Below are 56,539 nucleotides of genomic sequence, written 5' to 3' on the forward strand. Positions count from 1 at the left end.
CGCTATATCCGTACGCTGCTGTGAGACAAAAGGAGACTACAACCGACAATGAAGCATTTTGACTACAAGCCGCGCGGCGTTTGCTCCATGCGCATTTCATTCGACATGGAGGGCGACACGGTGCACAACGTATCCTTTATGGGCGGGTGCAACGGCAATCTACAGGCGATCAGCCGCGTGGTAGAGGGCATGACGGTCGAACAGATCGAGGGATATTTTAAAGGCATTTCCTGCAACGGCAGAGGCACCTCGTGTTCCGACCAATTAGCGACCGCGGTGCGCGCGGCGCTGGAGAAAAATTAAAAGCATACAAAACCGCCGGGACCATGGTCCCGGCGGCTTTTGTATGCTTTTCATGATCAATCCATGATTTCCAGCACCGGCGCTTTGGCGTTTGCTTCCTCGGTGCAGACCGCCAACCGGTACGAAGGATCGGAAAAGGGGACGAGCGCGAGCGAATACGGGCGATCCGCTTCGTCGTATTCGAGCGTGGGCACGTCCGCCCGCAGACGAATACAAAAGCTGCGCAGCGGCAACAAAAGGCCCCGGCCGGTCGCCTTGACAAACGCTTCCTTGAGCACCCAGAGCGAGTAAAACGCATCCTCGCGCCGGTACAGGGGCAGACTATCGAGATAGCGCACCTCTTCCCGGTGGAAAAAGCGCGCGGCGATATCGCGGCGGCCGGGCTCGCGCCGCTCAATGTCAACGCCGACCGGATGGTCGGACACCGCGCAGACCGCCCACGCGCCCGAATGCGACAGGCTGAAATGCACGCCGGGCTGCGCGACGAGGCAGGGCTTGCCCCCCTCGGCCACCGAGATGGCGAGCGGGTGCGGGATGGACGGGAACAGCTTTGCCACCGCGTATTCCAACAGAAGCGTCGCGGCAAAGCCCTGCGCGCGGGCGGGGCCGTGGCGGCGGTCCAATTCCTCCAGCCGGTCGGGCGCGATTAGAGAACGGGCGGACGGGTCGTCCGGATCGGTTTTGGTCACAGGTATCGCATAAATCACGGTCAAGGCAAAATCCCCCCTTTGTGCTGCCGCGCGGTACGTGCCGCAGCGCCCTGATCTTTAATGAAATGCCAAAGCTTATTTTAGCGCATTTTGAATGGAAAAACAAGAGAGAAAGGAGCAAAGCGAATGAGAAAGCGTGTGGCCGAAGTGTTTGGCATGGTGCTGCGCAACTGGGATACGCTCATTGGCTTTGCGGTGATCTATAAAACCATAGGGTATGCCTTCCTTTTCCCGGAAATCCGCGTGCAGCTTGCCATCTTGCCGCGCCTGCTCGGCTTGCCGCATGTGGGGCAGCAGGACATCGGCGCGTTGCTCCGGTCGCCGCTGGCGCTGCTTTTGATCGCGGCCACGCTGCTTCTGCTCGCGTTTTACCTTTTGTTTGAGGTGGTCGCACTGCTGATGTATTGCGAAGCGGGGTGGGAGCGGCGGCGTATCACGCTTTGGGATATGTGGAAAGAGGGGGGCAAGCGCACCGCCGGATTGTTCCGCCCAAAAAAGGTCGCGGTGCTTTCTTTGGCGCTGCCGCTGCTGCTTTCTGTTTTTTCCATGGCGAGCGGCTGGCTGCAAACGGTGCGGGTACCCGAATTTGTTGCGGAATACCTGCGGTCGACGCCCCGGCTGGCGCTGTCGTACGCGGCTATCATCATAGCGTGCAACCTGCTGCTGTTCGGTTTTGTGTTCGGCATGCCGGCGATGCTGCTGCACGGCGCTTCTTTCCCGGCGGCATGGCGCGAAAGCCTGCGGCTCATCCGGGGGAGAAGGGTCAAAACGGGCGGGACCATGCTGCTGCTTGGCGCGCTGCTGGCCGCGACCGTTCTTTTCGCGGCGGCGGTGGCCGTGATTCTGGTGGCCGCCGGCTGCCGGATCTTGTTTCCGCCCGCGCAGGCGCGCGTGCGCTTTGCGTTTTATATGGTAATTTTACAGCGGCTTAATACCGTGAGCATGGGCGCGGTGGTCTCTGTGTTACTATGCGCCGTCATCATCTCACTATACCATACTTACCGCGCAGAAAAGCGCCCGGCAAAGGAAAAACGCCCAAAAAAGCTCGCGAAAAAGCTGATCGGGCGAAGCCTGTTTGCGGCGACCGCGGTCGTAATGCTGCTTTTTATGAGCGAGACCGAGCTGGGCGGCGCGTTTTTCAGCGCGGGAGAGCATGAAACGCAGATCGTCGCGCACCGGGCGGGCGGCCTGTTCGCGCCGGAAAACACCGTGGCGGCGCTGCATAACGCGATAAGGGACGGAGCGGACGCGGCCGAGATCGATGTTCAGCAGCTGCGCGACGGCACGCTCATCGTTTTACACGATTCTGACTTCCGGCGAACGACCGGCGCGGACCTGACGGTGCGGGAGGCCGCGTGGCCGGAGGTGCGTCCGCTCGACGCGGGCGCTTCTTTTTCTCCCGCCTATGCCGGCGAGCCGGTGCCCACGCTGGCGGATATGCTGCGCGCGGCCAAAGACCGCATCGATCTGATGATCGAACTGAAAGGCCCCGGCGGGATGGAACGGGCCGTGCTGGACACGATCCGGCGATACGGCATGGAAACCCAGTGCAGCATCGCCTCGATGGATTTGGAAACGCTGCGCCGCGTCAAACAGCTGGCTCCGGAAATAGAAACGGTCTATATCTCCGCGCTGCTGATCTCCGACCGCTACGACCTGCCGTATGTGGATAGTTACAGCGTGGAGACCAGCTCGCTTTCGCTGGAAACCGTGGCGGACGCGCACGCCCAGCACAAAAAAATCTATGGCTGGACGGCAAATTCGATCAAGACCCTGAACAAACTGCTGCGCTGTCAGGTGGACGGCCTTGTGACCGATAACGCCTTGCTCGCGGCATATTGCATGGAGACCAACGGCGCGGATCTGTGGATGGACGATCTGACCGCGCTGTTTTTCGGCGAGCCGGAGCAAAGCGGCGTCAACTGAAACTCGCGGGGAGCTGGGCGGCAAGCGTGGGATGCCGCCGCAGCCGGTTGCGGGAATGATGATAAGCCGCCTGAAAAACGGCCTGAAAGCAGGCGGAGAAGCGATGCAGATCGTTTTGCTGGAGCGCGTCGCACAGCGATGAAAAGGCCTGCGTGATCTGCTGTGTCAGAGCTTTTTGCTCTTCGGGAGCGGGCGCCAACCGGTTTAGGTAATGGCCCCAAATCAGAATATCGTCGAACTGCCGGACGATGGTGCGCAGACAGTGATACGGCGCGTGCCGCCGCAAAAATTCCAACAGCATTTGCACGATGTGTGTGGTGCGCCGTTCGACCGAATCGCGCCACATAGCGGCGAGCGCCTCCGCCTGCCGCGCGTCCAGCGTGGCGGCGGCGGCATGGGAAAGCCGGTTTGTGCAGACGGAGAGAATCTGCATCACATCCAAATATAAAACAAGGTGCTCGCAGATCACCGGAATATCCAGCCGAAGCGGCGCCAGCGCGCCGCCTATCCGCCGTTCGATGCCCTTTTTATCCAGCACGCGGACGGCGCCGATGTCGCTGAGCAGCGCAACGGCGTTGCAGGCGGTCGATTTGGAGATTTCATAGGTGTTCATCAGGGCGGGAACGGAGGGCAGGTAGGCGCTTCCGTCAAACGCGCCGGCTTCCATGCGTTTATAAAGGCTGCGGGCCACGACGGTGTACAGCGGAACGTGTCCCTTTCCGCAAAACCACTGATAAGCGACTGCGGGGCGCTCGGCGGGATACCGCTGGTTCAGCCCGTCCAGATAGACGGCGGCGCGCGTTGCCCCGTCGCGGTACAGCTTTTCCAGCCGCCGCGTCAGCGCCGCGGGGTCGCGCTGTTCAATCGGCTGCAAGATGCTTGCAAGGGTGGCTTCCGCCAGCGCGACGCTTGTCGAAAAGGGATTGGCGAGCCGGGAGGAGGGCAGGTACGGAAGGCGCGCGTAATGCTCCATGTCCGCCCGCAGATCCATGATGACCGGATTTTGACAAGGCAGGAGCAGCGTGGTGAGAAAACGCGACACCTGCCTATGGATGCGGAATTCCTCGGTTTCTTGGCGCAGGTCGCGTATCACGGCGTAAAGCGCGCCGGTATCGGCGCGCTGCGCCCCTTTGGCGTATAGCGGCGGCATGATCAGCTCCAACCCGCCATAAAGATCAAGGATGCTCTCGCGCCGCTGGAGCAGCGCGGATACATAGCCTTCATCCGTTTCATCAAAACAAACGACCGCGCGCTTGCCCGGCGCGGCGTGGATATACCCATCCGCTTCCAGCATGCGGATGACCCTTCTGACCGTGGTGATGCCCGCGTGATACTGGCGGCAGAGCTCCCGCTGGGAGGGCAAGCTTTGCCCGCAGCGGATCGCGCCGCTGTAAAGCTGCGTGAGGATGGATTGATACAGCGTTTCGTATAGAATGTTTTCCCCTTTCACCGGTCGCCCTCCCTTGGCCTGATCTGCAACCAGTATACCATAGTTTGGCGCGGTACAAAACACTTGCTTATTCATTGGAGAAGGAATAAAATAAACCTATAGTCAACACGGGAAAGACAGGCGGAAGCGAATTGCGACCTGAAAAAGGAAAGGCTTCAATATGGATATGACGACCCAAGGGAAGGATTATGAATATGCAACGCTGATGAATATGCTGCATGTCAGCGTCAGCAAGCATCTTTTGGATGAACATTTTACAATGGTGTGGGCCAACTCGTTTTATTATGATCTGATCGGCTACCCCAAAGAGGAATACGAAGCGCTATACCACAACCATTGCGATACTTATTATGTAAACGACGCGCTCGGCATACACGATGACAAGGAGCTTGCGGAATTGACGGACGCCGTCATGAAGGCGCTGTCCACCGGAAGGAACGGCTACATCCTCACTTCCAGAATGCGCCGCAAGAGCGGGGAATACATTTGGGTGCAGATGACGGCCACCTTCACGGATGAATACATCGACGGTCGGCAGGTCTCCTATACCGTTATGACCGATGTCACGGAAAGCATGCAGCAGCGGATCGAGCAAACGGCCGCCTATGACAATTTGCCCGGCTTTGTGGCAAAATACCGGATTGACCCGGAAATGCATATCCGAATCATGGAAGTAAACAGCCAGTTCAATACGTTTTTCGGCGCGGGAAGCAGCCGGATCGACACAGCCGCCGTTATTTTTCAAAACAACCTGAAGCAGAACGAGGAAGTCATCCGCGCCCACCGGCAGGAGCTGTCCGCGGGAAAACCGGTGCATTTTGTGATCCATGTGGAAAACAGCGCGGGCAAGACCTTTTGGCTGCAAGTCAACGCCTCCTGCGTCGACCGGCAGGGCGGGGACTTTATTTATCTGGCGATCTTTATCGACATCACCAATGAGACCGAGCTGCGCAGCATGCAGGAAAAGCTGGAGCAGCAGGCGCGCGAATTGCAACAGGCGCTTGAACTGGCGGAGCATGCCAGCCGCGCCAAGACGGATTTCCTATCCCATATGTCGCATGACATCCGCACGCCCATGAACGCGATCGTCGGCATGACGGATATTGCCAAGGCGCACCTGAACGAGCCGGAAAAAATGCTCGACTGCCTTGGCAAGATCGAGCTGTCCAGCCGCCATTTGCTGGGCCTGATCAACGATGTGCTGGACATGAGCCGGATCGAAAACGGCAATATCGCGATCAATACCGCGCCGGTATCCCTGCCCGAGCTGCTGGAAAACGTGGTAACGATCACACAGCCGAGCATCAAGGCGAGGGAGCAGCAGTTTGCCGTGCAGCTGCATCATGTGCGGCACGAGCGTTATTGCTCGGACGCGCTGCGCCTGCGGCAGATCCTGATCAACCTGCTGTCCAACGCGTCCAAATTCACGCCGTCCGGCGGCGCGGTGACGGTGGATATTGAAGAGTTTCCGGGGGCAGCGCCGGCCGACGCGGAACTGCGCATTCGGGTGGCGGATACGGGCATCGGCATGAGCGCAGGCTATCTCGAACACATTTTCGATCCCTTTTCCCGCGAGCAGGACAGCCGCGTGGATAAGACCGAGGGCAGCGGGCTGGGCATGGCGATCACCAAACGCCTTGTCGAGCTGCTGGGCGGCAGCATCGAGGTGCAGAGCGAGGTGGGCGTTGGCACGACCTTTGTCGTCCGCCTGCCCATGGAGATCGACGATACCGCGACGGAGCTTTGCCGGTTCCCGGAGCTAAAGGTCCTCGTGGTGGACGACGGCGCGTACACGCTGGAATATTTGGAGCAGCTGCTCGGTGAATTGCAGGTCAAAGCGGAATGCACCTCCAGCGGAGCGGACGCGGTGGAAAAGGTCGTGCGGGCCAGCCGGGAAGGGCGCGATTACGACGCGGTCATTTTGGATTGGAAAATGCCCGAGCTGGACGGCCTGCACACCGCCGAGCGTATCCGCGAGAAGGTGGGCCGTCAATTCCCCATCCTCATCATGTCCGCGTATGATTGGAGCGATATCGAGGATGTCGCAAAGCGGGCGGGCGTCAACGGTTTTTTGCAAAAGCCGATTTTTCGCTCCACGCTGTGCTATGGGATTAAAAGATACGTTTTGCAGCAAAAGGCGGAAAAAAGCGTGCAGCCCACTTATGATTTTTCGGGCAAGCGCCTGCTTCTGGTAGAAGATAACGAACTGAACCGTGAGATCGCGGTTGAGCTGTTGCAGCGGACCGGCGCGATCGTCGACACGGCGTGCAACGGCAAGCAGGGGATAGAACGGTTTGAAAACGTTCCGGAAGGGCATTACGCGCTGATCCTGATGGACATTCAAATGCCGGTGATGGACGGTCTGGCCGCGACCCGCGTCATCCGTGCGCTTTCCCGCGCCGACGCGGCGACGGTACCGATTATCGCCATGACCGCCGACGCGTTCGCGGAGGATGTCGTCGCGTCGAAGCAAGCCGGTATGACCAGCCATCTGGCCAAACCGATCGATGTGGCCGAGCTGTACCGTGTGATACAAGCCTGTCTTGCATAATAAATGGTCCGGCAAGGGCGCGCCGCCATCAGGCGAGCTCCTTGCCGGACCGCTTTTTTATGCGCCCCCGGTCAGACCTTGGGCTTGATGAATTGGGTATCCTCTGCAAATGCGGCCATGTGCTCGGCCCATTTGTCCTTGGGGATATCACGGATGGATACCGATACGACTCTTTCCTCTATGCCAAGGTCCTGTGCGATAAAACGCTGTACCTTTTGCGCGAGGGCGGCTTTGGTGTCATGATCCCGCCCGGGGAACATGGTGATGTCGATATGTGGCATGGTAAAAAGACTTCCTTTACGTTAATTGATCGTATTCCTCGTTGCCGACCGGTTCGAGCCACTCGTTGGAAGCGCCTTCCGCCGGTACCTCCACCGCAAGGTGCACGAACCAGCTGTCGCGCGCGGCGCCGTGCCAGTGCTTGGTCTCAGGCGGGATGTTGACAACGTCGCCCGCGTGAAGCTCGCGCGCGGGCCGGCCCCATTCCTGATACCAGCCGCGTCCGGCGGTCACCAGCAATATCTGCCCGCCCTTGTGGTGGATGTGCCAGTTATTGCGGCAGCCGGGCTCAAACGTCACGTTACCGATGCCCACCCCCTCAGTCGTGAGCATGTTCAAATAACTTTGGCCGATAAAATACTGGGCATAGCCTGTGTTTGCGGGACCTCTTTCAAAAATTCCTGATTTGGGTTCGGTCAATGATCGCGCCTCCTTTGCTTCGTGTTTTGTCCTACCGACATCTTATCACTTGGAGTTTACTCCATGTCAAGAGAAAATTTGAAATTTATTGTAAGCGGAAAGCGCCAACGTTTCACTCAGCAGATTGACGCCGTTCGACAGCAAGGCTTCGGTGTTGTGGAAAGCTTCGCACGCGCGGCGCAGCCACTGTGTGAAGATAAAATTCATTGAATCTCCTTCTTTCATCCGGTATAATGATAGTAAAATCAGGCGCCCTGATGAAGATGCGGCAGGGGGCGGCCTGTCCGTTCGGACATAACCCGTCGAAAGCTTGGGTGGGGGGATCGCCCTGTCTAGCTCGGTTTTTCTCATGCAGATCATCGCCATGACGGCGGTATTAAAGCGATACGGGGGGAGTTATCATGAAAAGAAAGCTTACAAAAGCGGGGCTGCTGGTCGCTCTTACGGTTTTGGCCCTAGTGGGGGCCGGCTGCGGAATGGGACAGACAGATCCCGAGCTCTATCTGGACCACAGCATTCCGGAAACGCCCATCACGATTTTCACGCAGAACGAAGAGGTTTCGGACGCCATAGAAGACTGCTGCAAAACAGTTCTGAATCAGGACGGAAGCACCAATATCATGGTTTACAGCGATTCCGCCAACTTTTACGCGGACGAGGGCCTTTCCTACAGGGAGCTTCTGCTCAAACGCCTTTCCTCGGGGACAGCGGACGACCTCTACCTGATCCCGGCGGAGGACGTGCTGGAATTTGACGAGAAGGGCTATATCTACGATATGTCCGACCTGGATTTCACGGGGAACCTGTCTCAGGACGCGCTGATACAGAGCACTTATGACGGGAAGGTATTTTCCCTTCCGCTGTCCTACACTTGTTTCGGTTTTATATGGAATGTGGATATGCTGCGCGAGTATGGCCTGAACGTGCCGGAAAATCTGGAGGAATTCCTGCACGTATGCCAAACGCTGAAGGAAAACGGAATACTGCCCTATGGCGCCAACAAGGACTTTGCACTGACGGTCCCGGTGATGTGCGCAGGCCTATACGACCTCTATCAGGGGGAGGGCTGCGCGCAGAAGGTGGAGGCCGTGTCGAACGGCGCTACGCCCGTCAGCACCTATATGGAAAAGGGCTTTGCATTCCTCCAAATGCTGATCGACAAGGGGTATATGGACCCGGAGCGGGCGCTAGACACGCTGCCATCCCGGGAAGAAGAGCGGGAATTTTTCGCGGAGAGGAACTGCGCCTTTATTTGCGCCCTCTATCGCGGCAAGGCCTTCCGCGGCTATCCGTTTGAAATCCAAATGACGCCCCTGCCGGTGCTGGAAAGCGGCTCTATCTGCGTTGTGGGCGCCGACCAGAGGCTGGCGGTCAACCCGGGCTCCCAGCATCTGGACGCGGCCGTCGCCATCGTGGAGGCGCTGGGCCGGACGGAAACGCTGGATTCCTTCGCCAACAATCAAGGGAAAATCTCTTCTTCCCGAAATGCCACGGCCCCGGACATTCCCCAGTCGGATTTGCTGATCGCCTGCGTGGCTGAGGGCGGGCAGATTCCCAATCAGGACTTTCGCCTGCATTTTAACGTGTGGGATACCGTGCGGGAGCTGAGCCAGCAGCTCTGTCAGGGGCGGAGCGTGGCGGAAGTGACGGCGGAATACGACGCCATACAGCGGGAGGAGATCTCCAAATATGGGGGCGCCGCCGTGGGGGAAGGTTGGACAGACGATTGATTTTATGGTAACATAATAAGGCCTATCAGCCTGTATCAACGGGTAATGTAACGATAAGCCGGGAGTACCGTCCCGGGAAAGGGGAGCGCAACATGAGCAACTTAAGACGGGCAGTCTTGCGGTGCGGGGCCCTGCTGCTGACCCTGACCGTCGCGTTTGTATCCGTCTTTTGTGGCGGCGTCCGGGCGGCAGCGGCGCCGGAACGGATTTTAAAGGTTCCGTTCCCGCAGGTGCCCGGGTTCACGGAAACGGACGAATTCGGCAACCGGCACGGCATCGTGGTGGACTATCTTAACGAAATTGCCAATTACACCGGCTGGAAATATGAATATGTGGATATGGACAGCGACTCGGCCCTCTCGGGCTTTATGAACGGGGAATACGACCTGTTGGGCGGAGCCTACTATCAGCCCGCGCTGGAGCAGTACTTCGCCTACCCGGACTATAACGCGGGTTATACCAAAGCCTTTCTGCTCTCCCGCAGGGACGATGAGAGCATACGGGCTTACGACTGGGAGAGCATGGCAGGAAAGACCATCGGCGTCTACGACCGCGCCGAGGAGAATATCCATAGGCTGCAAAGTTTTCTTACCATCAACCAAATCGATTGCACCATCGTCTACTACAGCGGCGAGCAGATGTCCGAGGAAGGGAACCTGTACCACTATTTGAAGGATGGAGAGGTCGACATGCTGCTGGGCAACAGCTCGGACAGCGACGAAGCCTTCCGCCCGGTGGCCGCGTTCGATTCCCAGCCTCATTATATCGTCACGACGCCGGACCGCCCGGACATTCTGGCCGAGCTCAACATGGCGCTGGAGAAGATTGCCGACGCAAGCCCCAGCTTCGCGCAGGACCGCTACGACGCCAACTTCACAGACAGCGGCATCGCCAGTATTTTTTTAAACGAGGAGGAAATGGCATACATTCGCCGGAAGCAGACCGTATCGGTGGCGGTGGTGGACCAGTGGCACCCCTTCTACTGCTTGGAGTCAGCCAACAACCTCCACAATGGGCTGATCCCGGACGTTCTGGACCGGGTGGCGGCGTACACCGGCCTTACCTTTACTTATGTGACCGCGGATAGCTATGCCGAGGCCATTGAGCTGGTGCGCCGGGGCGAGGCCGATATGCTCGGCGCCTTTCTGGGTACGACGGATGAGGGCGTGGAGCTGGATATGGCCCTGTCCAGCACCTATGCCACCCTCAACGACATCGTCGCCCGGAACAAGTCGGTCAGCTTCCCCGCCGAGGGGCTGGTGGGCGCGGTCATGGAGGGGCGGCATATCCCCGCCAGCATACGGGCCGCCGAGGAGCGGACCTACCGCAACGTGCCGGATGCCCTTGCGGCCGTAAACCGGGGCGAGGTGGACTTCGTTTACGGCCTCTCCGCCCGGATCGAGCAGGTCATTCAGGAGCACCACTTTTCCAACGTCGTGCCCAACACCCTCGTCAACAATCGCAACGACATTTGCTTTGCGCTGCCCCGGCCCACCACGGTGGAGCTACTCACCATTTTAAACAAGGCCGTCAACAGCCTGAGCAGCGAGGACAAGGTCACGCTGGTCAATCAAAACCTGATCTCGGTGGGGGCAGGCCACCTCTCCGTGGTGGAGCTGGTCTACGCCAACCCCTTTCTTTTCGTGTCCCTATGCGCCGGTATCTTTCTGCTGCTGGGCGTGCTGCTGCTGGTGGTCGCCCGTTCCCGCATCCGCGCCGCCCGCATGCTGGGCGAGCTGGAGCGGGCGGAGGCCGCCAGCCGGGCCAAGGGAGAGTTCCTCTCCCGCATGAGCCACGAGATCCGCACCCCCATGAACGCCATCGTGGGTCTGAGTGAGCTCACCTGCCGGAGAGAGGATGTCTCGGAGGGCGTGCGGGAGAATCTGTTGAAACTCCGCGCCTCTTCGCACTACTTATTAAGCCTCATCAGCGACATTTTGGATATGAGCCGCATCGACAACGGCATGATGACGGTCTCGAGCGAGCCCTTCTCTCTGGAACGGCTCCTGACCGATCTGGAGAGCATGATGGCCTCGGAGGCCGGCCGGCGTGAAATCAGCTTTTCGGTGGTGCGGGACCTCACCGACGACGCCGTGCTGGGGGACGCCGTGCGTCTCAAGCAAATTCTGACCAATCTGGTTTCCAACGCGTTCAAGTTTACCCCCTCCGGCGGGTGGGTCCGCCTTACCGTCACCGAGACGGAACAGGGCGACGGGCGGGCGAGCTACCGTTTTCAGGTGGCGGACAGCGGCGTGGGCATCGCGCCCGAGCATCAGGAGCGAATCTTCGGCGCCTTTGAGCAGGTGGGCCCCAATCTGGCCAAGAGTCAGGGAACCGGCTTGGGCCTTGCCATCAGCCGAACGCTGGTGGAACTGATGGGCGGAGAACTGAAAATTAGGAGTGCGCTGGGTCAGGGCAGCGAGTTTTACTTCACGGTGTCCCTCCCTCTGGGCGGCGAAGCGTCCGCGCCTGAGTCCTCCGGGCAGCCGCAGTCCCTGAACGGGCTGCGTATCCTGCTGGCCGAGGACAACGACCTGAACGCTGAGATCGCCACCGAGCTGCTGGAGCTTCAGGGCGCCAAGGTGAGCCGGGCCGAAAACGGGGCGGTGGCCGTTGCCCTCTTCCGGGACAGCGCGCCCGGGGAATTTCAGGCCGTCCTCATGGATATCCAGATGCCGGAGCTGAACGGTCTGGAAGCCGCGCGGGAAATCCGGGCCATGGACCGGCCGGACGCCGGAAGCCTCCCCATCATCGCCATGACGGCCAACTCCTTTCAGGAGGACGTGGACGCGGCCATGAAGGCGGGAATGAACGGCTTCGTGACGAAACCGGTGGACGCCGACTATCTCTATCAGGTGCTGCATCAGGCGGTGAAGCGCCGCTGAGCCGCCGCGATCCGGTAAGACAATTTAGATGACGCGGGGCCCCACAATGATTGGCGCTTTGGGTTGCTTAGAAAATAGGAAAAGCCGCACGTCTTGATTTCTCAAGACGTGCGGCTTTTCCTTTTGGCACCCCGAAGACGATTCGAACGTCCGACCTACCGCTTAGGAGGCGGTTGCTCTATCCCCTGAGCTACCGGGGCGTATGATTTTTTTTCGCGGCGCGCGAGAATATGGAATGAAAAACTGGTAAGGGACGGCAAAAATCACATACTAGGCTTATGCGGTCCGCGCTTTTTATGATACCGCACAACGAAGGAAAAGTCAATCGAGAATGAGAATGGAAAATATAAAGCCCGAATATTTATGAATTTCGGCGATTTCCACAAGAATGCCATTGCACCGGCTCAATAAAAATGGTAGAATACAAGTAATTAAAATGGGTCAGTAGGGGGCTTTTCCCACCGAAGGCCTATTTTAGCGGTTAAAAGGAGGGCATCGAAACGTGAAACAAATGCACATTACGGAAACCGTGCTGCGCGACGCGCAGCAGTCGTTGATCGCTACCCGGATGCCGTTTGCGGATTTTGAAGCTGTGCTGGACGAGATGGATCAGGCCGGCTATCACTCGGTGGAATGCTGGGGCGGGGCAACGTTCGATTCCTGCCTGCGCTATCTGCACGAGGATCCGTGGGAACGGCTGCGGAAGATCAAATCGCACATGAAAAACACAAAGCTGCAAATGCTGCTGCGCGGTCAAAATCTGCTCGGTTATCACCATTATTCCGACGATACCGTGCGCCGCTTCGTGCGAAAAAGCATCGAAAACGGCATGGATATCATTCGCATATTCGACGCGCTGAACGATATGCGCAATATCGAAGTCGCGGTACAGGAATGCATCGCCGCGGGCGGCCACGCGCAGGGCTGCATCTGCTATACGCTCAGTCCGATCCACAACCTTGATTTGTTCGTCTCGCTCGGTAAGCAGATCGAGGAAATGGGCTGCCACAGCCTTTGCATCAAGGACATGGCGGGCATCATGAGCCCGAAGGAATGCTTTGAGCTGGTCAGCGCGCTGCGGGAGAATATCAGCCTGCCGATCTACGTGCATACGCACGCGACCACGGGCCTTGGCTACATGACCTATCTGAAGGCGGCGGAGGCGGGCGCGGCCGGGATCGACTGCGCGACCTCGTGCTTCTCGGGCGGCACCAGCCAGCCCGCCACGGAATCGCTTGTCTATACGCTGGCGCAGATGGGCTTCGACTGCGGCGTGGATACCAAGATTCTGAAAAAAGTAAACGACTTTTTCATTCCCGTGCAGCAAAGATTCGCGGCGAGCGGCGTGTTCGATCCTTATGTGCTGTCGACCAAGACCGATGCGCTCGTCTACCAGATTCCGGGCGGCATGCTGTCCAATCTGGTCGCGCAGCTCAAGGCGCAGAACGCGATTGACAAGCTGGACGCGGTGCTGGCGGAAACGCCCCGCGTGCGCGAGGATCTGGGCTATCCGCCGCTCGTAACGCCGCTTTCCCAGATGGTCGGCGTGCAGGCGACGGTCAACGTATTGCTCGGCGAGCGGTATAAGTCCATCGGCAAGGAAATCAAAAGCTATATCCGCGGCGAATACGGTAAAGCGCCCGGCAGCATCGACGCCGCGCTGGCGGAAAAGGTGCTGGGCGGCGAACAGCCGCTCACCACGCGCTATGCCGATACGTTGGAGCCTGAGTTCGACAAGGCGAAGGAATACCTCGGCGGCCGCGCGGAAAGCGAGGAGGACGTGCTCAGCTACATCGCCTTCCCGCAGCAGGCCGAGCAGTATTTTGATATTCGCGACGCGGAAAAGCCTTTTGTCGCGCAGTTCACCATCAGGGAGGTAGGGTAAACCATGTTGATCGGCAATATGACCACGGAATCGCTGATGATCGCGGTATCCGGTATTGTAATCGTTTTCATCATGCTGGCGGTGCTCTCCATCATCATCGTGGCGATTTCCCGCGCGGTCGGTTCCATCGCGGGCAGCATGTCCGCCGCGCCGGCAGCCGCGGCGCCCGGCCCCGCGCCCGTTCGCCCGCCCGTGCCCGCGCCCGCCCCGGTGGCGGCGCCGGTGCAGCTTTCCGGCGTGAACGATTTGACCGCGGCCTGCATCATGGCCATTGTCAGCGACGAGCTCGGCGTGACGCCGGACCAGCTTGTTTTCAAATCCATTCGAGCACTGTAAAAGGGGGTAATCGACATGAAGTATATCGTAACGCTGAACGGCAAGCAATATGAAGTAGAAGTGGAAAAGGGGCAGGCCACCGCCGTGCTGAAGGGCGACGCTCCGGCGGCTCCCGCGGCTCCCGCGGCGGCGCCGGCCGCAGCGCCCGCACCGGCGGCTCCGGCGGCAGCGCCCGCCGCAGGCGGCGAGAGCGTGGCGGCGCCCATGCCCGGCACCATTCTGGACGTGCGCTGCGCTGTCGGCCAGCAGGTCAAGGCGGGCGACGTGCTGTTCATCCTCGAAGCGATGAAGATGGAAAATGAGATCTGCGCGCCGCATGACGGCGTCGTCTCTTCGGTCAGTGTGCAAAAGGGCGCGGCCGTAGATACCGGCGCTGTTCTGTGCGCGCTGTAACAGGGGGCGTCGAATATGGGAGACTTTTCCTTCATCGGTGTGCTCGAAAAAATCATTACCGAATCCGGCTTCGCCGCCATGGTACAGGACCCGCGCAGCCTTGTGATGATCCTCATCGCGTGCGTGCTGCTCTATCTCGGCATTGGTAAGAAGTTTGAGCCGCTGCTGCTCGTGCCGATCGCGTTCGGCATCCTGCTGGCCAACTTTCCGCTCACCGGCCTTCTGAACGGTCCGGTCGTCGCGGCGGACGGCACCATGACCAGCCCCGGCATGCTGTGGGTGTTCTATCAGGGCGTGCAGCACGCGATCTATCCGTCCATCATCTTTCTCGGCATCGGCGCGATGACCGACTTTGGCCCGCTGATCGCGCGGCCCTCCTCCATGCTGCTCGGCGCGGCCGCGCAGTTCGGCATTTTCTCCGCGTTCCTGCTCGCGCTCGCGCTCGGCTTCCCGGAAGCGGTCGCGGCGGCGATCGGCGTAATCGGCGGCGCGGACGGCCCGACCGCTATCCTGACGGCCTCCAAGCTCGCCCCGGCGTTCCTGCCCGCGATTGCGATTGCCGCTTATTCCTACATGGCGCTGATCCCGCTGATTCAGCCGCCGCTCATGCGCGCGCTGACGACGCAGAAGGAGCGCGAGATCAAAATGGAGCAGCTCCGTCCGGTATCCAAGGCGGAAAAGATCGTGTTCCCGGTCGCGGTCACGATTATTGTCGTCGGCCTGATCCCGGAAACCGCGCCGCTGATCGGCATGCTGATGCTGGGCAACCTGTTCCGCGAATGCGGCGTGGTGGACCGTCTGTCCGATACGGCGCAAAACACGCTGATCAACATCATCACGATCTTCCTCGGCCTGTCTGTCGGCTGTAAGGCGGTCGCGGAGACCTTCCTGTCTTGGGATACCATCAAGATCATTGTGCTTGGCTTGCTTGCGTTCATGCTGTCCACGGCGGGCGGCCTGATCTTCGGCAAGGTGATGTGCAAGCTGTCCGGCGGCAAGATCAACCCGCTGATCGGTTCGGCCGGCGTTTCCGCCGTGCCGATGGCCGCGCGCGTCGCGCAGGTAGAGGGCCAGAAGGCCAACCCGGCTAACTTCCTGCTCATGCACGCCATGGGCCCGAACGTGGCCGGCGTCATCGGCTCCGCTGTCGCCGCGGGCTTTATGATCAAGGTGTTCGGCGGCTGATAAAAGAAATGAGTAATAAAAACGGCTGTGCAGCTTGTGCACGGCCGTTTTTCTTGCGCAACGTGTGAAAAAGCGGTATGATACTCTAAACGGCGATACAGAAAGGGGAAGCGTATGAAAATGCCGCAACGGATGGACCCGAGGATGTTCGCGCCCTGTGGGATGAACTGCACGGTCTGCTATAAGCATTGCTACCATAAGAAGCCTTGCTTGGGCTGCCTGTACAGTGACGAAGGCAAACCGGAGCATTGCAGGGCCTGCAAAATCAAGGACTGCGTCCGCGAAAAGGGCCTTTCGTATTGCTATCAGTGCGCGGAATATCCCTGTCAACGAATCAAGAACCTTGAAAAGAGCTATCATAAGCGCTATCATGCCAGCTTGATGCAGAATAGCCGGACGGTGGAGACGGAAGGGCTGGAGGCGTTTATGCAAAGCCAGCGCCAAGCGTTTACCTGCCCCAAATGCGGCGGCGTGATATCCCTACACGACGATGAATGCAGCGAATGCCAGGAGCCAAAGGGTAAATAATGTACAAAATTGCATAAGTTCGTGCGGTTTTGTTGCATGATAAGGCAATTTGCGGTATGATAGTCCTATCAGAAATAGGGGAGGAAGCTTTATGGAACTGGACGGATTATCGGGGATTATGCTCGCGTTCGGTATTATTTTTGCACTGGTCAACTGCTTTCTGGGGTATCGGCTGCAGCGTGTTTGGATCGCGGCGACCTGCTTTGTGATCGGCTTTATTGTGGGCGGCGTGATTAGCTCGCATTTTGCGCTGCACATGGCGCTGGGCGTACTGCTCAGCATGGCGATCGGCGTTCTGCTGGTGCTTGTTTCATTTAAACTGTATCTGGCGGGCGTATTCGTGTTTACCAGCGGGCTGACGCTGCTGCTTTGCCGCATGCTGATCGAAACGACATGGCTCGGCTGGACGGTGGGCGCGCTGGCCGGCCTGCTGATCGGCATTGCGTCGGTCAAGGCGACGCGGGTGGTCATGATCCTTGTCAGCGCCGTCAGCGGCGGGCTGAACGCGGGCCAGATGCTGATCTCGCTCATGCCGGGGGCGGCGACAGGGTCGGCGTGGATGCCGCTTCTGGTGGGCGTTCTGCTGGCCTTATCGGGCGTCGCGTTTCAGTTCGCCACGACGAAAGACCGGCCGCATGTGCCCAAGGTGACGGCGGAAGACAAATAAAACGAAAGCGCGAGGCGCGTATTCCGGCGGCAGAAACGCCGGAATATTTTTTGCCGAGGAACAGGGGTTCGATTGACATTTGGTCGAAATTTGATATAATAGATACAGAAATGAATGGGTGGTCTTTATTATGCAGACGTTGAAGGATGAGCTGCGCCACAAGATTTTGCTGGAATCGCAGCACCTTTTTCTGGAGCGGGGTTATGCGCGTACATCGCTGCAAATGATTGCGGATAAAGTGAATATCAGCAAAAGCAACATGTACCATTACTTTAAAAGCAAGCAGGATTTGTTCTATGAGCTGACGGATAACGCGGCCGACGGCCTGCGCAGCGTGGTGCTGCGCCTGCGAGACAAACGGTTCGATCCCGCGGTCGGCATGCCGGAATATCAGCTGCTGGTGGACGAAGCGTTTATCCAGCTTTGCCTGAACGAAAAATACGGCCTGCTGCTGATCATGGAGCAGGCGCAGGGCACGCGGTACGAAGGGCTTAAGGCTACGCTCATTGACATTCTGGCGGCCAAGACAGAGCCGCTGCTGGCCGACGACGATGACCGCGAGCTGCTCGCAAAGATCATCGTACATAACCTGATCGACGGCCTCATACAAATTCTGAAAAGCCGCGTCCGGCCGCGCGGGGTGCGGCGCAGCATCACCCTGTTGGTCGATTACCACACGCACGGCATCGGCGCGCTGATGAGAAGATAGCTAAACAGCCGGGAAAGCATGTCGAAAAAGTCCTCACGCCGCAGCGTGCATAAAATAGGATTTTGCCGCTTGCGGCAAAATTCATAAAAACCGGGAGCATGTATCCAATGTCATTAAGTTAAGGGTTTGTCATCCTGAGCGGAGCGAAGGATCTCGCGCGAACGCGCGTTCCTTACCGAAAATCGCGCGTTCGCGCGAGATTCTTCGTCACTACGTTCCTCAGAATGACAACCGGGAAAGCTTAACTAAATGACATTGAGCATGTATCTCGGTTTTTTTACAAACCGACTTCAAGTGTGCCTGTAAGGCGCGCGCAGAAGCCGGAATACTCGATCGAAATGGGGCTTTGTTTCGACAGCCTCACAGCCGGGAAAGCAAGCTACGCTTGCTTTCCCGGCTGTTCTTTATTTCGCGGGTCTACCCGCCGGACGCCCTGCATACAGTGTTAGTAACGACAGTGCGAAACGGCAGGGGGGACGACGGTGAAAGGCTTACCCGAGGAGCGGGCGATCCAGCTCGCACATTATATGATCGAGCATGAGGCGACCGTGCGGCAAACGGCGGCGCGGTTCGGTATTTCTAAATCAACCGTACATAAGGATATTACCACGCGGCTGAAAACGCTGAACCGTGAGCTGTTCGACGGCGTGCAGGCCGTGCTGCGCAAGAATAAAAACGAACGCCACATCCGCGGCGGCATGGCGACTCGGGAAAAGTACCGCGTAAAAGCGGCTTCACCGGCAGGCAGGCCATAAAAAGGCGGCCGCCCTTCCTTTGGCGGAGGGGCGGCCGTAAATATGCCGGGGGAATCTTACAGGCTGGCGATTTCCTTCATGCAGGCTTTGCAGACGTTCTTGTTCTTGTAATGGATAACGTCCTTCGCGTTGCCGCAGAAGACGCAGGCGGGCTCGTACTTCTTCAGGATGATCTGGTTGCCGTCCACGTAGATTTCGAGCGCATCCTTTACGTCGATATCCAATGTTCTGCGCAGCTCGATGGGGAGAACGATTCTTCCGAGTTCATCGACCTTTCTAACAATGCCGGTGGATTTCATGTGTAACACTCCTTCATTTCTTTGTTGGGTCTTTTCATTTCTATCACCAAGCCCTCAAAAGGGACTTGCGTGCGAGGGAAAGGGGGGAAAGCCGGGTGCTTTCCGTTGTATGGGTCTGTTTTTTGGTGCTTTCGCTGGTCTGTGGCGTTGCCACCGGCCGGTTGGACGCGGTAACGGCGGCAGTAAGTACGGGAGCGGCGGAGGCGGTAACGCTTGCCATCAGCATCGCCGGGCTGATGTGCTTTTGGAGCGGCCTGATGGAGCTGATCAGCGCGTCCGGATTGGCGGAAAAGCTTTCGCGTTTGCTCATGCCGGTGCTTCGCCCTCTGTTCGGCGCGGCGTCGCGCGATAGAGAGGCGATGGAGGCGGTCAGCGCCAATGTAACGGCCAATTTGCTTGGCTTGTCGAATGCGGCTACCCCGCTGGGGCTTAAGGCGGTGGACCGCCTGTACACCCTTGAGGGGCGGCGCGGCTCTCCGGACACGGTGCTGACGCTGATCACGCTGAACACCGCTTCGATCCAGCTCATTCCATCCACCGTGGCGGCGGTGCGCGGCGCCTGCGGCTCCGCGGCGCCGTTTGACATTATGCCGGCGGTATGGGTGGCATCGATTACATCTGTTGCGGCGGTATTGATCAGCGGGCGGCTGATGCGCCCTTTGTTCCCGGAGAAAAATCGGGGGAAATAGCGGACCCAATTACATTTTGTATTATTGCACATGGAAAGCGAAAAATTTGTCGAAATGCAAAACATTTCCTAAAGTATTTCCTAAAAATTGAATAGCTCGTCAAATCAGGAAAGGGTGAAGTGCAAAACCATGCGTTTAATGCAAGCCGGGTTGGTGCCGCTTATGCTGGCCGCCGTTGGATTATACGCACTGTATAAAGGTGTGGATGTATTCCCAACGTTCCTGCGGGGGGCGAAGAGCGGCTTGCAGACAGCGGTAAGCATACTGCCCACCATGGTGGGCATGCTTACCGTTGTATACATGCTGCGCGCTTCCGGCGCGATAGACATAGCCGCGGCCGCGCTGGCGCCGGTGCTGAATCTGTTTGGGATACCGCAGGAGTGCGCGGCGCTGACGCTGCTAAAGCCGATCAGCGGCGGCGGAGGGCTGGCGCTGGGCAGCGAGATTATGCAGCGATGCGGACCGGATAGCTACGCCGGCCGCGTCGCGGCGGTGATGCTGGGTTCTTCAGAGACTAGTCTATATACCATCAGCGTATATAGCGGGCACTTGGGGCTATCCAAAATGCGTTATATGGTGTTTGCCGCTCTTTGCGCAGACTTGACGGCTTTTGCCGTTTCGGCCGCCATGGTGCGCGTCATGTTTCCGTACAAATGACATTATATCTCTTTTTTTCGACAAAATCCATAGAATGACAGGAAGTTTGTCGAAACAAACAAAATAATCTATAATCGCTTGTGCAAATAGTGATAACTTTTTAGCGCAATGGTAATATATTCACACAAAAATAGGAAGAAAAATCCCCGTCAGGAAAAACCTGACGGGGATTTGCCGTTGTTGGAAATCGGCCAAGGGGCTTACTTGATGATCTCCTTGCCGAACGGGCCGTCGTAATCGAAGAAGCCCTTACCGGTCTTAACGCCCAGCCAGCCCGCGCGCACCATCTTGCGGAGCAGCGGATGCGGGCGGTACTTGGTGTCGCCGGTCTCGTGATAAATGTTTTCCATAATAGCGAGGTTTACATCGTGGCCAACCAGATCCGCCGTGTGCAGCGGGCCGGACTTCATGCTCGCGCCAAGCTGCATCGCGATGTCGATATCAGCAGGGCTGGCGATGCCGTCCGCGTAGATGCCGATGGCTTCGTTCATCATCGGGATCAGCATGCGGTTTACGACAAAGCCCGGGCCTTCGTCCACGGCGACAGGCGTCTTGCCCAGCGCGGCCATCAGGTCGTATGCAAACTGGAAGGTTTCGTCAGAGGTTTGGATGGCGCGAACGACCTCGACCAGCTTCATGATCTGTGCCGGGTTGAAGAAGTGGCAGCCGATAAACTTGTCGGCGCGGTGCGGAATGGAAGCGGCCATCTCGGTGATGGACAGGCCCGAGGTATTGGATGCAAAGATCGTGTGGGGCGGGCAAATGCCGTCCAGCTCCTGCAGCAGGTCGATCTTGAGATCCATGCGCTCCAGAATAACTTCCATGACGAACTCGGCTTCACAAGCGTCCTTGCGGTTTACCGTGGTGGAAAGGCGGCTCAGGCGCTCAGCCTTGTCGGCCTCGGTAATCTTTTCTCTGGAAACCAAGAAGGACAGATCCTTGTCGATGATCGAAACGCCGCGATCGAGGAAATCCTGCTTGATGTCGAACAGCTTGACATCGTGACCGCCGTTAAGAAATACCTCAGCAATGCGCGCACCCATGTTGCCCGCGCCGAATACACAAATTTTCATTATGAAAAACCTCTCTTCTCTCTCGTTGCAGCTCTCTCTTACTGCTTTGATGGATGGCGAAACGGTTTACTTGTTCTTGAACTCCTTGGCGGGCTTGTCGCGGTTCTTATCGAGGAACCAAGCCATGCCGTACTTCTGATCCTCGGTAGCGAAGCACTGGCCGAAGACGTTGCCTTCAAACTTGAGGGCGGAGTTCAGATCGGTCTGCATGCCGACGTTAACGGCTTCCTTGACCAGAGAAACAGCGATCGGCGCCTGCGCGGCGATCTCTTCCGCCAGCTTGACGGCTTCGTCCAGCAGGTTTTCAAGCGGGTATACGTAATTGACAAGGCCCATTGCCAGCGCGTCCTGCGCGGTGTAGTTGCCGCGGGCGGTGTAGAGCATTTCCTTTGCCTTGCCGAGGCCTACGATGCGGGCCAGACGCTGGGTGCCGCCGCAGCCCGGGGTGATGCCGAGGCCGACTTCGGGCTGGCCGAACGCGGCGTTCTCGGAAGCGAGGCGGATGTCGCAGGCCATGGCGAGCTCGCAGCCGCCGCCCAGACAAAAGCCGTTGATCGCGGCGATGACCGGACGCTTGAAGTTTTCGATCATCCAGCAAACGCGGTTGGATTCGTTGCCGAAGAACTTGCCTTCCTCAACGGTCTTGGTGGACATCTCGGCGATGTCCGCGCCGGCCACAAAGGAGTTAACGGTCTTGCCCTTCTTGTTGACGACAGAGGAACCGGTCAGTACGACGGCATAAACGTCGTCCATCTTCGCGACTTCACCGAACGCCTCTTCGAGCTGCGCGTACATGTCGGTGGAGAGCGCGTTCATAGCCTGCATGTGCTCGATCTTAACGATCGCTACATGACCCTTTTTTTCGATCACTACATCGGTCATTTCCAAATACACCTCTTGTTAATTAGTAATTAGGAATTAGTAATTAGAAATTACGAACGCCTAATCATTTACGATATGGATATGTTTGATACCAGAAACGAATGGGGGCGGAGCGCTGATTTGAACCGGCACTCCGCATGGTTTGCCTCCAATAATTACTAATTTGCAGACAGTTTTCCCATTTCGTTATTCCAAAAGAATTACTTGCAGAGCTCGTCGCGCTCGACGATGATGGCTTCGCCCATGCCGCCGCCGATGCACATGGTGGCAAGGCCGATGGTCAGGTCGCGCTTGATCATTTCGTAGATCAGCGTGGTGGTGATGCGGCAGCCAGCAGCGCCGATCGGGTGGCCCAGCGCGATCGCGCCGCCGTTTACGTTGACCTTCTCCATGTCAAAGCCCAGCTCGCGGTTAACAGCGGCAGCCTGCGCGGCAAACGCTTCGTTGGACTCGATCAGGTCGAGGTCGGCAACGGTCAGACCTGCGCGGGACAGCGCCTGACGGGTGGACTCGATCGGGCCGATGCCCATGATGGACGGATCGCAGCCGACGGAGCCGAACGAACGCACCTTAGCCAGCGGCTTCAGGCCGTTTGCCTTGACGTAATCCTCGGAAGCGATGATCATCGCGGCGCCAGCGTCGTTGATGCCGGAGGCGTTGCCCGCGGTAACCGTGCCGCCGTCCTTCTTGAAGGCGGGGCGCAGCTTGGCAAGACCCTCGAGCGTGGTCTGCGGACGGCAGTGCTCGTCAGTGTCGAATACGATCTCGGCCTTCTTCTGCTTGACGGTGATCGGAACGATCTCGTCCTTGAAGCGGCCGGTCTCGATGGCCTTAGCGGCCTTCATCTGGGATTCGTAGCCGATCTGATCCTGCATCTCGCGGGTGATGCCGTACTTCTCAGCAACGTTTTCCGCGGTCACGCCCATGTGGTACTGGTTGAATACGTCGAACACGCCGTCGTAAACCATCATGTCCACGAACTTGACGTCGTTCATACGAGCGCCCCAGCGCATGTTGCGGGAAATGTACGGCGCGCCGGACATGGACTCGCAGCCGCCGACCAGCATCAGCTGATTTTCGCCGGAACGGATGACCTGAGAACCCAGCGAGATCGCGCGCATGGAGGATGCGCAGACCTTGTTCAGCGTCATAGCCGGGGTGGTGAGGGGCAGGCCCGCGCCGACCATAACCTGACGGGCTACGTTCTGGCCCACGCCGCCCTGCAGCACCTGACCGAACAGAACTTCGTTGATCGCGGCCTTGTCTACGCCGGCGCGCTCGATAGCGGCATTAGCGGCGGCAACACCGAGCTGAGCGGCGGGTACGTCGCGCAGAGCGCCGCCATAGGTGCCAATCGCGGTACGGGCAGCAGAACAGATGTAAACGTTCATTGATGGTTTCTCCTTTTCTTCTCTCATACGGGCGCCGGAGGGTGACCGGCGCGTTTTAAACATATGGAAATGGGTCACATCGTTAATATTTTATCAAATTATTTTCAATTTGCAAGGGGTTTTGAAAAAGTATGTGAAAAGATTAACAACATACCCATAACCTTCACAGAATAGATGCAAGATAGGCCAGCAATACGAGCGGCTTTTACTCGTGCTTCAAGCCCATCAGCTCATCCTTGAAGATGCGCTCGTCCATGGTCTTCAGATCGTCGGCGATCTTGGGGACGAACTCCATCTGGTCGAGGATCTGGGTTTTCAGATCGATGCCGGGCGCGATTTCTACCAGCGTGACGCCTTCATGGCGCAGCTCGAACACGCAGCGCTCGGTGATGTACAGAACGGGCTGGTGCACCTTGTTGGCGTAATCGCCGGAGAAGGTGATGTGCTCGACCGAATTAACAAACTTCTTCTTCGCGCCCTCCTGCGTGATGACGAGCTTGCCGTCGACACAGTCGGTCTTGAGGCCCTTGGCCGTGAAGGTACCGCAGTAAACGACCTTCTTGGCGTTTTGGGTGATATCGATGAAGCCGCCGGCGCCGGCCAGACGGGTGCCAAACTTGGAAACGTTCAGGTCGCCGTTGGGCGCGGTCTCCGCAAGGCCGAGGAACGCAACGTCAAGGCCGCCGCCCTGATAGAAGTCGAACTGTACGTTGTGCGGGATGATGCACATCGCGTTCGCCGCGGCGCCGAACTGGGTGCCGCCGTAGGGAACGCCCGCGATGGAGCCAGCCTCCACGGTCAGCGTCATGTTATCGGAAATGCCTTCTTCCGCGGCGACGTTGGCGATCTTTTCAGGCGCGCCGGTGCCGAGGTTGACGATCGCGTCCTTGGGCAGCTCCATGGCGGCGCGGCGGGCGATGATCTTCTTCGCGTCCATCGGGATGGGCGGAATCGCGTCCACGGGGATGCGGAACTCGCCGGTCAGCGCGCCGTCATACGGCATGCCGAGGCACTGCATGTTCTCTTCGTCCGAACCGACGACGACGGAATCGACGTAGATGCCGGGAATCGCCACGAGCTTGGGATCGAGCGTGCCGCCCTGCACGATCTTTTCGACCTGCACGATGACCTTGCCGCCCGAGTTCTTGCACGCCTGCGCCATCGCGGTGACGTCCAGCGGGCCGATCTCTCTATGTACGGTGCAGTTGCCGTATTCGTCGCAGTAGGAGCCGCGCAGGAACACGACGTTGATCGGGAAGCCCTTGTACAGCAGGCGCTCCTCGCCCTCGATGTTGACGATCTTGACGAGGTCCTCGGTGGTGCAGTCGTTGAGCTTGCCGCCGCCGTTGCGGGGATCGGCAAAGGTGTACAGGCCGACGTGGGTGATGGTGCCGATGTTGTGGGCGGCGATATCGCGGTACATGTGCGAGATAACGCCCTGCGGCAGGTTGTAGGCTTCGATCTTGTTCGCAAGCGCCAGATCGCCCAGCTTGGGCGCGCGGTCCCAGTGGCCGCCGATGACGCGCTTTACCATGCCCTCATGGCCGTAGTGGTCGCCGCCGGTGCCGTCGCGGTGGCCCTGACCGGCCGCAAAGAACAGGGTCAGGTTGCTGGGGTGTCCGGTCTCCAAAAAGCGCTTTTCCAGCGCGCCGGAGAGGGCCTCCGGGCAGGCGCAGCTTACAAAGCCGCCGGTGGCGATGGTATCGCCGTCCTGTACCTTCAGGGCGGCTTCCTCCGCTGTGATGATGCTTACTTTCTTCATCTTTATCATCCTCCTCTTTTGTCAGACGGAATCTGCTTTATTTGTTCTATGACAGCCGGGACGTCGGCCGCGTTTTCGATGAGCAAACGCCGGTCGGCGTCTATTTCCTCATAGCGGTATTCGCAGCCGGTGCAGCCCCGGATGATCAGCAGTACGTCGTAATGTACGCCGTCCCTCGGCAGTTCAAAGACGGCGGCTTGAGATAGGGAGGTGCGCACGGCGTCATAGGCCTTGCCGCGGTCATACCGCGGGTTGCAGCCGCCGCAGAATTTTACGGTGCAGCGCAGCATGGCGCCAATTTCCCCCTTTTACAGTGGTTTCAGTATGGAAAACAGCCGGTTCGCCGCCTTCCACACCGCCCCCGCTGTCGTGTAACTGCAAACATAGGCACCCACAGAAGAGCTCCATGAGTGCCTATGGGGTAGGGCCGTGTTCATCAGACGGCCCTGCAGGAAGATCAGTCGATACGAGCGATCTTCTTCGCCAGTTCCTTCTTCATTTCGAGGTTGGACTGACGGGCAATCATGATGCGCTGTGCCTGCGGCGAGCCGGCGCCGTGCATGGACTCGGGCAGGTAACCGACAGCGGCGGTGCCCATGGTCATGTTTTCGATCAGGCGCAGTACGCGCATGCGGTCCTCGGTCGGAACGGAGGCGACGCCGCGGCAATACTTATCGATGTAGTCATGCAGCTTGGGGTTGCGGTAGTCCGCCTCGGAGGGCAGGGTAACCATCAGGCCGCCCGCCAAATCCTGCGCCAGACGCGCGATCTCGTACGGGAAACGGGTGACGTTCTGCTTGCACACGTTGGCCAGCAGCAGATCGATCAGGTAGTTGCCGGACTTGGTCTTGGTGCCCTGAGAAGAGCACGCGATACCGCAGCAGTACAGGGTCTCGTTCAGGTGGGTCATTTCGATCAGCTTATCCTTGACGTGGCTGGCCTTGGCGGAACCCGCCATGTCGCCCGCCAGCGCGGTCGCGCCGATCAGCACGTCGCCCACGCCGACCTTGCAGCCGCCGTAGGACTGACGGTGGTAGCCCGCGAAGCGCTCGACGATCATGCCGGCGAACTTGATCTCGCCGTTGAGGAAGATGCGATCGTTCGGTACGAATACGTGGTCGAAGATAACGAGCACTTCGTGGCCGCCGTATACCTTGTTGCCCACGTCGATGTCGTTATACTCCTCGATCTTGCGGGTGTCGCAGGACTGGCGGCCGTAGATCAGCGTGATGCCGTCGGAATCGGTCGGAACAGCAAAGGAGATCGCGTAGTCCTCGTCGCCCTCGCGCATGGCGATGGTGGGCATAACGAGCACTTCGTGGGAGTTGATGTAACCGGTCTGGTGCGCCTTTGCGCCGGTGACGTACACGCCGTCGGCGGTGCGCTCTACCACGTGCAGGAACAGGTCGGGATCGGCCTGCTGCGAGGGGGACAGGCTGCGGTCGCCCTTGACGTCGGTCATCGCGCCGTCAACGCCCAGATCCTCGTCCTGTACGCGGGTCAGGAACTTCACAAAATTCTCATGGTACTTGGTGCCGCAGGCCTCATCGATCTCGAAGGTGGAGGAGTAAACGGCGTTCATGGCGTCCATGCCCACGCAGCGCTGGAAGCAGGCCGCGGTCTTCTGACCGAGCAGGCGCTGCATCTTCACCTTTTTAACCAGATCGTCGGTGGACTGGTGCATGTGGGTGAAGCGGTTGATCTTGTGGCCGGTCAGGTGGCTGGTGGCGGTCATCAGATCTTCGTACTGCGGGTCCTCGGCCAGCTCATAGGTGGCGGCAAAGGAATTGAGCGAGGGACGCATGATCGGGTTCTCGGTCGGGTTCTCAACCTTTTCGCCAAAAACGTACAGGTTAAAGTTGAGCTTCTTCAGAGACTCGATATACTGGTCTTTCGTCATCATAATATATCAATATCCTTTCTCTTTTCGTTCCGCGCCGCTTGGCGCGGAAATCCGGAGGAACAAATATAATGCGCCGTTAGGCCTTGTTTAAAAGATAGGGGGCATTTTTTGGATGCCCCCTATGCGTTTTTTAGAAGCACTCGCGGTAAACGCGCTCCATCAGCTCCTTGGTCATCGGGACGTAGGAGTTGGTGATCAGGCGCTGCTGGTTGATCATGACGGATTCCGGGAAATCCTTGATGTCGGATTCCTTGAAGCCGTACTCATGCAGCGGCTTGAGCGGCAGAACCTTCTCAAGCAGAGCGTTCAGGGTCGGGATAGCGTCCTTGGCGTCGCAGCCCAGAATGCGGCCGACCAGCTTCTTGAAGTTCATCAGTTCGCCTTCCGGCTTGATCTCGTCGTAGATTTCGAGGATCTTGCCGAACAGGGCGTAGTTGGATTCGCCGTGCGGTACGTGGTAGGTGCCGCCGAGCGGGAAGGACATGCCGTGCACGGTGGCGCAGCCGGCCTTCAGGAACGCAACGCCGGCGTACAGCGAAGCGGTAACATACTCGTCAAGGTAGTCGAGGCGGGCGTCGGGGCCCTTTTCGCCGATCTGGCGGAAGCCTTCGAGGATCATCTCCATGGCCTTGACGGAGAACACTTCGCTCGTCATGGTCTTGCGCGAGGGCGACAGGTAGGACTCGGTCGCGTGGATCAGCGCGTCGATCGCGGAGGAAGCGAAGGGCTTGTAGGGCAGGGTCTTGAGCAGGTCGGGAATCAGGCAGACCTTGTTCGGGATGATATCGTCGGATACGAGGCCGAGCTTGGTCTCGCCGCCGGTCAGCACGCCGTCCTTCTCGTCCTTGACGATCGCAACGGAAATGTTGGTGACTTCGGAGCCCGTGCCGCAGGTGGTCGGGATGGCGATAACTTCCTTCTCGTGCTCAACCGGGAAGCGCTTGAAGTACAGGTTATGTACGGAATCCGGGCGCTTGCAGCCGAGCAGCTTGCAAAGGTCCATGATGGCGCCGCCGCCGATGGCGATAACGCGGTCGTAGGACTCGTAGGGGATCGCCTCGTACATGGTCTCGATCATTGCCTCGGAAGGCTCGCCGACACCGAACTTCTCCTGGAACACATAGGTGCAGGAAAGGTTGTACTGCTCCATAAAGGGCTTATAGATAAACTCGTTGGTCAGGACGACGTCCCGCTCGCCGAGAGCGAACTCCTGAGCGAACTCACCAAAATTGGCGAACTTGTAAATGGTCGGGGCGATGATGATCTCTCTCTTGTCCTTCATCAGGGATGCGCTGAAAGAATCCATAGCCATGTTGAACATCTCCATTCATTTAGAATAATTTTTTTTATAAAAGGCCGTGCGGCTTTTTATTTCGTTTTCACGGGGGGTTTCCCCTTGCGCTCTTATTGTATCAAAGATGTGCCAAGACTTCAACAGGATTGAACAAAAAAGTCACCAAAATTTAACCACGGTTCACTGTACAATTAGTCAATGAAAGGTCATACTTTCATGCCCGCGTGACTATTCTATCGCATTTTTTGGGATTTGTAAACCGCCGCTTCGGTAAATGTGCCGAAAAGTTTTTAGCGATATTTCCGATGTTTAGCTGTTTTGCGAATACCGTGACAGAAAAGCGCGGGTTCGTTCGTTCTGTGTATTGCCAAAAACGTCCTCCGGCCGGCCCTCCTCCACGATCAGGCCCTCGTCCATAAACACCACGTGGTCGGCCACGTCGCGCGCAAATTCCATTTCGTGGGTCACGATGATCATGGTGGTATGCTGATCGGAGAGCTCGCGGATTACGCGCAGCACCTCGCCGGTCAACTCGGGGTCGAGGGCGGAGGTCGGCTCGTCAAAACAGAGGATGTCCGGGCTCAGGGCGAGCGCGCGGGCGATCGCCACGCGCTGCTGCTGGCCGCCGGATAGCTGATGCGGGTAGTGCGACATGCGGCCCGACAGGCTCATCTGATCGAGCAAACGAATGGCGTTTTGCTCAATTTCCGCATGGATTTCCTTTTTGTTTTGCTTATAATCGGGGCGCTCCTGCGCGAGCAGCAGACTGGCCAGCATCACGTTTTCCAGCGCCGTGTACTGCGGAAACAGGTTGAAGGACTGGAACACCATGCCGAAATGCAAACGTTTTTTGCGAATCGCGGCGTCCGATTGGCCCGCGGGGTCGTTCGCGTCAAACAGCGTTTCGCCGTTTACGATGATCCGGCCCGCGTCCGGCGTTTCCAGAAAGTTCAGGCAGCGCAAAAGCGTCGTCTTGCCCGAGCCGCTCGATCCGATGATCGCGAGGGCCTGTCCGCGTTCAAGAGAAAAGCTGATATCCTTTAATACATCGGTCGAGCCAAAGCTTTTGTTGATATTTTTTATTTCTAAAATAGGCATATGGGCCCTCCCTTAGCGGAAATAATCGAGTTTTTTCTCCAACCGGCTGAGCAGCACGGTGAGCACGCCGTTAAAGATCAAATAGTATACCGCGGTGAAGAATAACGGCCATATCGCGCCCGAAATGCCCTGCGAGCCCTTCATAAAGGCCTGTCCGGCCCAGATGATCTCTTGCAGCGCGATGATGCGGGCGAGCGAGGTGTCCTTGACCAGCGTGATGATCTCGTTGGACATGGGCGGCACGATGCGCTTGATCATTTGCAGCAGCGTGATGCGGAAAAAGATCTGGCTTCTGGTCATGCCGAGCACCAGCCCGGCCTCCTGCTGGCCCTTGGGCACGCCCTGAATGCCGCCGCGGTAGATTTCGGAAAAATAACAGGCGTAATTGATGATGAAAGCCACGGAGGAGGCGAAGAAACGGCCGCCCTCGCCGCCGCCCCAGATCGGGTTTTTCAGCACCAGACCGGGGAAGTAATAAATAATCAGCAGCTGAATCATCAGGGGCGTGCCGCGGATGATCCACACGAAAACCTTTGTGAGGTAGCGCAGCGGGCGGAAGCCCGACATGGAGCCGAAGGAGATGATGAGACCCAGCGGGATCGCGCCGAGCAGCGTGATGAAAAACAGCTTGAGCGTTTGCAAAAAACCGATATTCAGCGAATGGATCACGATGGGCAGTTGATCGAGAATCGTTTGCATGGGTTCCTCCTGTCTAGTCGTATTTTTGCGGGACGTGGAAAAAGGGCGCGTTGCAAAATCAGTTGCAGCGCGCCTTTGCTCGTAATTGTCATCGAGAGCGATGCAAAGCCCGCGCGCGGACGCGCGGCCTCTGTTGCAACGCTTTCTGTAGTCGATCCGTCTTTACTGCTCGATGAGCATCGCCTGTACGCTGTAAGTCTCGGCGGTTTTCTGGATGCTGCCGTCCGCGTAGCTGGCGGCGAAGAAATCGTTCAGCGCGGCGGCAAGGTCGCTGCCCTTGCGGAAGCCCACGCCGTACTCTTCGCTGTTCAGGCCCACGGTATAAGTAAGGTTGGCATAGCTCGTGCCTTCGCCCACCATCGCGGCGGCCATCAGGGAGTCGATCACGGCGGCGTCCGAGGTGCCGGCGGCAACCTCCATCAGCGCGTCGGCCTGCGCGGTAACGGGCGTGTAGTTGTAGCCCAGCGCGCTTACCTCGGCCTCGCCTGCGGAACCGGATTCCACTGCAAAGTTCAGATCCTTGCAGCTTTCCACGGTCTGGTACTGATCGGCCTTATCCGCGGGAACAACCACAACCTGCGCGTTGTTGCAGTAGGGCTTGGAGCATTCCATGCTGCTGGTGACTTCGTCCGTCAGCGTCATGCCGTTCCAGACACAGTCGATGGTCTTGCCTTCCAGCTCCATGATCTTATTGTCCCAGTTGATCTCGCTGAACTCTACCTTAACGCCAAGGCTCTCGGCAAAGGCGGTCGCCATGTCGGCGTCAAAACCGATCCAGTTGCCGCTGTCGTCCTTGTAGTCCATGGGCTCAAAGTCGGTGATGCCGACAACGAGCGTGCCCTTGTCTTTAATGTAAGCGAGATCGCTGTCGGCCGCGGTAGTGTCTTCCGGCTGGCCCGCGTCCTGCGCAGTGGCGTCCTCGGCGGGCTTGGAGCCGCAGCCGGCGAGCAGGGTCGCGCACATCGTGCCCGCGAGCAGCAGGCTCAGAAATTTCTTGGTCTTCATAAAGTCCTCCTATTGATGTTTTCCGTTAACGTCATTTATCATTGTACCACTTTACCGGAGAAAATCAAGCCTTTTCTGCATTTTGACGCTTTTATGCGTCCGGCTCAAGAATCCCCGCGCCGCAGCGCGCGATCAAATGGAAAATTGAAGCGAAGCTTTAATTTGACAAAAAAGCGGGAGCGTGTATCTCGCTTTTTTAACAAACCGGCGGAGAAGTGTGTCCCAAAGGGCGCGCGCCGGAGCCGGAATGCTCGATCGCAAGCGTGGTTGCGATCGAAGGCTGGAGAAAATCAAGCCTTTTCTGCATTTTGACGCTTTTATGCGTCTGTCCGCAAGATATCCGCTTGACCGTGCAGGGGGGAGCGAGTATAATAAGTAGCACATGGATTGTTAAATAAAAAACGAGGAGGCTTTTTTGCATGGACTATAAGCAAATGTACCAGAACAAACTGACCACAGCGGCCGAGGCCGCGCGGGTCGTCAAGTCGGGCGACTGGGTCGATTACGGCTGGTGCACGGGCACGCCGGTAGCGCTGGACAAGGCGCTGGCCGCGCGTATGGACGAACTGAGCGATATCAATTTTCACGGCGGAATTTTAATGTGGCAGCCCGAGGTGTTCAAGATCCCGCACGTTGAGGATAAGATCACGTGGAACTCTTGGCACATGGGCGGCATCGAGCGCAAGGCCTGCACGGCGGGCTTCGGCTACTATGCCGCGCTGCGCTATTCCGAGCTGCCGCGCTGGTACCGTGAAAACGTGCGGCATAACGATGTGGTCATGATCCAAGTCGCCCCGATGGACGATCACGGCTATTTCAGCTTTGGCCCGAACGCCTCCCATTTAAAGGCCGTATGCGAAATATCCGATACCGTCATCGTCGAGGTCAACCGGAACATGCCGCGCTGCTTGGGCGGCTTTGAGGAAGCGGTGCACATCACGGATGTCGATATGATCGTCGAGGGCGAAAACCCGCCGATCGCCGAAATGGGCGCGGGCGGCGCGCCGACCGACGTCGACCGCAAGGTGGCCGAGCTGATTGTGGAGGAAATCCCGAACGGCGCGTGCTTGCAGCTGGGTATCGGCGGCATGCCGAATACCGTCGGTTCGATGATCGCCGAATCCGATCTTAAGGATCTGGGCGTACATACCGAGATGTATGTGGACGCGTTTGTGGATATCGCGAAGGCGGGCAAGATCAACGGCTCGCAAAAGTCGATCGACAAGGGCCGTCAGGTGTTCGCCTTCGGCGCGGGCACCAAGAAGCTTTACGACTATGTCAATAACAATCCCCAGTGCATGGCGGCGCCGGTGTCCTATACCAACGATTCGCGCGTCATTTCGCAGATCGATAACTTTATTTCCATCAACAACGCGGTGGACGTCGACCTGTTCGGTCAGGTCAACGCGGAGACCGCGGGCGTCAAGCAGATCTCCGGCGCGGGCGGCCAGCTCGATTTTGTGCTGGGCGCGTACCTGTCCGAGGGCGGCAAGAGCTTTATTTGCTGTTCCTCTACCTTTCAGCAAAAGGACGGCTCGCTTGCCAGCCGTATCCGCCCGACGCTGGCGGACGGCTCGGTCGTCACGGACGCGCGCCCCTGCGTGCACTGGTTCGTCACCGAGTACGGCAAGGTCAATTTAAAGGGCCTGTCCTCTTGGCAGCGCGCCGAAGCGCTCATTTCGGTCGCGCACCCGGATTTCCGCGAGCAGCTCATTCAGGACGCGGAAAAAATGCGCATCTGGAAGCGTTCCAATAAGCGGTAAACTAATTTGATACGGAAGGAGCTGCGACGAAACGAGTTTCGTCGCAGCTCCGGTGTTTTGGAGGCTCACTATGCTCGCAATATCATGCGCGGCAGTAGCCGCGAGAGAAACTTTGCGCCGCCCTTTTGTGATACAACCCATTTGCCATGGTACCGTACCGGGGGCCAAGGGACTGACGTGGACGGGCGCTCCGCTCGGCCGAACCGGCCTGTTTCACGCGCCCACGTTTGCTGGCGCTTCGTTTTCGGCGGGCTGGGTCAGCCCGCCCTACCCGATAGGCGGGCGGCTCGCCTTTCAGTGTATAATTTGTAGCATGTAGATGGAGGATTACACAAATGGGTATGGCAAAGAAAATCAGAACGGTGCTGTTGGAGCGGGATATGACGATTAAGGAGCTTGCCACAAGGATTGGGACGAATGGAAACAACCTGAGCAATAAGCTGGCACGTGATAATTTTTCTGAAAAAGAGCTTCGCGAGATCGCGGCAGCGTTAGACTGTGATTATGATGGGATTTTTACGCTGAAAGATAGCGGAAAGACGATATAAAGCGATGCGGGGGCTGCGACGAAACGAGTTTCGGCGCAGCCCCCTTATGAATTCCTCCTCTTTTCTTGGCGCTTCGTTTTCGGCAAGCCGCGCGGCCTTTTACACAATACTGGCATTACGAAAAATGCACGAACTGACGTTTTACAAGGGGCCAAATGCGCGCTAGAATGGAGACAGTAAAAAAACACGAAAAGAGGGTGATTGGTGTGCAATCCCAAAAGACAAAGCTCCTCGTGCAGGCGGCGCTGCTCGCGGCGCTTACCACGGTGGCCACCATGGTGATCCGTATCCCGACGCCGACGCTGGGCTACATCCATCTGGGCGACGGCATGGTGCTGCTGTGCGGCATCCTGCTCGGCCCCGGTGTGGGCGCGGCTGCCGCAGGCATCGGTTCCATGCTGGCCGATCTGTTTTCCGGCTATATGGCTTGGGTGCCGGGCACGCTTGCCATCAAGGCGGCCACCGCCTTTGTGGGCGGCCTGCTGTACCATCGTGTGGCACGGCGCGCGGCCCATACGCCGGTGCGCACGGTGCTCGCCGGTATCCCGGCGGAGGTGCTGATGGTGTTCGGCTACTTTGTGTACGAGATCGGCCTGTCCGTCGTTTCCGGGAGCGGCTTTGCCGCGGCGGCGACGGCGTCGGCAGCGGGTATCCCGTTCAATCTGGTGCAGGGCGCGGCGGGCGTGATTCTATCCGCGGTACTGCTGCCCGTGCTTTCCCACGCCAGCGGCGACATGGCCGAAAGGATCAAAACCTGAGCGCATCACATAACCAAAAGAGCCGGTACGCAGGAATTTCACCTGCGTACCGGCTCTTTTTCAGCTAAAGCTTAAATAGATTTGCGGGTCTACCTTCTCATCGTCCACGATGGTTTCAAAGTGTACGTGGGGGCCGGTCGAGTTGCCGGTGTTGCCGGACAGGGCGATCCGGTCGCCCTTGGCCACCACGTCGCCCACGCTGACAAGCAGCTCGGAGTTGTGGCCGTACAGCGTTTTCATGCCGTTGCCGTGGTCAAGAATGATATAGTTGCCGTAGCCGTCGCCCGAGCATTCCGCGAGGATAACCTTGCCGTTGTCCGCCGCGTAAACGGGCGAGCCTTCGGGGGTGGCAAGGTCCACGCCCGAATGCAGGCGGCCCCAGCGCCATTTGAAGGCGGAGGTGAAGGTATAGCTGGTCAGCGGGTAATCGAGCGTGCCCGTGCCGATGCCGACGTTCTTGGTGCCCACCTCGACGATCTCGTTCGTCGCTTGACTCAGTACGGTGCGTTCCAGTATGGTGCGGCCGTGCTCCTGACCGTCCACCGTGGTGATCTCGGCGGTGACGACGGCTTCGCCCTCGTGGCCGGGTTGCAGGGTCGCCTGATAGGTCTGGTCGCGTTCATCGTTTTCGCGGGTGATGGTCTCGTAGGGGATTTGCTCGGTATAGGTGACGTTTCGCGTCGCGGTCACGTCCAGCCGGGGGGAGAGGTACTCGTACAGCTCGCCGAAGTCCGAGGTGTATTCCACCGGCGCGATCACGTTTTGCACATGCACGGCCTGCATGAACTGCGCGCCGTCGTCCGAAGCGGTGGTGTACTTGGCCTTGATGCGGTCAAGCAGCGTCTGCGCGTCCTCCGCCGTGCGGCATACGCCCGCCTGCTCGCCGTCCACGGTAATGACGGCCAGCGTGTCCAGATCGGGCGTGGCCTCCACCAGCGCGGACTTGAGGCCGTCGGATGTAAGGAAACGGCTTTCCGGCGCGCGGGTTTCGGTGCAGTTGATCGAAATAGGAAGGGTGTAGCCGTCGCCCGCGAGTATCTTCGCGTCCGATTCGATCTCGGCAACGACGGCGGTGAGCTCGTCCGCATTTTCAACCACGCCGAGCGGGCGGCCGTCCACGGAGACCATCGCGCCCGAGCGGGTCAGCATCGCGCCCGGCAGTAAAAAGAACGGCAGGAAAGCGCAGATCGCGCAGGCCGAGCGGCGGCGGCGCAGCGCGCCGAGCAGGCCGCCGATCCGCCGCCATACCCGCAGGCTGCAAATTCGGTCGATCAGCGCGTCCAGCAGCAGCACGGCGCGCATCATCACATACAGCAGGCCGGAAAGCAGGCCGCCTAAAATAGAAAACAGATTTCGCATGTTCGTTCGCACAGAAGAGCCGCTTGGGAAACGCTCTTCCGTGTTCCTCCTTTCAGTATCCAATGTTACAAATTGGTAACAATGGATAGGATAGGAGATTTACGGAGCGAAGTCATACGAAATCTGTCGAGCAGATCACGTTTTTTATTTTTCTGGTTTCTTGCCGGTAAAATCGGTGGGGAAAAAGCGCGGATCGAGCGGTTTATTCTGATAATATCTGCTGAGTACCGCGCGCTGGAGCGAAACGGCGAGCGGAACAGCAGCGTCGAACAGGTCAAAGAAGGATTCCGTGCGTTCGACGCCGTTCGACAGCCACGGGCGGTGCTCCATGTTCGCGCAGTCCGCCGCGCCCGGTTCGTTCGGCCGGATCAGCGAGGAGGCGAGCCCCGCCTTGCCGCACATGCGTTCAAGCGCCTGCAGGTGGCCGCGCGCGTGGCTGCCGCTGTGCGCCAAGTGGAGCACGCGGCGCATATCGTGCAGCGAGCGGTAGACGGCGGCGGGCGACAGGCGCGCGCCGTAGGCGGTTTTGCAAGCGTTCGCCAGTACGCGGGAAAACACGGTGCATTCGGCGGCGTTCGGGTCAAGCAGGCGGTACGCCTCAAATCCGGCCGGTTCGCACGAGATATATTCGGAGATCATGGTGGCGTCCAGATCGGACCAGACCAGACCCAGCCGCGCGGCGGCGGAGTAGCCCGGCATGTAAAGATGCAGCCGGTCGGCCGAGGCTTCGATCAGCGCGTGCGTCACGCGGTCGAGCGCGTAGTGCGTGCAGAAGCCGAACACATAGGACAGCGCCGCGATATCGTGCTGCTGCTGCGCGGCGGCGCACAGCGCTTCAAACAGGGCGGCGGGCGGTTCGTCGTGGATGCGGCGCGCCAGCGCGGAGATCGGGCCGGGGAACGGCGCGTGATAATAATATAGCGGATCGGGGCCCTGCGCGCCCCAGCGATAGGCGGCGGGATAAAGCGCGGCCGTGTGCGCGGCCGCGTCCCCGGTCACACGCTGCACGGTCGTGGCGAATATATGATGGGTGACATAGTAGGGCATAACACAACCACCTTGTTTTAATTAGTAGTTAGTAATTAGCAATTAGTAATTAATAATTATGGGGGAAAGGGCCTGTTTAAAATATCGCGCGTTGCGCGACACCACAATTACTAACTACTAATTCCTAATTTCTAATTAACCATAAGTATACGCCAAATCGTTGCAAAAAGCCAGAAAAAGCAGTATACTATTTTCAGCCAAAAAAACAGGGGGATCGGTTCCTCCTGAACAGACGCAGGAGGAAAACAGATATGAAACTCGGCATCGTCGGTCTGCCCAATGTGGGCAAGTCAACGCTGTTCAACGCGATTACCCAAGCGGGCGCGGAAAGCGCCAATTACCCGTTTTGCACCATCGATCCCAACGTCGGCATGGTCGCCGTGCCGGACGAACGGCTCGCCAAGCTGACCGAGCTGTACCACGCGAAAAAGACCACCCCGGCGGTGGTGGAATTTGTCGATATCGCGGGCCTTGTGCGCGGCGCGTCCAAGGGCGAGGGTCTGGGCAACAAGTTCCTCAGCCATATCCGCGAGGTAGACGCGATCGTTCATGTGGTGCGCTGCTTTGAAAATGAAAATATCGTGCATGTGGAAGGCTCTGTCGATCCCGCGCGCGATATCGAAACGATCAATCTGGAATTGGTGCTTGCCGATATCGAGCATTTGGAGCGCCGCTTGGACCGCACGCGCAAGGCCGCCAAGGCGGATAAAAAGCTGCAAAAGGACGTGGACGTCCTCGAACAGATCAAGGCCCATCTGGAAGAGGGCAAGACCGCGCGCACCTTCCCCGGCTTTGAGGACGACGAGGACGTGCGGCGCGTCATGGACGAAAGCGACCTGCTTTCCTCCAAAAAGGTGATCTACGCCGCCAATATGGACGAGGCCGGCTTTACCGGCGACAAGACCGAAAACGAGCGCCTTGCCGCCGTGCAGCAGATCGCCGCGGGCGAGGGCGCGATGGTTTTGCCCATTTGCGCCAAGCTGGAAGAGGATATCGCCTCCATGGACGAGGAGGAAAAGGATATGTTCCTTTCCGAGCTCGGCCTGCACGAATCCGGTTTGGACCGTCTGATCAAGGTCTGCTACGATCTGCTCGGCCTGATGAGCTACCTGACCGCCGGCGAGCCCGAGGTGCGCGCGTGGACGATCAATAAGGGAACCAAGGCCCCGCAGGCGGCGGGCAAGATACACACCGATTTCGAGCGCGGCTTTATCCGCGCCGAGGTCATCAGCTATGACGATCTGATCGCGCTCGGCTCGCTCGCCGCGGCCCGCGAAAAGGGCCTTGTCCGTTCCGAGGGCAAGGAATACGTCATGCAGGACGGCGACGTCGTGCTGTTCCGTTTCAACGTTTAAATCGCACCCAAAGCGCCTGCTGCAAAGTGAAAGGATAGGCTTGGTTTCTGTCATTCCAAACGAGTGGAAGAATGACGGCCTGCTGTTCTTTTCTTGTGCAGCAGGCTCTTTTTTATGCTTTATGACAAGCGCAATCGGTGGCAGCGGGGCATATGGCCGCATAGAATAGCAGTGTGAAAGGTGGTATTTCTATGGTCATTCATGTTGTCAGGCCGGGGGACTCGCTCTACCGCATTGCGCAAGCGTATGGCGTATCGGTGCAGTACCTCGCCCAACAGAACGAACTGCGCGATCCCAACCGGCTGACCCCGGGGCAGACGATCGTCGTGCCGCAGCCGGCGGAAACATACGTGGTCAAGCGCGGAGACACGCTTGGCGATATCGCGGCCAAACACGGCACGAGCGTTATTTCGCTTTGGCAGAACAATCCGCAGCTTGGCGGCACCGACCGCATCTATCCCGGGCAGACGCTCACCATATCGTTCAAGGAACCGAAGCTGGGCACGCTCGCGGTCAACGGCTATGCCTATCCCAATATCGACCAGCGCATCCTGCGGCGCACGCTGCCGTATCTGACTTACTTATCGGTTTTCTCCTATGGGTTTGACGCTTCGGGCCGTATCATCCCGCAAAACGCCGAGCTGCTCACCAAAATGGCAAAGCAGTACGGCGTAAAGCCGCTGCTGGTGCTCACAACGCTGGGGGAGGACGGCCAGTTTTCCGGCGAGCGGGCGCACGCCCTGCTGCGCGATCCCAGAGCGCGCGGCGTGCTGCTGGAAAGTTTGGATCAGGTTTTGGCCAATCAGGGCTTTGCCGGTGTGGATATCGATTTTGAGTATATCCCGCCCGAGGACGACGAAGTATACGCCTCGTTTGTAAACGAAGTGCGGACGCGGCTCGCCCCGCAGGGCATGACGGTCATGGTGGCCCTCGCCCCCAAAACCTCGGCCGAACAGCGCGGCCTGCTGTACGAAGCGCACGATTACCGCGCCCTTGGCGCATCGGCGGACGATGTGCTTTTGATGACCTATGAATGGGGCTATGCGTTGTCCGCGCCCATGGCGGTCGCGCCGATTGATAAGGTGGCGCAGGTGGTGTCGTTCGCCACGTCGGTCGTGCCGCCGGATAAAATTTTTATGGGCATTCCGAACTACGGCTATGATTGGACGCTGCCATACGTACAGGGGCGGTCGCGCGCGCGCAGCCTTGGCAATGTGCAGGCGACCGAGCAGGCGATCCAAGTCGGCGCGCCCATTCAGTATGATGAAACGGCGCAGTCGCCGCACTATAACTATTGGCGCGAACGGGCCGAGCACGAGGTCTGGTTCGAGGACGCGCGTTCCATCCGCGCCAAGCTGGCGCTCGCGGGCGAGTTCCGGCTGAGGGGTGTAAGCATTTGGAACATCATGCGGTATTTCCCGCAGCTTTGGCTGGTGCTGAACGAGTTATACAACATCGAAAAGCTGGATTAAATATGGGGAAACCGGCCGGAATATTCCTGTTCCGGCCGGTTTTTGGCGTGTGTTGGGCGAATGGGTGGGTATTTCCATTGCAAAACGGTTACAAAGTGCACTATACTTTGGGTCATGGAGCAAAGGCATCCAGCAGTGCTCCGCAGAAACAACCAAGGAGGTATCTACCATGAAGATGAAGAAGATGATCCCGCTCGCGCTCGCGCTCACCGTTGTCGCGACCAGCTCGGCGGGCGCGGCATACCGCCCGATTACGGTGCGGCCGAACGGACAGCACAGTCAGGTGATCACCAATCTGAAAAATAAGACGCTGCAGGAGTTCTGCGAGAAGTACGGCTTCTCTTTCTGCGGTAGCCAGTGGAACTGCCCGGTGGTTAAGCCGGAGCAGAAGCCGGACGTAAAACCGGACGAGACCCCGGACGTGAAGCCGGAGGAAAAGCCGGACGAGACCCCGGACGTGAAGCCCGAGGAAAAGCCCGACCAGACCCCGGACGTGAAGCCCGAGGAAAAGCCCGACCAGACGCCGGACGTGAAGCCGGAGGAAAAGCCGGACGAGACGCCGGACGTGAAGCCCGAGGAGAAGCCCGACCAGACGCCGGACGTGAAGCCCGAGGAGAAGCCGGACGGCGGCCAGACGCAGGGCAACTACGCCGCCGAGGTCGTACGCCTCGTGAATGCGGAACGCGCCAAGCAGGGCCTCTCGGCGCTGAAGGTATCCACCACCGTGCAGTCTGCGGCGCAGGTCCGCGCGAAGGAGATCAAGCAGTCGTTCTCGCACACGCGGCCGAACGGTTCTTCCTGCTTTACCGCGCTGACGGAGGCGGGCGTTTCCTATCGCGGCGCCGGTGAGAACATTGCATACGGCCAGTCCACGCCGGCGGCGGTCATGAACGCTTGGATGAATTCCGAGGGTCACCGCGCCAACATTATGAACGGCAGCTTTACGACGATCGGCGTAGGCTACACGGTCATTAACGGCACGCCGTACTGGACGCAGATGTTTACATCCTAAAAGAATACCGATGCTAAAATGGGGGAACGCTGCAGCTTTTGCAGCGTCCCCCATTTTGTTTCTACACCGGCCTTTAAAAGAGAGGAAGGCGGGTTAGGCGGTAAGCGGGTACTCGGTATCGTTCAGCACGACGGACTGTACGTTTTCCAGTTCAAAGGTCTTGGCAAGCACATAGGTGCCGACGTCGTAGCCTTCGCCGGCCGAGCCGCTGCCTTGACCAAGAACGTACAGCGTGCGGTCTATGCTGTTTTGTTGGTCCTGAATGACTAGCTCCGTACCGTCCTTCATATGGATCGCGATATAGTCAAGCTCGTCTACCACGCAGTTCATCTCCGGGTCGCCCACGCGCAAGCCGATTTGCGACAGGGTGACGAGCCCGTCGGCGCTCTGGTAATACGGCAGGGGCGTAAATGCGGGCAGTGTGACGGTTAGAAGCGGCGAAAGCCGCGTCATGCCGTCGTCGTCGACCGTGTACTTGCCTTGCTCGCCGACCTCAAGCCGCAGCGCGCCGTCGGACGCGGTATAATTGCCCACGGGAATAAACGCGCCTTCTATATAATAGTCGTTTGGCGTGGAGCGCGCTTCATTTAAATAGAACTTACCGGCGCACCAGTCGGATTGACCGAACCAGACGTCAAATGTCAGCTGGCCGTCCTCGTTCGCCATGCATTCGGCCAGATCACTCCAAACGATGTTGTCTCCCTTATACTGTTCTAAAGTACCGGTGGTGGAGAACGGCATCACGCCGTCCTTCTTTTTGTTTTCAAGGTGCAGGCTGACCACGCCCGTGCCCGCGCTTTCGTCAAACAGCACGGATTCGACGGAGACGCGGTATGCGTCGTTTTCGTCCACAAGCGCGCCCGGCGCGGGGGTGATGGTATGCCCGTTCAGCAGTTGCTCGTCCGCGCCCTGAAAGAGCAGAGAAAAATGCCGCTGTATTTGCTGCGGCAGGTCGCTGGCCGCGAACGCGGTTCCGCCAATACAGAGGACGGCCGCAGCGCCGACGGCGATCAGCGTGCGAAACGGTCTGCGCCGCGCGCGCTGCGGCTGTGCGGGCAAGTCTTGCAGGGTCTGCCGCACGCGGCGGTCAAAATCCTCGGTCATTTGGGGCAGGTCGGTATGGTTCATCATGCAAAGCACGCTCCTTCCAAGCTTTCACGCAGCAGCTTCCGCGCGGCGGACAGTCTGCTTTTTATCGTCCCTTCGGGCAGGTCGAGCAGGCGCGCGATCTCGCGCGTTTTAAAGCCCTCCCAATAGTACAGCACCACGGGCAGACGGTATTTTTCCTCCAATGCGCCAAGCGCGGCGTACAGGTCGCTGTGATCGTCCGGCGCGGGGGCGGGTATGGCGGCGGCGAGCGCGGGTTCATACGGCGCTAGGCGCTGCCGCCGGCGCAAAATCGCCGTGCATTCGTTGATTAAAATGCGCGTCAGCCACGTTTTAAAGTATCGGGCGCTCCGCAGCGACGGCAGCTGCTCCCACGCGCGCAGGATCGCCTGCTGCGCCGCGTCGGCGCAGTCCGCCTCGCTTTGCAGCATGGCCTTGGCCACGCGGTAAAGCGTCGGTTCGGCTTCCAGCACCGCGTCGGTAAATGCGGTTTTGTCCATCATGGGCGTTTCGTCCTTTCTGAAAGCTTTAGGCGGCCGCCAAAACTTTGCTTTCATGGATTAGATGGAATAGCGTTGCTTTTGGTTCAGTGTAAAACAAAAAAATCCCTCTGTCGAGCAATGCCATTCAGTTAAAGTATTTCCATATGTCTGTCATCCTGAGCGAAGCGAAGGATCTCGCGCGAACGCGCGATCCTTACCGAAAATCGCGCGTTCGCGCGAGATTCTTCGGACTGTTGGCCTCAGAATGACAATACTAGGAAGCTTAGCTGAATGATATTGCTCTGTCGAGGGATTTTTTTATGTTAGGAGAGAAAAGAAAATGGTTTACTCGGTTACGAGCGGGGTGGAGAGGTAGCGGTCGCCGGTGTCGGGCAGCAGGGCGACGATGGTCTTGCCCGCGTTCTCCGGGCGCTTCGACAGCTCGACGGCGGCGTGCAGCGCCGCGCCGGAGGAAATGCCGACAAACAGGCCTTCGCTGTGGGTAAAGGCGCGTGCGGCCGCAAAGGCTTCCTCGCCCTTGACGCGCACGACCTCGTCGTAAATCTTGGTATCCAGCACGTCCGGTACAAAGCCCGCGCCGATGCCTTGAATCTTATGCGGGCCGCCGCGGCCCTCGGTCAGCACGGGGGATTCGTCCGGCTCGACCGCGATAATCTGAACGTTCGGGTTCTTCTCCTTTAAATAGGAGCCGACGCCCGTAATCGTGCCGCCGGTGCCGATACCCGCGACAAAGATATCGATCTTGCCGCCAGTCTGCTCCCAGATCTCCGGGCCGGTGGTCGCGCGGTGCGCGGCCGGGTTTGCCGGGTTGACGAACTGGCCGGGGATAAAGCTGTTCGGGGTCTCCTTCGCCAGCTCCTCGGCCTTGGCGATCGCGCCGGTCATGCCCTTGGAGCCCTCGGTCAGCACCAGCTCCGCGCCGTAGGCCTTGAGCATGTTGCGGCGCTCCACACTCATGGTTTCGGGCATGGTGAGGATGATCTTGTAGCCGCGCGCGGCCGCTACCGCCGCAAGGCCAATACCGGTGTTGCCGCTCGTCGGCTCGATGATGGTCGCGCCGGGCTTTAAAGCGCCGCTCGCTTCGGCCTGATCGATCATGGCGTTTGCAATGCGATCCTTAACCGAACCCGCCGGGTTAAAATATTCGAGCTTCGCGAGAATTTCGGCCTTTGCGCCGAGCTTTTGGGCCATTTTATCCGCCGCGTAAAGCGGGGTGTTGCCGATCAGTTCGGCAAAGCTTCTTTTGATATCAGACATGAGGTAGTACCGCCTTTCTTGAATTCACCTAATTCATATATGTTTAATATGAATTAAGCATACAACCCTTTCCCGGATTTGTCAAGGGGGAATTTTGAAAAATCGAAAAAGCCCGCGCGGCAGAGCTGCACAGGCGCGGACGATACGCAACATGCACCCGAGAAAAGACGCAAATAAAATTTGACAAAGCAGCAGAATAGTATTGACATTCGACGTCGGACTTACTAAAATAAAAAGAAAGTGAGACAAGGTCGCATGTCGGACGTAAGAACAGTGTATACAACTTCGGAGGTTGCGGAAATTCTCGATATTACGCCGAGCTACCTTTTAAGGCTGGCGCAATCGATGGAGTTAACACCGGCTGAGTTTCGGAGCGCAGGGAAGAGAAATTATCTTTTCAGCAAAGAAGCCGTGGAGAAATTGAAGAACAGAAATAAATAGGGAAGGTGCGCGGGAATGGATAACGGGCTATTTCATATGTTGCAGCATGGCCAAGCGGGTGAGGTTGATGCAAAAGGCGATGAACACATCGAGAGCACGGTTGATGCGTTGCGTCAAACGTTGGATCAAAACCAAAGAAAACTTTTGCTCCAAATCATTGATGAAAAGGATTTATTCAATGAGGTCACTGCACAAAACTATTATGAATCCGGCTTTCGCGCGGCTACAAAATTAATGATCGAATGCCTATATTTGAAATGAGCGTACCACAAAAAAGAAAAATGATAAACCAATCATACCTGTGGGTCATGTGCAGGAAACATAAAACGGGTGACCTGCGGTTGTCTCAGGGCGTCAAAGAACCCCTCGCGCCGCGGCGCGAGGGGTTCTTTGACACGCGGTCCCATGACTTGTGGAGAAAACTTCTTTATGCTTCGATCAGCCCCAAATCCATTTTCCAGCGGATGACGCGCAGGGCGGCGGCGCGAATCTGCGACTGGTCCAGCTCGCCCGAAGAGAGGGCGGCCAGCACCGCGTCATACTGCGTGACAAAATCCGAGGAAATGAGCATATCGTTGCCCGCTTTGACGGCGAGAACAGCGGCGTCCGCGCCGTCCGTATATTCTGTGATCGCATCCATGATCAGGTCGTCGGTCATAGCGACGCCGTCAAACGCAAGCTCGCGTCTGAGCAGCTCATGCACGGCGGGGGAGAGGGAGGCGGGCAGGTTGGGGTCAACGTTGGTGATGACGTTGTGGCAGACCAGCACCGCGCCCGCGCCCGCCTGAATGCCGCTTGCAAACGGCACGAAATCGCCGTCGCGGAACCCGGCGAGCGGGCGCTCGTCAATCGCGATACCGGTGTGCGTATCGATATTGGAGCCGTAGCCGGGGAAGTGCTTGAGCACCGCGCCCATGTTATCCGCCCGCATTTGGCGCACAACGGTTTTGACATAATCCCCAGTCTCGGTGGCCGCCTGCCCAAAGGAGCGGGCGTTGATGAAATCGCCGGGATCGGTCGAAACGTCGCACACGGGCGCGAGGTTTACGTTGACGCCGATCGAGGAAAGCAGCGCGTCCTTTTCCTTGGTGTCGCTGGTGATCAGCTCCATGCCGCCCTCGCGGTAGAGCGCCTGCGGCGACAGGAACTTGCCCGCGCGGAAATTGGGGTTCGAGCTGACGCGGACCACCGTGCCGCCTTCCTCGTCCACGCCGATCAGCATGGGCGTTTTCACGGCGGCCTGATAGCTTGCGATGGTCTCCGTCACCGAAGCGGGCGTTTGCCCTTCAAAATCGCGGCCAAACAGGATATAGCCGCCGATGTTGTATTGCCCCGCGAGCGCGGCGGCTTCGGTTTCCGGGCAGCGCGCAAAGAACATCTGCGCGACCTGCTCCTCGGCGGACAGGCTGTCCACATAGGTTTCCGCCGGGTCGGCCGGCGGTTCGGGGGCGGGCGGGATATCGGTGGTTTGCTGGTTTTCCGCCTGCGGGGGCGTATCCTCTCCGGTCGCGGCGGGCTTGCCGCAGGCGCCGAGACAAACCAGCGCCAGCGCAAGGCAAAGCAGTCTTTTCTTCATATGGATTCTTCCTCCTAAAACAGTATTTTTATTATACACGGTGTGCGCCGCCATTGCAAAGCCTATCACATATATGGTAAGATAGGGGACGAATAGGGGGAGAGGGACCTTGGAAACGATAGGCCGGTTTGCGCCCAGCCCGAGCGGGCGCATGCATCTGGGCAATGTGCTGTGCGCGCTGCTCGCGTGGCTGTCGGCGCGCAGGCAGGGCGGCGCGTATCTGCTTCGCATCGAGGATCTGGACACCATGCGCTGCCCGCGCAGCTTTGCGGAGCTGATTCTAGACGATCTGCGCTGGCTCGGTCTGGACACGGATGGCGAGGTGCTTTACCAATCCGAACGCACGGCAATCTATGAAGAATACGAAGCGATCCTGCGCGAAAAAGGGCTGCTGTACCCGTGTTTTTGCTCGCGCGCCGCGCTGCACGCGGCGTCCGCGCCCCATCTTTCCGATGGCCGCGTGGTGTACGCGGGCACCTGCCGTGCACTGACCGGGGCCGAGGCGGCGGAAAAACGGAAAACCCGCGCGCCCGCGACCCGCGTGCGCGTGCCCCATGAAACGATCTCGTTTACGGACGGCGTATACGGCCCCTACCGGGAAGCGCTGGCCGAGGAATGCGGCGATTTTATCATTCGCCGGTCGGACGGCGTGTTTGCCTACCAGCTTGCCGTTACCGTGGACGACGCACTGTCCGGCGTGACCGAGGTGGTGCGCGGAAGCGACCTGATCTCCTCCACACCGCGCCAGATCTGGCTGCACCGGCTGTTCGGCTTTGCGCCGCCCGCGTTTGTGCATATCCCGCTGCTGTGCGATCGGGACGGACGGCGGCTGTCCAAGCGGGATGAGGATCTCGACCTCGGCCTGCTGCGGCGGCGCTACAGGCCCGAGCAGGTGGTGGGCTGGCTGGCTTTTGCCGCCGGGCTGACCGATTCGCCGGAGCCGGTCGCGGCGCGCGAATTGATCGGCGATTTTTCATGGGAGCGCGTGCCGCGGCACGAACTGCGCTTGCCCGATTTGATAGGCTGAATGAAAGACCGGTGCGCTGCAAAATAAAAGAATGCTCCAAGCCCTTGTCATTCTGAGGAGCGAAGCGACGAAGAATCTCGCGCGAACGCGCGGATTTTACGTGAATTCCGCGCGTTCGCGCGAGATTCTTCACTTCGTTCAGAATGACATATGGAAAATCTTTTATTTTGCAGCGCACCGATTTTTTTTCCCAAAAAGAAGCGAAGAGGGTCTGTGCAAACACACAATTCTGTGCTATACTAGAAAAAACGGAGCAAAGCGGGTGAGACCATGGGGAAGAGACCGACGATCCTAATGGTTGCCGAGCGCGCGGGCGTATCGCGCGGCACGGTGGATCGGGTGATTAACGGCCGCGCTTATGTGCGCGGCGACGTGCGGGAACGGGTGATGCAGGCCATGCGGGAGGTCGGCTATGTGCCGCTGCGCATGGATAAGGCGCAGGCGCTTGGCATGGTGCCCGCGGCAAGACCGCTGACGCTGGGCGTGCTGCTGCCCGATTGGAGCGGCCACTTTTTAAAAGAGGTGACCATGGGCATCGAGGAAGCGCGCCGCCTGCTCGCGGATTTCGGCGTGCGCATTCTGGTGGACCAGTGCGAGACCGAAATACCGGACGAATGCTTGGAAAAGCTCGACAAGCTGCTCGCCGCGGGCGCGGAGGGCGTGGCCCTGTGCACCAAGGACCACCCGGCTATCCGCGCGCGAATCGACGAGCTGGCCGAACGCGGCGTGCCGGTCGTCACCTTCAATTCCGACGTGCCGATCAGCCGCCGGGTGTGCTTTGTCGGGCAGGATGTGCCGCGCAGCGGCAGAGTCGCGGGCGAATTGATGAGCAAATGCGTGCCGCCCGGCAGCCGGGTGCTGGCCGCCGTGGGCAATTTGGAGTTTGACGGACACAAGCAGCGGCTGATGGGCTTTTTGGACCAGATGGAAGAGCGCGGCTTTGCCCGTGAACAGATCGAGGTTGTGCAGACCTATAATGATTTTGCCATGAGCTATGAGCGCGTGCGCGGCGCGCTGCGCCGCCTGCCCGATATCGCGGGCGTTTACATGGCCAACCATTCGGTAACCGGCTGCGCCGAAGCCATCCGGGAGGAAGGGCGGCAGGGGCAGATTCGCGTGGTCAGCCACGATGTGACGGGCGGTTCGCGCCGCCTGCTGCGCGACGGCGCGCTGGATTTTGTCATCGCGCAGGATCTGCGGCGGCAGGGCTACCGCCCGCTGACGCTTTTGTACGACCTGCTGCGCCGCGAGGAACAGCCGGGCGAGCTGAGCGAATCGCCGAGCCTGCGCATCGTATGCTCGCAGAATCTGGATGATAATTGACCGGCCTTTTCTGTGCTTTTTCCTGTGAAAAGCACAGAAAAAAGCACAGGCGGCCGCGCCGCCCGGACGGAAAAAAATTTAAAAGCGCCGCGCGCGGAACGAAAAAACATATCGCGCGTAAAACCGTCGGAATATCGTCGATATTCGGCGGTTTTTGTCATATAATCGACGCTATTGCACAATCAGCCAAAAAAGTGGCCGCCGGTTTGTGCGAAATAAAGTATTGACAAATCGTGTGTGCGAAAATATAATAAAGATGCAAAAGCACAGAAGGGCGAATGACCGAGCATTCGTCTTTCAAGGGAACGGATGAACGCGCGCTTTCGCCCACCGCCGACAGGGAATGACCGAGCATTTCCGAACCGGCGCGCGGCGCGGGCAAGCGGAGATCCGCCGGTTCGGAAGAACGGATGACCGAGCATCCGCACGGACGAAGGGCAGGTTTGACCGAGCAAACCGGCCCCCCATCCGGCAGGTGCTCGTGCATTTTCCCTTTATGGAGGAAAACCAATCACCCGGCGATCGCCGCGGCCCAAAGCCGCCCGGTCCCAACGTCAAAAAGGAGGAAGAACATATGAAACTCATGCGTTCGGCTTGCATCGAACCGATGTACTCTGAAATCCCCTTCCTTGATCGTTTTCAGGCGGCCAAGGACGACGGCTTTGAATTTGTTGAGTTTTGGAGCTGGACCGACAAGGACCTTGACGCGGTCAAGGCCGCGGCTGAAAAGGCGCAGATCGGCATTTCCGGCTTCAACGGCGACGCGGATTTTTCGCTGATCGACCCCACCCATAAGGAAAAGTACTTAGAATTTTTGAAGCAGTCGGTAGCGGCGGCCAAGAAGATCGGCGCGCTGTCCGTTACCATCCACTCCAACGCGCTGGGCGATGGCGGCGTGGTCGTCAACCACTACACCGAACTGTCCGACACCGTCAAGATCTGCTCCATGTACGACATGCTGCTCGAGTGCGCGAAGATCGCGGAGGAAAGCGGCGTCGCCATGAACCTTGAGCCGCTGAACATCACGACCGACCACGTGGGCAACTTCCTCGCGCACACCCAGATGGCCGCCGAGATGACCCGCCTGATCGGCTCCCCCAAGCTGAAGGTGCTGTACGATGTGTACCACATGCAGCTCAACGAAGGCTCGATCTGCGACACGATCGTAAAGAACGTCGACCAGCTCGGCCACATCCACGTGGCCGACGCGCCGGGCCGCCACGAGCCGGGCACGGGCGAGATCAACTACCACAAGGTGTTCGAGTGCCTTGAAAACGCGGGCTACACCGGCAGAGTCGGCTTTGAGCTGTTCCCGCTGACCGATACCAAGACCGCCGCGAAGGCGATCATGTCTTACTAATGCTACTGTCCCGGACAGTTGTAATTTAGACGAACCCATAGAAGAAGAAAGAAGGAAAATGAAATGAAAGTAGGTATTATCGGTGCCGGCCGTATCGGCAAGGTGCACGCGAAGAACATATCGATGTTCGTACCTGAGATGGAGATCAAGACGATCGCCGACCCGTTCATGAACGAGGAGACCGAAAAGTTCGCGAAGCAGTGCGGTATTCCGAATACCACCAAGGACGCGAACGACATCCTGAACGACCCCGAGATCGAAGCCGTTCTCATCTGCTCCTCGACCGACACGCACTCCAAGTACATCATCGAGGCCGCCCACGCGAAGAAGCACATCTTCTGCGAAAAGCCGGTCGATTATGATCTGAACAAGGTGCACGAGGCGATTAACGCCGCGAACGAAGCGGGCGTAAAGCTGCAGATCGGTTTCTGCCGCCGCTTTGACCACAACCACCGCGCCGTGTACGACATGGTACGCGAAGGCAAGGTAGGCAAGGTCAACATCATCAAGATCTCCTCCCGTGATCCCGAGCCGCCCCCGGTATCCTACGTGAAGGTTTCCGGCGGTATCTTCTATGACATGATGATCCATGACTTCGACATGGCGCGCTTTCTGGCGGGCAGCGAGGTCACCGAGGTCAGCGCCATCGGTTCCGTGCTGGTCGATCCCGGCATCGGCGAGGCCGGCGACGTGGATACCGCGCTCGTCACCCTGAAATTTGAGAACGGCGCCATCGGCGTGATCGACAACAGCCGCAAGGCCGTTTACGGTTACGACCAGCGCGTCGAGGTGTTCGGCTCCGAGGGCTGCGCCCAGAACGAGAACGACACCCCCAACACCGCTGTTCTGTCCACCGCGGACGGCGCGGTACACGGCGTGGCCTACAAGGTCATGTGGGATCGCTACACCGGCGCGTTCGTCGCCGAGATGCAAGCGTTTGCCGACGCGATCGCAAACAACAAGGAGACCCCGGTTACCGGCATCGACGGCCTGTACCCGGTGCTGATGGCAGCCGCCGCGACCAAGTCGCTGCATGAGGGCCGCCCGGTCAAGATCTCCGAAGTGGAAGTGTAATTCCTAAAGCTACTCTCAATCTTTCTCTCCTTAATAAAGAGCGCCCCGATCGTGGATACAGCCACGGTCGGGGCGCTTCTTTATGGGTCGCGCGTTTCGGTAAATTCCACGCCCGTGTAACCGGTCAGCGAAATTTGCAGGCGGTTCGCGGCGGCGCCGTTGCGGTAGGTAAAGCCGGTTTCGGTTTTGGTAAAATAATCTGGATATTCCAGCATGTCGTACCGGGTGTATTCCTCTTCCGCCGCAGTGAGCGCAATATCGCTGTTTTGGAATCCGTTCGGGGAGGAAATCTGAATGCCGGAATCGGCGGCGGTGACAAGGATATTGTCCGCCGCGTTTTCGGCTAGGTCGTAGCGGAAGTCGCCGTAGAGCACGTTTACGTTCAGCTCCCGCTGGGCGCCGGGCACATGCAGCTGGACAAAGTCCGTCTCGCCCATCTTGGCGACCTTGCCGGATACGGACACGGCCCACCGGCCGTCGCGCTCGGTCATGCGCACGTCGTAATAAGCGCTGTCGTAGCTTGCGGTGATCTCGTTTTCGGCGGCGGGCAGCAGCTCCACGCCGCCGCTGTAAATGTCCAGATCGATCGGGGGGCTTTGCGCGCCGTCCGGCAGGAGACCGCTGCCGGTCTGCATACCGGCGACGGCCGAACCGCCGGGCGCGGGGGTGGTTTTTCCGGCGGGCGCCGCCGCGTACGCGCCGATCGCCGTCGCGCCGACGCCCAGCGCCAGCGTGATCGCGAGCGCCAGCGCGCCCGCCGCCTTGGAGGGTTTACGATAGTTCATAATCGCTTCCAACCTTTCTTTTAAAAGCGCGCCGCTTTCGCCCAGCGTGACGGAGGAAAGCGAATCCCGATAGCCGCCGCCCGCGCCGACAGCGTGAAGCAGCGTGTCGCCGTAGGCGCGCCGGTTATCGCCGTCCAGCGAGCGGACGACCGCCTCGTCGCAGGCAAGCTCGCACGCGCGGTCTATTTCCCGGGCCATGACGTGGACGAGCGGATTGAACCAGTGCAGGCACAGCGTGAGCTGCACCAGCCATTTATAGAACAGATCGCGCCGCCGGTAGTGCGTCAGCTCGTGCAGCACGGTATAGGAAAAATCCGCTTCCGACAGCGCGGCGGTGGGCAGCACGATGCAGGGCCGGAAAAAACCGATCAGCAGCGGCGAGGAGATCAGGCTGTTCACGCATAGCTCCACGGGTCTTTTCACGCCCGCCCGCTCGCCGAGCAGCGCCAGCCTATCCAGCAGCGCGGGATCGGCTACCGCCGTGTTACCCGCCTTCAAATAGCGCGCAAAGCTCTGATAAATGGTGACCTTGCGAAGAAGCAAAAGCAGCGCGCCCGCCAGCCAGACCGGCCAAAGGTATGGCGTGATCAGCCTGACCGCCCACAAGGCCCGCCGGAGAACGGCGGGGAACGGCGCGGCGGCCCGCGCGCCGCCGCTGTCCGAAACGGCGGGGGCTTCCGGCCGCGGCGCGGGCGTTTGGCTGAGGGAAGGGGAAGGGGCCGTTTGCACGACCGGCAGTCGGCCGCTTTGCTGAAACAGCGTATCCATGGGGCTGCCCTTTGCGCCAAAGGGCAGAAGCAGGCGCAAAATGACCGCCAGCCAGATATAATACTGCCACCGCTTGCCGGCCCGGCCCCGGATCAAGGGTTTTATAAGAAGAAGGAGCAGGATCAGCACCGAGCCGGCGAGCGAAAGCGATAGAACGGTTTTAAGTATCTCGTTCATGGCCGTCACCGCTCCCTTCCCAGAACCGTTTCAGCTCCTCGTAATCCTTTGGGGTGAGCATTTCTTTTTGAATCAGCGTGGAGATCAGGCCCTTGGCGTTGCCCTCGTACAGCTTATCGAGCAGGTCCTTGGTCTGCGCCGCCTGATAATCCGTTTCGGTCACCACCGCGGTGTATTCGTTGCGCCGCCCGATCTTATTGGTTTGCAAAAGCCCCTTGTCGACTAGGCGGGACAGCAGGGTGATGACCGTGTTTTTCTGCCAGCGGTTGCCCGCCGCGGCAAGCTGCTCCATGATGCGGGCGTAAAGCGCCTTGCCGCCCTCCGCCCAGATGATCTTCATGAGCGCAAGCTCGGAATCCGATACCTGTACAGCCATGCTTCTCTACCTCCTAAGATAACGGTTTGTAGTCCTAACCCTAAGATAACACTTTGTAGGCCAAATGTCAACCCAAACAATCTTGGGGCCAATGGCATTTAGTTAAGAAAAGCTGACTCCTATGCGACATAGCGCCGCCCTTTGGGCCTCCCCGTGACGAGGGCATAGGCGTAAACTGAAGCAGCGTATGCATTTAGCGCTCTTTGGGCTTCCCCCGACGAGGGGAAGCTGGCACGGCGAAGCCGTGACTGATGGGGGGCGTAAGAACCATTGGCATTGATGTGCGTGGCTGCCTTAAAGTGCGCCATTCGTTACGCCCCCCATTCGTCACGCGCCTACGGCGCGCGCCACCGCTCGCATATAAATGCCACACCGTGGCAAATAAAGGAGCGAGGGCTACGGCCTCCCCTCGTGGGGGGAAGGCCAAAAAGCGCTCTGTGCGCGCCGTCTCGAAGGGACGTAACACTTACTAAGAAACCATGTCTCTTCGTTCGGCTGTACCAGCCTGTTTGATGCTCTCACTTATCCCGGTGCTTCGCTCTCGGCGCGCCGAGGGCGTCGCGCCCTACATTTTCTGTGCTTGCGTTACCTTTTTCTCTTGCCTGACCTTATCCGCGGTATTTTGTTGACCGGCGCGTTTTTATATACTTTGCCCAATCGTTGGGGGGGCGCGTTGTACAAGCCGTCGAACCCGTTTTGACAGAAAGTAATTTATGTATAGAATAAGAGCATTCGTTGAAATGACAATGCACGAAAAAGGCCGTATAATACAGTCAAACAGAAGAACACGGGGAGAAATAAGAACAAAACCGGCCGGTAGTTCGCCGCGTTCTTTGTGAAAATTAAAATTATCATATAACATTTTTGGGAGGAAATCGTCATGAAGGAAATCAGAATCGGTTTGGTAGGCTCCGGATGGATGGGCAAGGCGCACTCCTCGGCCCTCAAGGACGCGGAAATGCTGTTCGGCCCGGAATACGGCGTGGCTTCGTACGAGATCGTGGCGGACAACAACGAAGCGGCGGCGAAGGCCGCGCAGGAAAAGATCGGCTTTCGCCGCATGAGCACCGATTGGCGCGATGTGGTGACCGATCCGAACGTCGATCTGGTCGACATCGCCACCCCGAATGCGTTCCATTACGACGTGGCCAAGGCCGCGCTGGAAAACGGCAAGAACGTTTACTGCGAAAAGCCGCTCAGCCTGTCCGCGTCGCAGTCGGCCGAGCTGGCAAAGCTTGCAAAGGAAAAGGGCGTGATCAACTACGTCGGTTACAACAATGTGATGAACCCGGCGAACGCTTACGTCAAGGACTTGATCGAATCCGGCGCGCTGGGCAAGATCATGCGCTTCGTCGGCTCGTACGATCAGGATCAGCTGCTCGATGAGAGCCTGCCCCTCGTATGGCGGCATAAGAAGGCGCTGGCGGGCGCGGGCGCGCTGGGCGACCTCGGCTGCCACCTGATGAGCATTTCGCAGTACTTAATGGGCGATGTGAAGAACGTGAACGCGCTGGCCTCCACCGTGTTCCCGAAGCGCCCGGTCGCGCCCGGCTCCACGGAAATGGGCGACGTGGAAAACGAGGATATCATGCAGTTCATGGCGGAGTACGCGAACGGCGCGATCGGCCAGATCTCCTGCTCGCGCGTGGCCACCGGCCGCAAGAACTACCTGTGCTACGAAATTCAGGGCACCAAGGGCACGGTGCGCTACGATTTGGAGCGCATGGGCGAGGTGCAGGTTTACTTCCAAGGCGATAATGAGCGCGACCGCGGCTTCCGCACGGTGCTGCTCAACCCGCTGATGAAGGGCTACAACGCCTTCCAGCCCGCGGGCGGCATCTCCATCGCGTATAACGATATGAAGATTCTGGAGGTTCACGAGCTGTTCTCCGCGATCACCAAGGGCGCGCCCTATGTTTGCGATTTTGAGTTCGGCTATAAGATCGACCGCACCGTTGACGCTGTTCTGGCATCCGCCGAAAAGCGCCAGTGGGTCGAAGTAAAGTAAGGGAGGATATCATTATGTCTATTAAAGTAGGTATCGCGCCCGATTCTTGGGGCGTATGGTTCCCGCAGCACGAAAAGCAGACCCCGTGGCAGCGCTGCATGGATGAAATGCGGCAGGCGGGCTACGACGGCGTCGAGCTTGGCCCTTGGGGCTATTTCCCGAACACCAACCCCGAACTGAAGGACGCGCTGGCCGCGCGCAGCCTTTCGCTGGTCGCGGGCACGGTCGGCGGCGACTTCTTAGACGACGCCTCGATCGACGCGATGTGCGAGACCATTGACGATATCGCGGGCCTGCTCGCGGATTTCCCGGAGGCGCGGTATATCGTGCTGCTGCCCGCCATGTACACCGATTTGGAGACCGGCGCGCCCGTGTGCGACCCCAACCTGACCGACGCGCAGTGGCAAACCTATTGCAAAAACGTGCAGCGCGCGGCCAACCGCGTCGCCACCCACGGCCTGATCGGCGCGTTCCACCCGCATGTGGACTGCCATGTCCAGACCGAGGCGCAGATCGAGCGCCTGCTTCGCGATACCAATGTGATGCTGTGCTTCGATACCGGCCACCATGTCTACGGCGGCGGCGAGCCGGTATCGTTCTACTTAAAGCACGCGGACCGCATCCCCTATATCCATATCAAGGACTGCGACCTTGCGGTAAAGGCCAAGATGGACGCGGAAAAGTGGTCGTTCGCCAAGGCTGTCACCGAGGATATCATGGTGGAGCCGGGCAAGGGCAGCATCGACTTTGCGGGGCTGCACGACGCGCTCGTCGAAAAGGGCTATGACGGCTGGGTCGTCGTCGAACAGGACCTGTTCCCGGTCAAATCCTTTGACGTACCGCTGCCGATCGCGCGCCAAGGCCGTGAAAACCTGAAAAACGCCGGTTTCTAAGCCGCCCGCGCTTGCTAAACACCGCCTGATTCTCATTTCTTCTCTTTCCGTACAGCGCCCCGCATCCCTTAGCCGCTCAAGCGACGAGAGATGCGGGGCGGCTTTATCAGATGGACTGAGAAACTGTTACATTTATGCAAGATACCGTAAGATAAAAGAAGGGGGAAAGCTATGTTTGCACTGATCACCTTTGTCGGGTTCACCGCGCTGGTCGCGCTGATCTCGTGGCTCAAAACCAGAGGGGACAACGTATCCACCAAGGAGGGCTACTTCCTCGCGGGGCGCGGGCTGTCGGGCGTCGTCATCTGCGGCTCGCTGATGATGACCAACCTATCCGCCGAGCAGCTCGTCGGCCGGAACGGACAGGGCTACGCCGCCGGTATGACGGCCATGGGCTGGGAAGCGATCTGCCCGATCGCGCTGACGCTGATGGCGCTGTTCTTTTTGCCGCGCTACCTAAAGCTCGGCGTTACGACCATACCGGAATTTTTGGAAACACGCTACGACCGTAAAACCCGCGTTTTGGTCTCGTTCATTTTTCTGGTGGCCTATATCGTCACCATGCTGCCGCTGGTGCTGTATTCCGGCTCGGTGGTGATGGAGCAGATATTCGGCGTGTCCGAGCTGCTTGGAACCGACCGCTTTGTCGGCATCACGCTGATGTGCGTGGCCCTCGGCGTGATCGGCGGCATTTACGCCATTTTCGGCGGCCTCAAGGCGGTCGCCGTGTCGGATTCGCTGAACGGCGTCATCTTTATCGCGGGCGCGGCGCTGCTGGTGCCCATCCTCGCGTTCGTCGCGCTGGGCGACGGCAGCTTGCTCGAGGGCGTGCGCGCCTTTGCCTTCCATACGCCCAAGGGTCACTTAAATTCCATCAGCCCGGTGGACGCGCTGCCGCCGTACATCCCGTGGCCGATGATGCTGATCGGCTGCACGATCAACCACGTTTCCTACTACTGCACCAACCAGTCGATCATGCAGCGCGTGCTCGGCGCGAAAAGCTTGGCCGAGGCGCAAAAGGGGTCGCTCTTGTCCGGTATTTTGCTGGTGTTCTGCCCGCTGTTTTTGGTGGTGCCGGGCATCATC

At 58.7% G+C, this 56,539-nt stretch carries 56 protein-coding genes and 1 tRNA gene (2 of these 57 only partly in view); 32 read left to right on the top strand and 25 right to left on the bottom strand.

Going from position 1 to position 56,539, the window contains the following annotated elements; translation table 11 throughout:
• Positions 1–24, top strand: the final stretch of a protein-coding gene (locus NE562_RS03285; protein ID WP_280960967.1) for an HAD family hydrolase. 681 nt of this gene lie to the left of the window's left edge; 24 of the gene's 705 nt are visible here — the last part of the coding sequence; the start codon falls outside the window, past its left edge; it ends in the stop codon at positions 22–24.
• A gap of 24 nt (positions 25–48) precedes the next feature.
• The gene (locus NE562_RS03290) at positions 49–303 is read left to right on the top strand and encodes a TIGR03905 family TSCPD domain-containing protein (RefSeq protein WP_280960968.1); all 255 of its coding nucleotides are present in this window, start codon (positions 49–51) and stop codon (positions 301–303) included.
• A 56-nt stretch (positions 304–359) separates the two neighbouring features.
• On the opposite strand, the gene NE562_RS03295 is transcribed toward NE562_RS03290, so the two are convergent.
• A complete protein-coding gene (locus tag NE562_RS03295; RefSeq protein ID WP_280961048.1) occupies positions 360–1,010 on the bottom strand; it encodes a 4'-phosphopantetheinyl transferase family protein in 651 nt (216 codons plus the stop codon).
• 129 nt (positions 1,011–1,139) lie between these two features.
• Between NE562_RS03295 and NE562_RS03300 the strand changes: the two genes are divergently transcribed.
• Entirely contained in the window at positions 1,140–2,939 is a 1,800-nt protein-coding gene (locus tag NE562_RS03300; RefSeq protein ID WP_280960969.1) for a glycerophosphodiester phosphodiesterase, read from the top strand.
• Here NE562_RS03300 and NE562_RS03305 read toward each other — a convergent pair.
• Positions 2,932–4,389: a GntR family transcriptional regulator gene (locus NE562_RS03305; protein WP_280960970.1), complete on the bottom strand. Its 1,458-nt coding sequence runs from the start codon at positions 4,387–4,389 to the stop codon at positions 2,932–2,934. The two genes, NE562_RS03300 and NE562_RS03305, sit on opposite strands and share 8 nt — an antisense overlap.
• Before the next feature lie 160 nt (positions 4,390–4,549).
• Between NE562_RS03305 and NE562_RS03310 the strand changes: the two genes are divergently transcribed.
• Positions 4,550–6,940, top strand: a complete 2,391-nt coding sequence (locus NE562_RS03310) for a response regulator (RefSeq protein ID WP_280960971.1) — start codon at positions 4,550–4,552, stop codon at positions 6,938–6,940.
• Between the two features lie 71 nt (positions 6,941–7,011).
• Here NE562_RS03310 and NE562_RS03315 read toward each other — a convergent pair whose 3' ends face one another.
• From NE562_RS03315 to NE562_RS03325, 3 genes are all read right to left on the bottom strand, one after another.
• Positions 7,012–7,221: a tautomerase family protein gene (locus NE562_RS03315; protein WP_280960972.1), complete on the bottom strand. Its 210-nt coding sequence runs from the start codon at positions 7,219–7,221 to the stop codon at positions 7,012–7,014.
• 16 nt (positions 7,222–7,237) lie between these two features.
• Positions 7,238–7,639, bottom strand: coding sequence for a cupin domain-containing protein (locus tag NE562_RS03320; RefSeq protein WP_280960973.1), 402 nt, complete (start codon positions 7,637–7,639; stop codon positions 7,238–7,240).
• Between the two features lie 66 nt (positions 7,640–7,705).
• Entirely contained in the window at positions 7,706–7,846 is a 141-nt protein-coding gene (locus NE562_RS03325; RefSeq protein WP_280960974.1) for a hypothetical protein, read from the bottom strand.
• A gap of 194 nt (positions 7,847–8,040) precedes the next feature.
• On the opposite strand from NE562_RS03325, the gene NE562_RS03330 reads away from it, so the two are divergent.
• Together NE562_RS03330 and NE562_RS03335 are read left to right on the top strand one after the other, a co-directional pair.
• Entirely contained in the window at positions 8,041–9,369 is a 1,329-nt protein-coding gene (locus NE562_RS03330; RefSeq protein WP_280960975.1) for an ABC transporter substrate-binding protein, read from the top strand.
• Between the two features lie 92 nt (positions 9,370–9,461).
• A complete protein-coding gene (locus tag NE562_RS03335) occupies positions 9,462–12,254 on the top strand; it encodes an ATP-binding protein (protein ID WP_280960976.1) in 2,793 nt (930 codons plus the stop codon).
• 124 nt (positions 12,255–12,378) lie between these two features.
• Here the strand turns inward: NE562_RS03335 and NE562_RS03340 are convergent.
• A tRNA-Arg gene (locus NE562_RS03340) sits at positions 12,379–12,454 on the bottom strand.
• Between the two features lie 302 nt (positions 12,455–12,756).
• Between NE562_RS03340 and NE562_RS03345 the strand changes: the two genes are divergently transcribed.
• The 8 genes from NE562_RS03345 to NE562_RS03380 all read left to right on the top strand — a co-directional run bounded on the left by NE562_RS03345 (position 12,757) and on the right by NE562_RS03380 (position 18,712).
• Positions 12,757–14,139: a pyruvate carboxylase subunit B gene (locus NE562_RS03345; protein WP_280960977.1), complete on the top strand. Its 1,383-nt coding sequence runs from the start codon at positions 12,757–12,759 to the stop codon at positions 14,137–14,139.
• A gap of 3 nt (positions 14,140–14,142) precedes the next feature.
• A complete protein-coding gene (locus tag NE562_RS03350) occupies positions 14,143–14,475 on the top strand; it encodes an OadG family transporter subunit (protein ID WP_280960978.1) in 333 nt (110 codons plus the stop codon).
• Between the two features lie 15 nt (positions 14,476–14,490).
• Positions 14,491–14,868, top strand: a complete 378-nt coding sequence (locus NE562_RS03355; RefSeq protein WP_280960979.1) for a biotin/lipoyl-containing protein — start codon at positions 14,491–14,493, stop codon at positions 14,866–14,868.
• A 15-nt stretch (positions 14,869–14,883) separates the two neighbouring features.
• On the top strand, positions 14,884–16,053 hold the full coding sequence (locus NE562_RS03360; protein WP_280960980.1) for a sodium ion-translocating decarboxylase subunit beta: 1,170 nt from the start codon (positions 14,884–14,886) through the stop codon (positions 16,051–16,053).
• A gap of 114 nt (positions 16,054–16,167) precedes the next feature.
• The gene (locus NE562_RS03365) at positions 16,168–16,581 is read left to right on the top strand and encodes a DUF3795 domain-containing protein (protein WP_280960981.1); all 414 of its coding nucleotides are present in this window, start codon (positions 16,168–16,170) and stop codon (positions 16,579–16,581) included.
• Between the two features lie 91 nt (positions 16,582–16,672).
• The gene (locus NE562_RS03370) at positions 16,673–17,248 is read left to right on the top strand and encodes a hypothetical protein (protein ID WP_280960982.1); all 576 of its coding nucleotides are present in this window, start codon (positions 16,673–16,675) and stop codon (positions 17,246–17,248) included.
• A 130-nt stretch (positions 17,249–17,378) separates the two neighbouring features.
• Positions 17,379–17,957, top strand: coding sequence for a TetR/AcrR family transcriptional regulator (locus NE562_RS03375; protein ID WP_280960983.1), 579 nt, complete (start codon positions 17,379–17,381; stop codon positions 17,955–17,957).
• Positions 17,958–18,439: 482 nt separating this feature from the next.
• Positions 18,440–18,712, top strand: coding sequence for a sporulation transcriptional regulator SpoIIID (locus NE562_RS03380; protein ID WP_280960984.1), 273 nt, complete (start codon positions 18,440–18,442; stop codon positions 18,710–18,712).
• 56 nt (positions 18,713–18,768) lie between these two features.
• Here the strand turns inward: NE562_RS03380 and NE562_RS03385 are convergent, their stop codons facing one another.
• Positions 18,769–19,011: an AbrB/MazE/SpoVT family DNA-binding domain-containing protein gene (locus tag NE562_RS03385; protein ID WP_280960985.1), complete on the bottom strand. Its 243-nt coding sequence runs from the start codon at positions 19,009–19,011 to the stop codon at positions 18,769–18,771.
• Between the two features lie 95 nt (positions 19,012–19,106).
• Here NE562_RS03385 and NE562_RS03390 point away from each other — a divergent pair, with 95 nt between their 5' ends.
• Entirely contained in the window at positions 19,107–19,700 is a 594-nt protein-coding gene (locus NE562_RS03390) for a nucleoside recognition domain-containing protein (RefSeq protein ID WP_280960986.1), read from the top strand.
• A 129-nt stretch (positions 19,701–19,829) separates the two neighbouring features.
• Positions 19,830–20,357, top strand: a complete 528-nt coding sequence (locus NE562_RS03395; protein ID WP_317864520.1) for a nucleoside recognition domain-containing protein — start codon at positions 19,830–19,832, stop codon at positions 20,355–20,357.
• 200 nt (positions 20,358–20,557) lie between these two features.
• On the opposite strand, the gene NE562_RS03400 is transcribed toward NE562_RS03395, so the two are convergent.
• From NE562_RS03400 to NE562_RS03445, 10 genes are all read right to left on the bottom strand, one after another.
• Complete coding sequence (locus NE562_RS03400) at positions 20,558–21,433, bottom strand: 3-hydroxyacyl-CoA dehydrogenase family protein (RefSeq protein ID WP_280961050.1); 876 nt, start codon at positions 21,431–21,433, stop codon at positions 20,558–20,560.
• Between the two features lie 63 nt (positions 21,434–21,496).
• Positions 21,497–22,312 (bottom strand): enoyl-CoA hydratase-related protein, encoded by an 816-nt coding sequence (locus NE562_RS03405; RefSeq protein ID WP_419195983.1) that lies wholly within the window; start codon positions 22,310–22,312, stop codon positions 21,497–21,499.
• Positions 22,313–22,512: 200 nt separating this feature from the next.
• On the bottom strand, positions 22,513–23,703 hold the full coding sequence (locus NE562_RS03410) for an acetyl-CoA C-acetyltransferase (protein WP_280960988.1): 1,191 nt from the start codon (positions 23,701–23,703) through the stop codon (positions 22,513–22,515).
• A 205-nt stretch (positions 23,704–23,908) separates the two neighbouring features.
• Positions 23,909–25,465, bottom strand: coding sequence for an acyl CoA:acetate/3-ketoacid CoA transferase (locus NE562_RS03415; protein ID WP_280960989.1), 1,557 nt, complete (start codon positions 25,463–25,465; stop codon positions 23,909–23,911).
• Between the two features lie 5 nt (positions 25,466–25,470).
• On the bottom strand, positions 25,471–25,755 hold the full coding sequence (locus tag NE562_RS03420) for a hypothetical protein (RefSeq protein WP_280960990.1): 285 nt from the start codon (positions 25,753–25,755) through the stop codon (positions 25,471–25,473).
• Between the two features lie 167 nt (positions 25,756–25,922).
• Complete coding sequence (locus NE562_RS03425) at positions 25,923–27,368, bottom strand: 4-hydroxyphenylacetate 3-hydroxylase family protein (RefSeq protein ID WP_280960991.1); 1,446 nt, start codon at positions 27,366–27,368, stop codon at positions 25,923–25,925.
• A 130-nt stretch (positions 27,369–27,498) separates the two neighbouring features.
• The gene (locus tag NE562_RS03430) at positions 27,499–28,680 is read right to left on the bottom strand and encodes a 4-hydroxybutyrate dehydrogenase (RefSeq protein WP_280960992.1); all 1,182 of its coding nucleotides are present in this window, start codon (positions 28,678–28,680) and stop codon (positions 27,499–27,501) included.
• Positions 28,681–28,971: 291 nt separating this feature from the next.
• Positions 28,972–29,760 (bottom strand): amino acid ABC transporter ATP-binding protein, encoded by a 789-nt coding sequence (locus NE562_RS03435; RefSeq protein WP_305147357.1) that lies wholly within the window; start codon positions 29,758–29,760, stop codon positions 28,972–28,974.
• 12 nt (positions 29,761–29,772) lie between these two features.
• On the bottom strand, positions 29,773–30,459 hold the full coding sequence (locus NE562_RS03440; RefSeq protein ID WP_280960993.1) for an amino acid ABC transporter permease: 687 nt from the start codon (positions 30,457–30,459) through the stop codon (positions 29,773–29,775).
• Between the two features lie 162 nt (positions 30,460–30,621).
• Complete coding sequence (locus NE562_RS03445; protein WP_280960994.1) at positions 30,622–31,464, bottom strand: transporter substrate-binding domain-containing protein; 843 nt, start codon at positions 31,462–31,464, stop codon at positions 30,622–30,624.
• Between the two features lie 419 nt (positions 31,465–31,883).
• Here NE562_RS03445 and NE562_RS03450 point away from each other — a divergent pair, with 419 nt between their 5' ends.
• From NE562_RS03450 to NE562_RS03465, 4 genes are all read left to right on the top strand, one after another.
• The gene (locus NE562_RS03450) at positions 31,884–33,227 is read left to right on the top strand and encodes a butyryl-CoA:acetate CoA-transferase (RefSeq protein ID WP_280960995.1); all 1,344 of its coding nucleotides are present in this window, start codon (positions 31,884–31,886) and stop codon (positions 33,225–33,227) included.
• A 127-nt stretch (positions 33,228–33,354) separates the two neighbouring features.
• Complete coding sequence (locus NE562_RS03455) at positions 33,355–33,546, top strand: hypothetical protein (RefSeq protein WP_280960996.1); 192 nt, start codon at positions 33,355–33,357, stop codon at positions 33,544–33,546.
• Between the two features lie 16 nt (positions 33,547–33,562).
• Complete coding sequence (locus NE562_RS03460; RefSeq protein ID WP_280960997.1) at positions 33,563–33,775, top strand: helix-turn-helix domain-containing protein; 213 nt, start codon at positions 33,563–33,565, stop codon at positions 33,773–33,775.
• 206 nt (positions 33,776–33,981) lie between these two features.
• Positions 33,982–34,533 carry an ECF transporter S component gene (locus tag NE562_RS03465; protein WP_280960998.1) on the top strand — a complete coding sequence of 184 codons (552 nt, stop codon included), beginning with the start codon at positions 33,982–33,984 and terminating at the stop codon, positions 34,531–34,533.
• 60 nt (positions 34,534–34,593) lie between these two features.
• Here the strand turns inward: NE562_RS03465 and NE562_RS03470 are convergent, their stop codons facing one another.
• Both NE562_RS03470 and NE562_RS03475 read right to left on the bottom strand, forming a co-directional pair.
• Positions 34,594–35,892 (bottom strand): peptidoglycan DD-metalloendopeptidase family protein, encoded by a 1,299-nt coding sequence (locus NE562_RS03470; RefSeq protein WP_280960999.1) that lies wholly within the window; start codon positions 35,890–35,892, stop codon positions 34,594–34,596.
• 144 nt (positions 35,893–36,036) lie between these two features.
• A complete protein-coding gene (locus NE562_RS03475; protein WP_280961000.1) occupies positions 36,037–36,939 on the bottom strand; it encodes a hypothetical protein in 903 nt (300 codons plus the stop codon).
• 251 nt (positions 36,940–37,190) lie between these two features.
• Here NE562_RS03475 and ychF point away from each other — a divergent pair, with 251 nt between their 5' ends.
• The 3 genes from ychF to NE562_RS03490 all read left to right on the top strand — a co-directional run bounded on the left by ychF (position 37,191) and on the right by NE562_RS03490 (position 40,778).
• Positions 37,191–38,294: a redox-regulated ATPase YchF gene (ychF, locus tag NE562_RS03480; RefSeq protein ID WP_280961001.1), complete on the top strand. Its 1,104-nt coding sequence runs from the start codon at positions 37,191–37,193 to the stop codon at positions 38,292–38,294.
• A 191-nt stretch (positions 38,295–38,485) separates the two neighbouring features.
• Complete coding sequence (locus NE562_RS03485; RefSeq protein WP_280961002.1) at positions 38,486–39,766, top strand: LysM peptidoglycan-binding domain-containing protein; 1,281 nt, start codon at positions 38,486–38,488, stop codon at positions 39,764–39,766.
• A gap of 169 nt (positions 39,767–39,935) precedes the next feature.
• Positions 39,936–40,778, top strand: coding sequence for a CAP domain-containing protein (locus tag NE562_RS03490; protein ID WP_280961003.1), 843 nt, complete (start codon positions 39,936–39,938; stop codon positions 40,776–40,778).
• Positions 40,779–40,871: 93 nt separating this feature from the next.
• On the opposite strand, the gene NE562_RS03495 is transcribed toward NE562_RS03490, so the two are convergent.
• The 3 genes from NE562_RS03495 to cysK form a co-directional block, all read right to left on the bottom strand.
• Positions 40,872–41,909, bottom strand: a complete 1,038-nt coding sequence (locus tag NE562_RS03495) for a hypothetical protein (RefSeq protein WP_280961004.1) — start codon at positions 41,907–41,909, stop codon at positions 40,872–40,874.
• Positions 41,906–42,388 (bottom strand): sigma-70 family RNA polymerase sigma factor, encoded by a 483-nt coding sequence (locus NE562_RS03500; RefSeq protein WP_280961005.1) that lies wholly within the window; start codon positions 42,386–42,388, stop codon positions 41,906–41,908. The genes NE562_RS03495 and NE562_RS03500 overlap by 4 nt, the downstream gene beginning before the upstream one ends.
• Positions 42,389–42,712: 324 nt before the next feature.
• Complete coding sequence (cysK, locus tag NE562_RS03505; protein WP_280961006.1) at positions 42,713–43,645, bottom strand: cysteine synthase A; 933 nt, start codon at positions 43,643–43,645, stop codon at positions 42,713–42,715.
• 255 nt (positions 43,646–43,900) lie between these two features.
• Between cysK and NE562_RS03510 the strand changes: the two genes are divergently transcribed.
• Together NE562_RS03510 and NE562_RS03515 are read left to right on the top strand one after the other, a co-directional pair.
• Positions 43,901–44,086, top strand: coding sequence for a helix-turn-helix domain-containing protein (locus NE562_RS03510; RefSeq protein ID WP_280961007.1), 186 nt, complete (start codon positions 43,901–43,903; stop codon positions 44,084–44,086).
• A 15-nt stretch (positions 44,087–44,101) separates the two neighbouring features.
• Entirely contained in the window at positions 44,102–44,347 is a 246-nt protein-coding gene (locus NE562_RS03515) for a DUF6809 family protein (RefSeq protein WP_280961008.1), read from the top strand.
• 166 nt (positions 44,348–44,513) lie between these two features.
• On the opposite strand, the gene NE562_RS03520 is transcribed toward NE562_RS03515, so the two are convergent.
• The gene (locus NE562_RS03520; protein ID WP_280961009.1) at positions 44,514–45,662 is read right to left on the bottom strand and encodes a glycoside hydrolase family 3 N-terminal domain-containing protein; all 1,149 of its coding nucleotides are present in this window, start codon (positions 45,660–45,662) and stop codon (positions 44,514–44,516) included.
• A 109-nt stretch (positions 45,663–45,771) separates the two neighbouring features.
• Between NE562_RS03520 and gluQRS the strand changes: the two genes are divergently transcribed.
• From gluQRS to iolG, 4 genes are all read left to right on the top strand, one after another.
• Positions 45,772–46,689 (top strand): tRNA glutamyl-Q(34) synthetase GluQRS, encoded by a 918-nt coding sequence (gene gluQRS, locus NE562_RS03525; protein WP_280961010.1) that lies wholly within the window; start codon positions 45,772–45,774, stop codon positions 46,687–46,689.
• 270 nt (positions 46,690–46,959) lie between these two features.
• On the top strand, positions 46,960–48,012 hold the full coding sequence (locus tag NE562_RS03530; RefSeq protein ID WP_280961011.1) for a LacI family DNA-binding transcriptional regulator: 1,053 nt from the start codon (positions 46,960–46,962) through the stop codon (positions 48,010–48,012).
• Positions 48,013–48,355: 343 nt separating this feature from the next.
• Positions 48,356–49,372: a TIM barrel protein gene (locus NE562_RS03535; protein ID WP_280961012.1), complete on the top strand. Its 1,017-nt coding sequence runs from the start codon at positions 48,356–48,358 to the stop codon at positions 49,370–49,372.
• A gap of 63 nt (positions 49,373–49,435) precedes the next feature.
• On the top strand, positions 49,436–50,446 hold the full coding sequence (iolG, locus tag NE562_RS03540) for an inositol 2-dehydrogenase (protein WP_280961013.1): 1,011 nt from the start codon (positions 49,436–49,438) through the stop codon (positions 50,444–50,446).
• A gap of 80 nt (positions 50,447–50,526) precedes the next feature.
• Here the strand turns inward: iolG and NE562_RS03545 are convergent, their stop codons facing one another.
• Both NE562_RS03545 and NE562_RS03550 read right to left on the bottom strand, forming a co-directional pair.
• Positions 50,527–52,176 (bottom strand): M56 family metallopeptidase, encoded by a 1,650-nt coding sequence (locus NE562_RS03545; protein ID WP_280961014.1) that lies wholly within the window; start codon positions 52,174–52,176, stop codon positions 50,527–50,529.
• Entirely contained in the window at positions 52,160–52,552 is a 393-nt protein-coding gene (locus NE562_RS03550; protein WP_280961015.1) for a BlaI/MecI/CopY family transcriptional regulator, read from the bottom strand. Before NE562_RS03550 ends, NE562_RS03545 begins: the two co-directional genes overlap by 17 nt.
• An 880-nt stretch (positions 52,553–53,432) precedes the next feature.
• On the opposite strand from NE562_RS03550, the gene NE562_RS03555 reads away from it, so the two are divergent.
• The 3 genes from NE562_RS03555 to NE562_RS03565 form a co-directional block, all read left to right on the top strand.
• Positions 53,433–54,560 (top strand): Gfo/Idh/MocA family protein, encoded by a 1,128-nt coding sequence (locus tag NE562_RS03555; RefSeq protein WP_280961016.1) that lies wholly within the window; start codon positions 53,433–53,435, stop codon positions 54,558–54,560.
• A 14-nt stretch (positions 54,561–54,574) separates the two neighbouring features.
• Positions 54,575–55,453, top strand: coding sequence for a sugar phosphate isomerase/epimerase family protein (locus NE562_RS03560; protein ID WP_280961017.1), 879 nt, complete (start codon positions 54,575–54,577; stop codon positions 55,451–55,453).
• A 171-nt stretch (positions 55,454–55,624) separates the two neighbouring features.
• Positions 55,625–56,539, top strand: the 5' portion of a protein-coding gene (locus tag NE562_RS03565) for a solute:sodium symporter family transporter (RefSeq protein WP_280961018.1). Its footprint extends 687 nt past the window's final position; 915 of the gene's 1,602 nt are visible here — the first part of the coding sequence; its start codon is at positions 55,625–55,627; the stop codon falls past the right edge of the window.

This window comes from Butyricicoccus faecihominis (assembly GCF_024462775.1).
Lineage (GTDB): Bacteria > Bacillota > Clostridia > Oscillospirales > Butyricicoccaceae > Agathobaculum > Agathobaculum faecihominis_A.

What these genes read in the sequence shown, in the direction of transcription:
- NE562_RS03430 (WP_280960992.1), bottom strand. Translation starts at nt 28,680, where the DNA reads ATGGCTATGGATTCTTTCAGCGCATCCCTGATGAAGGACAAGAGAGAG.
- NE562_RS03440 (WP_280960993.1), bottom strand. Translation starts at nt 30,459, where the DNA reads ATGCAAACGATTCTCGATCAACTGCCCATCGTGATCCATTCGCTGAAT.
- NE562_RS03310 (WP_280960971.1), top strand. Translation starts at nt 4,550, where the DNA reads ATGGATATGACGACCCAAGGGAAGGATTATGAATATGCAACGCTGATG.
- NE562_RS03520 (WP_280961009.1), bottom strand. Translation starts at nt 45,662, where the DNA reads ATGAAGAAAAGACTGCTTTGCCTTGCGCTGGCGCTGGTTTGTCTCGGC.
- NE562_RS03460 (WP_280960997.1), top strand. Translation starts at nt 33,563, where the DNA reads ATGGGTATGGCAAAGAAAATCAGAACGGTGCTGTTGGAGCGGGATATG.
- NE562_RS03405 (WP_419195983.1), bottom strand. Translation starts at nt 22,312, where the DNA reads ATGACCGATGTAGTGATCGAAAAAAAGGGTCATGTAGCGATCGTTAAG.
- NE562_RS03510 (WP_280961007.1), top strand. Translation starts at nt 43,901, where the DNA reads ATGTCGGACGTAAGAACAGTGTATACAACTTCGGAGGTTGCGGAAATT.
- NE562_RS03555 (WP_280961016.1), top strand. Translation starts at nt 53,433, where the DNA reads ATGAAGGAAATCAGAATCGGTTTGGTAGGCTCCGGATGGATGGGCAAG.
- NE562_RS03325 (WP_280960974.1), bottom strand. Translation starts at nt 7,846, where the DNA reads ATGAATTTTATCTTCACACAGTGGCTGCGCCGCGCGTGCGAAGCTTTC.
- NE562_RS03450 (WP_280960995.1), top strand. Translation starts at nt 31,884, where the DNA reads ATGGACTATAAGCAAATGTACCAGAACAAACTGACCACAGCGGCCGAG.
- NE562_RS03370 (WP_280960982.1), top strand. Translation starts at nt 16,673, where the DNA reads ATGGAACTGGACGGATTATCGGGGATTATGCTCGCGTTCGGTATTATT.
- cysK (WP_280961006.1), bottom strand. Translation starts at nt 43,645, where the DNA reads ATGTCTGATATCAAAAGAAGCTTTGCCGAACTGATCGGCAACACCCCG.
- NE562_RS03560 (WP_280961017.1), top strand. Translation starts at nt 54,575, where the DNA reads ATGTCTATTAAAGTAGGTATCGCGCCCGATTCTTGGGGCGTATGGTTC.
- NE562_RS03500 (WP_280961005.1), bottom strand. Translation starts at nt 42,388, where the DNA reads ATGATGGACAAAACCGCATTTACCGACGCGGTGCTGGAAGCCGAACCG.
- ychF (WP_280961001.1), top strand. Translation starts at nt 37,191, where the DNA reads ATGAAACTCGGCATCGTCGGTCTGCCCAATGTGGGCAAGTCAACGCTG.
- iolG (WP_280961013.1), top strand. Translation starts at nt 49,436, where the DNA reads ATGAAAGTAGGTATTATCGGTGCCGGCCGTATCGGCAAGGTGCACGCG.
- NE562_RS03350 (WP_280960978.1), top strand. Translation starts at nt 14,143, where the DNA reads ATGTTGATCGGCAATATGACCACGGAATCGCTGATGATCGCGGTATCC.
- NE562_RS03355 (WP_280960979.1), top strand. Translation starts at nt 14,491, where the DNA reads ATGAAGTATATCGTAACGCTGAACGGCAAGCAATATGAAGTAGAAGTG.
- NE562_RS03485 (WP_280961002.1), top strand. Translation starts at nt 38,486, where the DNA reads ATGGTCATTCATGTTGTCAGGCCGGGGGACTCGCTCTACCGCATTGCG.
- NE562_RS03495 (WP_280961004.1), bottom strand. Translation starts at nt 41,909, where the DNA reads ATGATGAACCATACCGACCTGCCCCAAATGACCGAGGATTTTGACCGC.
- NE562_RS03315 (WP_280960972.1), bottom strand. Translation starts at nt 7,221, where the DNA reads ATGCCACATATCGACATCACCATGTTCCCCGGGCGGGATCATGACACC.
- NE562_RS03300 (WP_280960969.1), top strand. Translation starts at nt 1,140, where the DNA reads ATGAGAAAGCGTGTGGCCGAAGTGTTTGGCATGGTGCTGCGCAACTGG.
- NE562_RS03375 (WP_280960983.1), top strand. Translation starts at nt 17,379, where the DNA reads ATGCAGACGTTGAAGGATGAGCTGCGCCACAAGATTTTGCTGGAATCG.
- NE562_RS03470 (WP_280960999.1), bottom strand. Translation starts at nt 35,892, where the DNA reads ATGCGAAATCTGTTTTCTATTTTAGGCGGCCTGCTTTCCGGCCTGCTG.
- NE562_RS03530 (WP_280961011.1), top strand. Translation starts at nt 46,960, where the DNA reads ATGGGGAAGAGACCGACGATCCTAATGGTTGCCGAGCGCGCGGGCGTA.
- NE562_RS03420 (WP_280960990.1), bottom strand. Translation starts at nt 25,755, where the DNA reads ATGCTGCGCTGCACCGTAAAATTCTGCGGCGGCTGCAACCCGCGGTAT.
- NE562_RS03545 (WP_280961014.1), bottom strand. Translation starts at nt 52,176, where the DNA reads ATGAACGAGATACTTAAAACCGTTCTATCGCTTTCGCTCGCCGGCTCG.
- NE562_RS03515 (WP_280961008.1), top strand. Translation starts at nt 44,102, where the DNA reads ATGGATAACGGGCTATTTCATATGTTGCAGCATGGCCAAGCGGGTGAG.
- NE562_RS03435 (WP_305147357.1), bottom strand. Translation starts at nt 29,760, where the DNA reads ATGCCTATTTTAGAAATAAAAAATATCAACAAAAGCTTTGGCTCGACC.
- NE562_RS03425 (WP_280960991.1), bottom strand. Translation starts at nt 27,368, where the DNA reads ATGATGACGAAAGACCAGTATATCGAGTCTCTGAAGAAGCTCAACTTT.
- NE562_RS03360 (WP_280960980.1), top strand. Translation starts at nt 14,884, where the DNA reads ATGGGAGACTTTTCCTTCATCGGTGTGCTCGAAAAAATCATTACCGAA.
- NE562_RS03290 (WP_280960968.1), top strand. Translation starts at nt 49, where the DNA reads ATGAAGCATTTTGACTACAAGCCGCGCGGCGTTTGCTCCATGCGCATT.
- NE562_RS03330 (WP_280960975.1), top strand. Translation starts at nt 8,041, where the DNA reads ATGAAAAGAAAGCTTACAAAAGCGGGGCTGCTGGTCGCTCTTACGGTT.
- NE562_RS03535 (WP_280961012.1), top strand. Translation starts at nt 48,356, where the DNA reads ATGACCGAGCATTTCCGAACCGGCGCGCGGCGCGGGCAAGCGGAGATC.
- NE562_RS03395 (WP_317864520.1), top strand. Translation starts at nt 19,830, where the DNA reads ATGCGTTTAATGCAAGCCGGGTTGGTGCCGCTTATGCTGGCCGCCGTT.
- NE562_RS03365 (WP_280960981.1), top strand. Translation starts at nt 16,168, where the DNA reads ATGAAAATGCCGCAACGGATGGACCCGAGGATGTTCGCGCCCTGTGGG.
- NE562_RS03410 (WP_280960988.1), bottom strand. Translation starts at nt 23,703, where the DNA reads ATGAACGTTTACATCTGTTCTGCTGCCCGTACCGCGATTGGCACCTAT.
- NE562_RS03490 (WP_280961003.1), top strand. Translation starts at nt 39,936, where the DNA reads ATGAAGATGAAGAAGATGATCCCGCTCGCGCTCGCGCTCACCGTTGTC.
- NE562_RS03475 (WP_280961000.1), bottom strand. Translation starts at nt 36,939, where the DNA reads ATGCCCTACTATGTCACCCATCATATATTCGCCACGACCGTGCAGCGT.
- NE562_RS03385 (WP_280960985.1), bottom strand. Translation starts at nt 19,011, where the DNA reads ATGAAATCCACCGGCATTGTTAGAAAGGTCGATGAACTCGGAAGAATC.
- NE562_RS03415 (WP_280960989.1), bottom strand. Translation starts at nt 25,465, where the DNA reads ATGAAGAAAGTAAGCATCATCACAGCGGAGGAAGCCGCCCTGAAGGTA.
- NE562_RS03335 (WP_280960976.1), top strand. Translation starts at nt 9,462, where the DNA reads ATGAGCAACTTAAGACGGGCAGTCTTGCGGTGCGGGGCCCTGCTGCTG.
- NE562_RS03550 (WP_280961015.1), bottom strand. Translation starts at nt 52,552, where the DNA reads ATGGCTGTACAGGTATCGGATTCCGAGCTTGCGCTCATGAAGATCATC.
- NE562_RS03445 (WP_280960994.1), bottom strand. Translation starts at nt 31,464, where the DNA reads ATGAAGACCAAGAAATTTCTGAGCCTGCTGCTCGCGGGCACGATGTGC.